This is a genomic window from Mycobacterium sp. MMS18-G62 (assembly GCF_053877835.1).
Window position 1 is genome coordinate 5,555,438 of the sequence record NZ_CM132662.1, and the last position, 57,459, is coordinate 5,612,896.

The window sequence follows — 57,459 nt, forward strand, 5'->3', positions numbered from 1 at the left end:
TCTCGGTCAGGTGCGGCAGGGGGAGGCCAGAAAGTGCCTCACCGGGCATCAGGCCCAGCGGCCGCTGAAGGCGAACCCGCCTTCCGCAGCCCCACTCACACGCAGGTTCGTGGGTTTGAAATTATTTGCTCCGTTTGAAGCTGATGTGGACCGTACAAAGCTCTTCGCGATTAGTCATGTCGGTGAAGTTCGTGTCGCGGACAGATCACGGAATGATCACGAGCGAACCTGAGAAAAGTCTGAGCAGGTCAGCGGGCGGTTTGACGCGAAAAGCTAAAAGCCGTGCTCGGCGTGTCGCGGTGAGCCATATCACCACGATTTTGTGAGCTGTGACACGTGATTTCAGCGTCGAAACGGGTAGTTGGCGATGGATTCGACTGCCGGAGAACTCAAAACGGCTGCAAAGTGGCGGTGTACGTCAGAATCTAGGGCTTGCGTTCGCTGGTCGACGTAATGCTCGGGACGCTAGCGTCGGAAAGTGAAAAAGGTTGGTCCGGAGGGCTTTTCATCCGATATACGGTCACTGGTCAGCTGCCTGTGCGATTCGTGGCCAGCCAGTGGCACATTGACATGTTCTTCCTGAATTCTGCTGGTATCCAACATCTTTCACCGGCAGCTAGTTGCCGAACAACACTCTTCTCAGACGGAGTCGCTTCAACGCGGGCGCTGGCCAGCCATTGGCAGAATTCACCACAAGCCGCTCGGTCGGCGATTGATGGCTTGCGAAAGCTGTCGTCTCGCACCGGAGGTGCTCGAATAGGTGCACACTAACGGTGCAGCCAATTCGAAAACCCGTATCCCAGAGCCAGTTTCAAACGGTCAGGCTCAGCCGTCGGGCGTCAAGGCCGTACGCGCATGATGATGCTTGACCGTCATAATCGGTCTCTATTCGGGAAGCAATTAAGCGTCCAGAATTCCACGCATCCGAATATCAGATAACGAACGAATTACGCAGCAAATTTGCTAAGCAATTTGGGGTGGGCTCGTGGTGGCCAAATCGGCCGCGGTGTTGACGTTCGTCAGGGATCGCTGTGGCGGCATCACGATGCGCTGAGTGTCGACGGTTTCCACTAGAGCGCGCATGCTGCGCTCCCCCGCGGCGATCAGCTCATCGACCCGGTCCGCCAGAGAGGTCCGGTAGATACCGGCCAGATAGTGGTCGCGGCCATCCCACGGCAGCACCACGTCAGCGCCGAGCCGCAAGGCCGGGCCTGCGAGTTCGTCGATCAGCGCGACGTCAAGGAACGGCATGTCGACCGCGCAGACGAACGCGTGCTGCAGGCCGGCATCGGCGGCCGCCCGCAAGCCTCGCCCCGTCGCCAGCAGCGGTCCGACGCCGCGAACCTCGTCGCGCAGCACTTGGGCCTCAACGGTGGGCATCGGTTGTCCCGGCGCCGCGATCACGAAAACGGGCGAACACCGCGGGCTTAAGACGGACACCGTGCGCTCCAGGAGCGTGGTGCCTTCGTAGGAAAGATTGGCCTTGTCGCGGCCCATTCGGCGGGATGCCCCGCCGGCCAGGATGACTGCTGCAAGCGGCACGGGGGGCGTCACGTCAGTGAGGTTAGTCGACGGTCCAGGTGTCCTTGCCGCGGAGCAGCGACTGCAGTGCGGCCGTGTCGTGCGGCTTGGCCTCGGTGGCCGACCGCACCTGTTGGCGCGCAGCGTCGTCGTACGTCGGCTTGCTGACACGTCGGAAGATGCCCATCACCATGTGATCGAGGTTCTGTTCCGACAGCCGGGACAACGCAAACGCGTACGCCGGATCCTGCAGCGTGGCGTCGTGGACGACGATCTCACTGGCCGACACATCGGCGGTCTTGGCGACCTCGAGTCCGTAGCCCGACTTGACCACGCAGTACTCGCCGTCGGCGCCGAATGTGATCGGCTCGCCATGGGTGAGGTTGATCAGCCGTTCCTCGGCGCCCTCCTTGCGCAGCGCGTCGAAGGAGCCGTCGTTGAAGATCGGGCAGTCCTGCATGATCTCCACCAGCGCAGCACCGCGGTGCTCAGCAGCCCCGCGCAGCACCTCGGAGAGCCCCTTACGGTCGGAATCGAGTGCGCGGCCGACGAACGTCGCCTCGGCCCCCAGCGCCAGAGACACCGGATTGAACGGGTAATCCAGCGAGCCCATCGGCGTGGACTTGGTGATCTTGCCGACCTCCGACGTCGGCGAATACTGCCCCTTGGTCAGGCCGTAGATCCGGTTGTTGAACAGCAGGATCGTGAGGTTGATATTGCGGCGCAGCGCGTGGATCAGATGGTTGCCGCCGATCGACAGCGCGTCGCCGTCACCGGTGACAACCCAGACCGACAGGTCCTGACGCGCGAGCGCCAGCCCGGTCGCGATGGTCGGCGCGCGGCCGTGGATCGAGTGGAATCCGTACGTCTCCAGGTAATAAGGGAAGCGGCTCGAGCATCCGATGCCGGACACGAATGCGATGTTTTCGCGGCGCAGCCCGAGTTCAGGCAGGAAGTTGCGGATCGTGTTGAGGATGACGTAGTCACCGCAGCCGGGGCACCACCGGACCTCTTGGTCGCTGGTGAAGTCCTTGGCCTTCTGCGGCTCATCGGTGGTGGGGACCCCGCTCAGCTTCGACAGCGGTGTCAAACCGAGATCCGTACCGATTACGTCTGTCATGCGCTAACTCCCACACCATCTTCTACGGTCGCCGCCGCCAACCGCGCGAACTTGGCCTTGTCAATTTCCTTGTCGCCCAACGTCCCGTCCAGCGCGGCATCGATGATGCCCTCGACCTCTTCGGCCAGGAACGCCATGCCTTCCACCTTGGTCACCGACTGAACGTCGACCAGGAACTTGCCGCGCAGCACCAGCGCGAGCTGGCCGAGGTTCATCTCCGGCAGCACGACCTTGGGGTAGCGACGCAGCACCTCGCCCAGGTTGGCCGGGAACGGGTTGAGGTTGCGCAGTTGCGCATGCGCGACCTTGATGCCCTTGCGCCGCGCGCGCCTGCATGCCTCGCCGATCGGGCCGTAGCTGCTGCCCCAGCCGAGCATCAGCAGTTCCGCGTCGCCGGTCGGGTCGTCGACCGCGAGATCGGGCACCTTGATGCCGTCGATCTTGGCTTGGCGCAGCCGCACCATCAGGTCGTGGTTCTTCGGCTCATAGGAGATGTTGCCCGAGCCGTTGGCTGCCTCGAGACCGCCGATGCGGTGCTCGAGACCCGGCGTGCCCGGAACGGCGAACTGGCGAGCCAGTGTCTCGGGGTCGCGCGCATACGGCTGGAACGGCTCGCCGGACTTCGCGAAGGCGTGATCGATCGGCGCGAAGGTGGTCACGTCCGGAATGCGCCAGGGCTCAGAGCCATTCGCGATCGCGCCGTCGGACAGGATCATCACCGGGGTGTGGTAGGTGACCGCGATGCGGGCGGCCTCGACGGCGACCTCGAAGCAGTCCGACGGCGAACGCGGCGCGATGATCGCGACGGGCGACTCGCCGTTGCGTCCGAACATCGCCTGCAACAGGTCGGCCTGCTCGGTCTTGGTGGGCAAACCGGTTGACGGTCCGCCGCGTTGCACGTCGACGACGATCAGCGGAAGCTCGGTCATCACGGCGAGCCCGATCGCCTCGGATTTCAGCGAGATGCCGGGGCCCGATGTGGTGGTGACGCCCAGCGCACCGCCGTAGGACGCGCCGATCGCTGCGCCGATACCGGCGATCTCATCCTCGGCCTGGAACGTCAGCACGTTGAAGTTCTTGTGCTTGGACAGCTCGTGAAGAATGTCCGAAGCCGGCGTGATCGGATAGCTACCCAGCACCAGCTGGATGTTTGCGAGCTGACCCGCGGTGATGAGGCCGTACGCCAACGCAGTATTGCCCGAAATCTGGCGGTATTCACCGGACTTCAGCTTGGCGGGCGCGACCTCGTAGGTGGTGCCAAACGCTTCTGTGGTCTCGCCGTAATTCCAGCCGGCCTTCAATGCCAGCACGTTGGCCTCGGCGACGTCGGGCTTGCGGGCGAACTTCTCGCGGATGAACGCCTCGCTGTGCTCCAACTCGCGGCCGTACATCCACGACAGCAGCCCAAGCGCGAACATGTTCTTCGCGCGCTGGCCGTCCTTCTTCGATGCGCCGATGGATTCGACGGCGCCCAGCGTCAACGTGGTCATCGGGACGGCCTGCACGACGTAGTCCGAGAGCTCTTCGTTCTCGAGCGGATTTGTCTCGTAGCCGACCTTCGCGAGGTTGCGCTTGGTGAACTCATCGGAGTTGGCGATCACCAGGCCGCCGCGGGGCAGGTCCGCGATGTTGGCCTTGAGCGCCGCCGGGTTCATCGCGACGAGCACGTCGGGTCGGTCGCCCGCGGTCAGGATGTCGTAGTCGGCAATCTGGATCTGGAACGACGAGACGCCGGGCAGTGTGCCCTGTGGCGCACGGATCTCGGCCGGGTAATTCGGCTGAGTGGCAAGGTCATTGCCGAACAGGGCCGCCTCGGACGTGAACCGGTCACCGGTGAGCTGCATGCCGTCGCCGGAGTCGCCCGCAAAGCGGATGACGACTTTTTCCAGCTTCTGCCGAGGGCCTGAAGTGCCGGGACTGATCGCGTTGTCGATGGCCCCCACTGCGCCTGCCTTCCGCCAAGTTTTCGGCGAAGTCCTCCGAGTCGCAGTCAGTGTGACGCGCCGCCGGCGGACGTCCGCCAAAGTTTGATGTCACTGCCAGTACCGATTATTGCACTTCTCTTAGGCAGCGATTTACCCGACGCGCGGGGAACGTGGGGGTGACCTGGGAGCGAACCCACAGCTCACTCGACGTGCCGCTGGGCGGCGTGAGACAAAATTGTGTTTTCCGTCACTTGTACGAGAATGCCATTCTCTAAGAATTGGTTACTGATCGGTAGCCACCTGCTCGCACTAGCTCGGCAGGTTGTACGGCGTGATGACCTGGATCGGCACCGGCCGTACCGGCTCTGCCGGCAACGCCCCGCGCTCCTGCAGGATCAGCCGCATCGCCAGGCGCGCGTCGGCGCGCAGGTCGTTGTGCAGGACGGCTGAGACGCGGCCTTCTCGCAACAGTTGCCGGTTGTCGGCGTCGAGGTCGTGGGCGATAAAGACGCGGCACGGCCGCCCGAGCCGTTCGAAGGCCGCCACGGTGGCGGTGTTACCGCCGCCGACGGAGTAGACCGCTTCTATGCCGGGGTGTTGCTCGAGCGCATCGAGCACCAGCCGCTCATTGGTCGCATCGATGCCGTCGCTGTCGCTGACTTCGACGATCGCCCGCCCCGACCCGCGCAGTGCTGAGCGGAAACCGACCTCCCGCTCACCTTCACCGCGGAACACCGTGCGAGACAGCGTGATGAGGACGTCCGACGGCGCAGGCCCCAGCCACTGATTCATCAGATAGGCCGCCGTCACGCCGGCGCCGTGGTTGTCGATGCCGACGTAGGCGGAGCGCGAGCTCGTGGGCACGTCGGTCGCATAGGTCACGACCGGCACGCCGGAGTCGACGAGCCGGTCGATGGCCTCGGCTACCTCCGGCTCGTCCTGGGCCTTGAGGATCACGCCGTGGCTGCCCCGGATCTTGGCGAGCGCGTCGACCATCTGCGACGCCTGCCCGGTCTCCCACAGGTGAAAACGCGCTCGCAGCATCGCCGGCGCGAACACGGGCAGTTCGGCCTCGACCGCTGCGCGGAACGCGTCGGAAAACCGCTGCGGCGTCTGCATGACGACGTCGATCAGATAGCGCCTGCCGACTAAGCGCAGCTGCGCGCGCTGCTTGTCCAGATCGGCGATCGCCTGCATCACCTCGGCCCTGGTGTTCTCACGCACGCCGGGCCGTTCGTTGAGGACGCGGTCGACGGTGGCCTCGCTCAGGCCGGATTGCTGAGCGATCTCGCGGACCTTGTAGCGGTGCGGCACCAACGGCTCCAGTTCTGTCGGTGAGGGGTTTCTGACGGGTTCTTGATGCTGAGGGCAAGGGTGTCACACACCGGCGGGGCGGTACGACGTGCGCCCAAGAAGCGCCTTGTAGGGGGGCTTCGTTGTCAGGTAAAGACCTTATTTCTAGGTGTGTGTTTGCTGCATACGATCCGGGCTATGGCGCAAAGACGGCCCAGCAAACCGCATTCACAGCGGTGTCCTTGGTAAACGAGCGCCGCGCATCGCTGCAGCAGTTGCGACGGCGAAATTCGAGTAGGCGACTACTCGCGCCAATCCGGCGGCGCACACGAAACCTTTGACATGTCCAGCAAAAGACGGGTAGGCGTGCGGCCTACGCGAGAATCAAGGGGTTACATATGTCCAGTCGAAGCAAACGAGGTCCCAGCGGCCGTCAGGCAAAGGGGCAAGCGTTGGCCGTGGCCATCGGCGGCGCAGGTATTGTCCTGGCTGCCCCTGCGGCGGCGTTGTTGGTCGCTCCCGCCGGCGTAGCGCACGCCGCACCGGCGGCCCCGTCCGCCGAGGTATGCGGCCTCACCAGCCTCTTCGGCTGCAATTCGCCAGGAGGGCCCACTCTTCTCAAAGCGCCCCTCGCGCCCACCCTTTCTGATCCGTTGGCCTTGAATCCCTTCCTCGACCTCGCAGGCCAGATCCCGGGTTTGAATATCTTCATCGGCAACGGCGCCGACGGCACCGCGGCTCATCCCGACGGCTTCAACGGCGGAATCTTCGCGGGTAGCGGTGGTGACGGCTACAGCCCGACCACTGCCGGCGCCAACGGAGGCAAGGGCGGCAACGCGGGATTCTTCTACGGCAACGGCGGCAACGGCGGCAACGGCGCCGACGGCACCGCCCTCGTCGCAGGCGGCAACGGCGGCGGTGGCGGCAACGGCTCGCTGTTCATCGGAAACGGTGGTGCCGGCGGGAATGGCGGCCAAGGTGGAGCCGGCATCGACGGCGTCAACCCGGCGACGTTGAGCACGGCTGCCCCCGGCCTCAACGGCGTCGACGGCGTGTCAGCGGCAACTAGCGGCCACCCCGGCGTCGGCCTGCAGAACGGCGGCACGGGTGGCGTCGGCGGCAACGGACAGAACCTCGGCCTCGGCGGAAACGGCGGCGCCGGCGGCGGTGACGGCGGCAACGGCGGCAAGGGCGGCACCGGCGCTGTAGGCAATGCCGCGCACCTCTCCGGCGGCGGCGGCAACGGCGGCAGTGCTGTTGCCAACGGCGGCAACGGCGGCGACGGCGGCAACGGCGGCAACGATCCGACGGGCGCGCCTGACAGCGTCGGTGCAAAGGGAGGCAACGGCGGCAACGGCGCGGTCGGAGTCAGCGGTACAGGCGGCACTGCCGGCGGCAGCGGCGGCAGCGGCGGCAGCGGCGGCGCCTTCGGTACTGGCGGCAGCGGCGGCTCAGGCGGCACCGGCGGCCAGGGCGGCGACGCTGCGAACGGCGGCAGCGGCGGCGCAGGCGGCACCGGCGGCGCCACCCTGAAGAATCCCGGCGGCACAGGCGGCAACGGCGGCACCGGCGCCGCGGGCGGCACGGGCGGTAGCGGCGGCAACGGTGGCAACGGCGGCGCAGCCGGCACCGGTGGCGCCGGTAGCGGGACGGCAGGCGCGGCCGGCGCCGGCGGCAGCGGCGGCTCGGGTGGAACCGGCGGATCCGGCGGCGCAGCCGGCGCGGGCGGCTTCGGTGAAACCACCGGGGCATCTGGCAGCGTCGGCACCGGTGGCGTCGGAGGCCATGGCGGCGCCGGAGGCAATGGCGGCACCGACGGCAACGGCACGACCGGCGGGGCCGGCGGCAGCGGCAGCGGCGGGACCGGAAACTCGGGCCAGTCCGGTGGTTCCGGCGGTGGCGGCGGCGCCGGAGGCACCGGCGGCGGCGTGTAAACCGCTACGCGGGTTCAACCTCGGGGGCGTCGGTACACACCGGCGCCCCCGAGCGGCTGCCATGGGACTGTCTACGTGACGGTTATTTGATGGCTTTTTGGCGTTGAATGCGGTCGCTGTCACAGCAAGACTAACCGGCATGACCGCGGCCACCCGCAGGGTGTGGATCACCGACGACGACTGCAGGCTCGACGAGTTCGTCGCGCAGATCCTGCGTGACACCGATCCCGCCGACTATCCACTCGCCACCCAGATTCGATGCAACGTGCCGGTTTACGATGCGCGCTCGGCCGGCGATCGGCAGGCACTGCAATCGGAACTGATTCGGGCGCTGGCCGACGGGCCCGGCGTGGTCATGTTCAAGGCGGCCTTCGCCCCCGACGTGATCGACGCGGCCAACGACGGGTTCTTCGCGATCATCGACGCTCAGCACGCCGCGGGCTCAGCCTCCGGCGACCACTTCGGCAAGCCCGGCGCCAATGACCGAATCTGGAATGCCGCGCAGAAGCTGGCGCTATACGCGCCGCGGGTGTTCGCCGAGTACTACGCCAACGACGTCCTTGCCGTCGTGTGCCAGGCCTGGCTGGGTCCGCGCTACCAGGTCACCTCGCAGGTGAACGTCGTCAATCCCGGTGGCGCCCAGCAGGTTCCACACCGCGACTATCACCTCGGTTTTGTGCCGGACGAGCACCTCGCCGCATACCCCGCCCATGTGCATCGCGCCTCGCCGCAGTTGACGCTGCAGGGTGCGGTGGCCCACTGCGACATGCCGGTCGAAAGCGGGCCGACGATGCTGCTGCCTCATTCGCAGCGCTTCGACGCCGGCTACATCGCGTTCAATCGTCCGGAGTTCATCGAGTTCTTCGCCGAGCATCAGGTCCAGCTGCCACTGGCCAAGGGCGACGCGATGTTCTTCAACCCAGCGCTGTATCACGGTGCGGGATCGAATGTTTCGACCGGCATCCGCAGGATCGCGAACCTGCTGCAGGTCTCGTCGCCGTTCGGCCGTGCGATGGAGGCGCTGGACCGCACCGCGATGGTCCGCGCGGTCTATCCGCACCTGCGCGCGATGAAATCGGCGGGCCGGCCGCCGCAGGATCTGCTCAACGTCGTGGTGGCAACCGCCGAGGGCTACGCCTTTCCCACCAACCTCGACAGCGATCAGCCGATCGGCAGCCTGGCTCCGCCAAGCCAGGTCGACACGGTGCTCGCGGCGTTGGCAGATGACATCACGCCAGACGAACTCGACGCCGTGTTGCGCGAGCAGAACGATCGGAGAATCCCATGACCACCCTCGGCGTAATCGGGTTGGGTCGCATCGGCGCGTTCCACGTCGACACGCTGTCGGGGCTCGACGGCGTTGACGGTTTGATCGTCACCGACGAGCACCAGGAGCTTGTTGCGGCGGTGGCGGCCAAACATGGTGCGAAGCTGGCTGATTCGGTGGATGCGCTGCTCGCATCCGGCATCGACGGTGTGGTTGTGTCGGCGGCCACGCCTGCGCACGCCGAGTTGACGCTGGCCGCCGTGGCACGCGGACTGCCCACGTTCTGCGAGAAGCCGATCGCGTCGACCGCCGCCGAAAGTGCCAAGGTGGCCGAGGTGATCGCCCGTTCCGGGGTGCCGGTGCAGGTTGGATATCAGCGTCGGTTCGACGCGGCGTTCGCCGCCGCCAAACGCGCGGTGGACGACGGTTCCCTCGGGCCACTGCACACCGTCCGCAGCACCACCATGGATCCCGCTCCCCCGCCGATGGAGTACATCGCCGGCTCCGGCGGCATCTTCCGCGACTGCGCCGTCCACGATTTCGACGTCATCCGGTGGATCACCGGCCAGCGGGCCGTCGAGGTGTATGCCACCGGAAGTGTGCAGGGCGACCCGCAGTTCGCCGAATTCGGCGACGTCGACACGGCCGCCATCGTGGTCAAGTTCGACCAGGGCACCATAGGGCTGGTGTCCGCGGCCCGATACAACGGCCACGGCTACGACTGCCGCCTGGAGGTACACGGCTTCCACGACACGGTCGTCGCGGGATGGGACCAGGGTGTGCCGGTGCGAAACACAGACCCCCACACCGAGTTTCCCGACGGCCCGGCCCACCACTTCTTCATGGACCGCTTTACCGACGCGTTCCGCGCCGAGCTGGCCGCGTTCATCGACGTCGTCAACGGCGCAGCCGCGCCGGCGGTCACAGTCGACGACGCCGTTGAGGTCGCATGGTTGGCCGAGGCGGCGGCGGAGTCGTTGAAGCGCGGCACCCCGGTACGCATCGAGGATGTGAGGTCATAGTGAAAATCGCAGGTGCACCAATCTCGTGGGGTGTGTGCGAAGTACCCGGCTGGGGATATCAGCTCGAGCCGAGTCAGGTGCTCGCCGAGATGCGAGACGTCGGCCTGTCCGCCACCGAACTTGGGCCCGAGGGCTTTCTGCCGTCCGATCCACACGAACTCACCACGCTGTTGAACTCCTATGGCCTGAGCTGCGTCGGCACGTTCGCCCCTGTCTTGCTGCACGACGCCAACCACGACCCGATATCTGACATCGCCGGCCCGCTGAACGCGCTACAGGCATGCGGGGCAACAGTTCTCGTGCTTGCAGCAGCGACTGGCACCGACGGTTACGACACGCGACCGATACTCGACGACGCGCAATGGGCCACACTGCTGACCAACCTCGACCGGCTTGCCGACGCCGCCGCGGACCGCGGCGTGCTAGCCGTGTTGCACCCACATGTCGGGACCATGGTGGAAACCCGCAGCGACGTGGCGCGGGTGTTGAAAGGCTCGACGATCCAGTTGTGTCTGGACACCGGGCATCTGTTGATCGGCGGGACGGACCCGTTGCAGCTGGCTCGAGGGGTGCCGGCACGCATCGCACACGTCCACCTCAAGGACGTCGATGCCAAGCTGGCGACCCGGGTCCAGTCCGGCGAGTTGACTTACACCGAGGCGGTGCGGCGCGGCATGTACACCCCGCTCGGGGCGGGCGACGTGGACATCGCCGGTATCGTGACCGCGTTGCGCAGCAATGGATTTGACGGATGGTTCGTCATGGAACAAGACACCATCCTTGACGGCCGGCCCGCCGACGAGGGTCCGGTGCGTGACGTCCGGGCGAGTGTGGCTTTCATGACCGACGTCTGCAGCCGCATCCCGGCATGAGCCTGCGGATCGGGGTGCTCGGGGCGTCCCGCATCGCCGAGCTGGCCATCGTCGGCCCCGCTCATGAACTGGGGCACCGGCTGGTGGCCGTGGCCGCGCGGGATCCGGGTCGCGCGGAGGCGTTCGCCGAAAAGCACGGTGTGGAGCGGGTTTTGGCAACGTATCACGATGTCGTCAACGATCCGGACGTCGATGTGGTGTACAACCCGTTGGCGAATGCGCTGCACGCACCGTGGAACCTCGCGGCGATTGCGGCAGGCAAGCCGGTGCTGACCGAGAAGCCGTTCGCCCGCAACCGCGTGGAAGCCCAACAGGTCGCCGAGTCGGCCGACAGAGCCGGGGTTACCGTGATGGAGGGGTTTCACTACCTGTTCCATCCCGTCGCGCGCCGCGCGTTCGAACTGGCGTCCGACGGCACGCTGGGAGACCTTGTCCACGTCGAGGTCCGGATGGCGATGCCGCCGCCGGAATCCGGCGACCCTCGGTGGTCACTGGAACTGGCCGGTGGCGCCTTGATGGATCTGGGCTGCTACGGCCTGCACGTCATGCGGCGCCTCGGCCACCCGTCGATCATCCGCACACACGCCGAGCAGGCCGCCCCGGGGGTGGATGCCTGGTGTGACATCGAACTCGCGTTTCCCGGTGGCGCGACGGGCCTGTGCGCAAACTCCATGGTCGCCGACGACTACTCGTTCACATTCCGGATAGTCGGCACCAAGGGAGACGTATTGGTGCACAACTTCATCAAGCCCCACGACGACGACCGGATCACCATAAACACGGCCGCGGGCACCACCGTTGAGCGGCTAGGCGTCCGGCCGTCTTACACCTATCAGCTCGAGGCGTTCGCCGCGCACGTGCAACACGGCACCCCGCTGCCGCTGGGTACGCGGGACGCCGTCGAGAACATGGCATACGTGGACGCCGCCTACCGCGCGGCGGGTATGACGCCGCGCTAAAACTACTTCTTGGCGGACAGTCCCCCCATCGTGATTTTCACAAGGGTGTCGGCGGCGGCCCCGTCCAGATGTGGATGACCGAGTAGGCGGCGGTACATCAGCGGGCCAATCAGCAGGTCGATGGCGTCGTCGGGATCGATGTCCGCACGGAATTCGCGCGTGGCGACCCCGCGGGCCCATACCCTTTTGATCACGTCGCGGTGCGCGAGCACCAGATGTTTGTGCACTTCTGTACGCACCACCGGATCGAATTGGCCTTCGCCGATCAGTTCGGCGAAAACCCGGCCCTTGGCCCCCGAGTAGAAAGTGGTGAGGCCGTGCAGCGCGGTTCGTAAATCCGTTGTCACCGAATCGGTGTGGGGATCGGGCCGGTCGGCGATCGTCTCCGACAGGAACGCCTCGGCGGCGACCGCATACTTGTTGGGCCACCACTTGTAGATCGTGGCCTTGCTGACGCCGCTGCGGCCGGCGATCTGCTCGGTCGTCATCGCTCGCAGCCCGACCTCGTGCAGCAGTTCGGACGTCGCCCGCAACACCGCGCGGTGCGACTGCTCGCTGCGAGGGCGCCCCCGCTTACCCCCGCCGGCGTCGGGCTCCCCACTGACATCCGCCATCGCACTCCCGCCCCCTCAGCCCGCGCTCGGCGGGCCGACCTCCGGGGAGTTTACGGGACCGTCAATGCCATTTCTGTGTGTGCGCTATGTTGCGCCGCTTTTTCACGCGACGTTGCTGGCACCGGCATGTTCGCGGGCTGGATAACAAAGCGGATCCAGGAAAATCGAGTAGTGCACTACGCGCGTGTCTTGTCTTTCCTGCTGCAAAGATCGCAGTTACAGACAACGACACAGGGGGCAGCGTGATGATTAGGGTGCTGGCCCGGCTCCTGTCATGGGTCGCCGGCAAGGTGGATCAATTCGTCGGCTGGTCGAAGTTGCCGACCGTGCTGGCGGTACCGGTGTTGATCGGACTTCGCGCCCAGCTGCGGGCGAAGAATCTCCACGACACCCGCAACCCCAACTCCCAGGAGTCCGGCGCCGACGACCCCGATGCCGCGAGCCACGTCGGCGCCCGGACGATCACCGGGGCCTACAACAACCTCGACGATCCCCTCGTTGGGGCAGTCGGATGCCGATTCGGCCGCAATGTCCCGCTGACTCACGTGTACCGCGAGGAGCCCGAGCAGTTACTGGACCCCAACCCGCGCCTGATCAGCCGTCGCCTCCTTACCCGCGAAGAGTTCCAGCCCGCCACCACGTTGAATATGCTCGCCGCGGCGTGGATCCAGTTCGAGGTGCACGACTGGTTGAGTCACGGCTCGCTCGACGCTCAGCCGTTCGATATTCCCCTTGAATCCGACGATCCGTGGCCGACGCCGCCGATGACCATCAAGCGGACAGAGCCCGATCCCCAACCGGACGGCTGGGGGCCGACGACATTCGTAACCCGGGACAGCCATTGGTGGGATGGATCGCAGATCTACGGTACAACAAAGGATTTCGCGGAGGCCGTTCGCACGTGGCAATGCGGTCATCTACACATCGACTCACAAGGGCTGGCTCCTTTGGAAAGTGACCAGTTCCTGGATCCGAACGGGCCTGCGGGCAACTTCTGGCTGGGTCTGGCGATCCTGCACTCGCTGTTCATGCGCGAACACAACGCGATATGCGACCACCTCGCGGCGAAATATCCCGAGATGAACGATCAAGAGCTCTACGACAAGGCGCGACTTGTCAACGCGGCATTGATGGCCAAGATTCACACGGTCGACTGGACGCCTGCGATCATCGCGCACCCGACCACAGTCTTCGCCCTGCGCGCCAACTGGTTTGGCGTTCTCGGCGAGAGATTCAGCAAGCGGTTCGGACGGCTCAGCGACAGCGAAATTCTGCACGGCATACCGGGATCACCGACCAACGATCACGGTGTGCCCTATTCACTGACCGAGGAGTTCGTCGCGGTCTACCGGATGCATCCGCTGATGCCCGACGACTACGTCTTCCGCTCCGTGGCCGACGACTCGGAACTTGCGAGCCACGAATTGCCCGATCTGACGGTGAACCACGTCCGTCAGCGGCTCACGGAGCTGTCGATGGCCGACATCTTCTATTCGTTCGGCCGGTCGAATCCCGGTGCCATCACGCTGCACAACTTCCCGCGACACATGCAGGAGTTCCGCAAGTTCGATGACTCCCTCGTCGACCTTGCGGCCATCGACGTCCTTCGGGTCCGCGAGCGCGGAGTCCCGCGGTACAACGAATTCCGGCGAATGTTCCGCCTAAAACCCGCTTCCACGTTCGAAGAGCTCACCGACAACCCCGTGTGGGCGGAAGAACTGCGGCGGATCTACGGCGACGTCGAGCGCGTCGACTTGATGATCGGTATGTACGCAGAGCCCAAGCCGCCGGGATTTGGGTTCAGCGACACCGCTTTTCGTGTCTTCGTGTTGATGGCGTCGCGGCGCCTGGAAAGCGATCGCTTCTTCACCACCGACTTTCGCCCCGAGATCTACACCCAGGCCGGCATGGATTGGGTCAAGAACAACACGATGCGAGACGTGCTCCTGCGCCACTTTCCGTCGCTGGAGCCCGCCCTGCGCGGCGTCAAGAACCCGTTTGCGCCGTGGGTGCCGGTCTGGAACGAAGGGAACTCACGATGACCGACGTAGCGCAATCCCTCGACTCGAGGTTCGTCCCGTATTGGGACAACTTGGAGCAGCCCCGGCCCGACGAAGATCAGCTCGTCAAGCAGATCGCCGACAAGCTCGCAGGCAACAACCGGTGGGCGTTCAAGAAATATCGTCACGGCATCCGCGATGCGCACGCCAAGAGCCACGGCATCCTGCGCGGCGAACTGACCATCTACCCGGACCTGCCGGAGCCGTATCGCCAGGGACTCTTCGCGACACCGGGGCCGTATCCGGTCATCGCCAGGCTATCCAGCACCTCCGGCGCCCTCCGCAGCGACGAGACGCGCGGCATCCGCGGTCTCGGGATCAAAGTGCTTGGGGTGAAGGGCGAACGGTCGCTGGCCGACGACACCGCGACGACACAGGACTTCATCCTCGTCACCCACCGCGAGTTCCCGTTCCCCGACGCACACGCCTACCTCAAGCGCGGCATGCCGTTCGCCGTTCTGCTGGCGCGCCTGCCGGACTCCGTCCTCAAGCTCTTCGGGGAAGTGCTGGGCAAGATCCGGCCGATCCTCGAATTCTTCGGCGGATCCCTGCCGGCGACATTGGACCTGTTCAGCCATCCCAACACCCACATTCTGGGTTTGACGTTCTTCTCGTCGGCGCCGCTGCGGCACGGCAACTACGTCGCCAAACTGCTTCTGGCGCCGTTGTCGGACAACGTCAAGGCATTCGTTGGCCAACCCGTGCCGGCCGACGCAGGACCGGAAGCCTTCCGTGACATGGTGCTCGATTTCTTCACCAAGAACAGCGCCGAGTACGAACTGCGGGTGCAGCTGTGCACCAATCCCGTGACGATGCCCATCGAGGATGCGACCGTGGCGTGGCCCGAGGAGGAATCCCCCCACATCGGCGTCGCCAAGATCACGTTCGGTGAACAGAACCCCTGCACCGATACCCGTCGAGCCTTCGGTGATGACGTGTTGTCGTACAACTCGTGGCGCGGGCTGGCGGCTCACCGCCCCCTCGGATCGATCAATCGGCTAAAAAAGCTGGTCTACGAGGCGTCGAGCGACTTCCGGCACCGCGTGAACAACGTCGCGCGGGTGGAACCCACCGATATCTCGGAGCTACCCGACTAGCAGCAAATTCGCTGGACGCCGTGCGTGCCATTCGCAAAGCACTGTCCGCCCCGGCAACCTAAACTCTGCTCCATGGCGGCGCGCTGGCAATTGCTTGATCGCCCGGCGGAGTTCGACGCGATTCGGTCCACAGTGACCGGCACTGGAGGCGGCGTCGTTTTGGTCGGGGCCGCCGGCGTCGGCAAAACCACCCTTGCTCGCGCGGTTACCGCGTCACTGGGTTCGGACGTGCAGTGGGTCGGCTGCACCGAGTCATCGCGCAGCATCCCGCTCGGCGTGTTCGCTCACCGGATACCGCCGTCCGGATCGCGTGACCCGGTCGCCCTTCTGGCCGCCGCGCGCGCGTCGATCCTCGAACGCCCCGGGACCGTGATCGGGGTCGATGATGCGCATCTTCTCGACCAGCTCTCGTCGACGCTGATACATCAGATAGCGATCGAGCGAGCGGGCCACATCGTGGCGACCGTGCGCAGTGGAGAACCGGTACCCGACGCCGTCACCGCATTGTGGAAAGACAACCACCTCCGGCGTTTTGAGCTGATGCCGTTCTCCAAAGAGCAGAGCATCTCGCTGGTCGAGGCCGTTCTCGGCGGGACGCTGGAAGGCCTTTCGGCCGACGTCATGTGGGACGCGTCCGGCGGTAATCCGCTGTTCCTGCGCCATATGGTCGAGGGCGCAGTCGATGCCGGCTCCCTCACCGAGGTCGACGGAGTCTGGCAACTGCGCGGACGAGCGGTCGTCCCGTCCGGTCTCGCTGCGCTGCTTGAGGATCGCCTCGATCACGCCGGCGACGACGTGGTGAACGCACTGAAGTTCCTCGCGCTGTGCGAGCCGCTCGACATCGACGCGCTGTCCGAACTGGCAGGCGAAGATGCCGTCGATGCCGCCGAAGTCGGCGGGCTGATCCGCATTGCGCAGGACGGCCCGTCACTCAATGCCCGGTTCAGTCACCCGCTGTACGGCGACGTCGTGCGGCGTCGTGTGGGGACCGCGTCCGCGCGCCGACTCCGCGGACACATCGTCAAAGTGCTGCGCCACCAAGAACTGGACACCGCCGCCAACCGTCTTCGACTGGCTCAGCTGTCCATCGACAGCGATCAACCGGTAGACACAGACCTTCTGATCGCGGCGACCAAGGATGCGATCTTCCTGTCCAACGTTCCGCTAGGCGAACATCTCGCCAGGGCCGCGTTTGAGCGCGATGGCGGACTGCAAGCCGCCGAACTGTTGTCGCGCGCACTGCTGTGGCAGGGCCATCCGGTGGAAGCCGAAAAAGTCCTCGCGCAGTTTTCGCCCGACGACCTTGACGAGCTGCAGGTCGTGTTGTGGGGCATTCCGCGCCTGTCCATCCTGTTCTGGTCCATGGGCGAAGTCGAACGGGCCCACCAAGTGCTGGACCTGCTACGCGAACGCGTCCAACACCCCAGCCTCAAGCTCGTCGTCGAGGCAACCGGATCCGCAATGGCGGTGCACGAGAACAAGATCGACGAAGGCATTGCGGCGGCCCAAGCTGTGCTGTCCGACCCGCATGCTCCGAAACAGGCGGTTGACTTTGCGGCATTCGCCGCGGGACTGGCGATGCCGGTCGCCGGCCGTGGAGGTGACTTCGAACCGATCTCGGCACGGTGCCGCTCTGAGCAGAAGGCGACCGACGGCATGATCCGCGTCATGGTTCGCTACTGCGACGTTCTCGCGCTGACCTACGCCGGCGAACTGGATGTCGCCGACCAGCGCGCCGCCGATTACGAGCAGTTCTCGTCGGAAGGCCAATTCCTGGGATGGGCGATCGCCAAGATCACGTCCGGCCTGGTCGCCACGCATCGCGGCCGCTTTCTCGAGGCCATCTCCGCCATCGAGCAGGCCCTCGCCGCGTTGGCGGCCGAAGCGTCGCTGCCGTGGCGGCTGCCGGCACGGCTGTTGCTGGCCCGCGCGTACGCGGCGATGGGCAACATCGAGCAGGCCGAGCGTGTGCTGGCCGATGCCAAAGAACACAGCGGACCGTTCGTCGCGCTTCACGAACCTCACCGGCTGATCGCCAAGGCATGCCTGGCCGCGGCCAAGACTGGCGAGCGTTCGGGAATCGAATTAGCCCGTGAGGCAGCAGATTTGGCGCACCGATCGGGTCAGTACGCGGTAGAGGCAGAGGCGTTGCACCACGCCGCCAGATTCGGTGACCGCACCGTTGCGGGTCGCTTGGCGGCGCTCGGCGACCGCGTGAGCGGCCCCGTTATCGCGCTGCAAGCCCGTCACGCTGCGGCCGTCGCGGACCGTGACGCCCAGGCTCTTGACGTGATCAGCGCCGAGTTCGAAGCCGCCGGATTGATGTTGTCGGCGGCGGATTCGGCGGCGCAGGCCGTCCCGCTACACGACCGCGCCGGTGAACGATCCAAGAGTTCGGCGTCTTCAGCGCGCGCACTGCGGCTAGCGGCCCAATGCGGTGGCGCGGCCACGCCCGCCATCCGGTCGGCGGCCCGACCCCTGCCGGTGTCCTCGCGGGAGCGCGAGGTCGCTGGGCTGGTCGCGGCGGGACTGTCTAACCGCGAGATTGCCGACCAGCTGACCGTGTCCGTTCGCACGGTTGAGGGCCACATCTACCGCGCCTGCATCAAGCTCGACGCCGCGGATCGCGACGAACTCGCGAGGATCGTGCGCCCGGACACCGGCACGGCGTAGGCCCGGTCGATTACTCCGCTGCGGCGGTGCCGACGCCGGGGACGCGCCGACGCGGGGGATGCGCCTTGCTCAGCGGGCGTCTCCGATTGCTCGCGGGCGCGGCACGCCGTTCGTGCCACCGAAGCCGCAGCATCAACAGATTGCGATGTGCCCGCCACCCCACCGACAGCGGGTCACGCCACAGGTGCGTGCGAGCTTTCGATTCAGGTTCTATGTGCACGATTCCCATTGTGCCGTCTCGGCGCGACGCGGGCTGCGATGGCACGCTGCCAACCGATGTCGCTACGGTGAATTGACGCCGAACTGTGACCTGGTGTTATGTGCCTTTACCGCGCAATTCGTGAGACAGCGCCTCGAGCTCGTCGCCACCCGCCATCTCCTGCGTGAGGTGCTCAAGCGTGATGTCGTCGTACGTGCAATCGAGCTTCTGACGACCGCGGTTGAGCAGGACGAAGTGGTCGCCCACCATGTGCGCATGGTGCGGGTTGTGCGTGATGAACACCACACCGAAACCGGCTTCCTTGGCCGCGGTGATGTACTTCAGCACCACGCCCGACTGCTTGACGCCGAGGGCGGCCGTCGGCTCGTCGAGAATCAGCACCCGCGCACCGAAGAACACCGCCCGAGCGATCGCTACGCACTGCCGCTGGCCGCCCGACAACGAGCCGATCGGCACGTCGACGTCGGGCAGGTCGATTCCCATCTTCGACAGCTCGGTCAGTGTGGTGGCGCGCATCGCGTTGGAGTCCAGCGACCACGGGAAACCCTTCTTCCGGATTTCCTGCCCCAGGAAGAAGTTGCGCCACACCGGCATTAGCGGCACCACTGCGAGGTTCTGATAGACCGTCGCGATGCCCTTACCGAGCGAATCTTTTGGAGAGCCGAACCTGGTCGACTCGCCGTCGACGAGCAACTCACCGTCAGTCTGTGGGTGGTAGCCGGCGATGATCTTGATCAGCGTCGACTTGCCTGCACCGTTGTCGCCCAGGATCCCTGTGACCTGACCGGCATGCACGCGTAGCGAGATGTCTTTGAGCGCAGTGATATTGCCGTATGTCTTGGAGACATTCTTCAATTCGACCAACGGCACCTTGCCACCGGACGGGGCTTCATCCACAGGACGATCGACTGTTGCAGTCATCGGTCACCTCTTCGCGGCGTAGTTGCGGAATGCGTTGTTGGCGATCACCGCGAACAGCAGCATCACGCCCATGAAGAACTTGAACCAGTCGGGATTCCAGCCTGCGTACACGATGCCCTGTTGCACCATGCCGAAGATGAACGCACCGATTGCCGCGCCGATCGCCGTGCCATAACCACCGGTCAACAGGCAGCCGCCGATCACTGCGGCGATGATGTAGATGAATTCGTTGCCGACGCCCTGACCGGACTGCACGGTATTGAACGAGAACAGCAGATGCATCCCGGCGAACCAGGCGCAGAAGCCGACGAACATGAACAGGCCGATCTTCACCATCGTCACCGGAACGCCAACGGCCCGTGCGCTTTCCTGGTCTCCGCCGACGGCGAATATCCAGTTGCCGATGCGAGTCTTGAACAAGACATAGGTGGCGACGGCAGTGAACAGCAGCCACCAGAACACGGTGATGCGCACGTCGACGCCGAAGATCGACCACGTCGACGAGAACACCTTCTGCGCGGAATCCCAGCCCTGCATGTCGTTCACGCTCGGCGTCGCGACCTGACCCGAAATGAGTTTGGTCACTGCGAGATTGATGCCCGTGAGCATCAGCAGCGTGCCCAACGTGATCAAAAAGCTTGGGATCTTGGTCTTCATCACCAAGTACCCGTTGAAGAATCCGATGGCCAAGGCGACTATCAGTGCCAGCGCCGCTCCTGCCCACAGGTTCAAATGCAGGTTGTAGGCCAGCATCGAGGCCGCAAGCGAACTCGTGGTCACGGCAACGCCCGACGACAGGTCGAACTCGCCACCGATCATCAGCAGCGCGACCGCGCACGCCATGATCCCGATCGTCGAGCTGGCGTACAGCACGGTCGCCAGCGCCTCCGGCGCGCGGAACGGTGGGGCGACGATGAGGAAGAAGACGAATATCGCGACCGCACCGATCGCCGCGCCCATCTCGGGGCGAATGAGCAAGCGTTGCGCACGGTTTCGTTCCTTGATTCGTTCGTCGCGAACGATCTTGTGACTGGCGACGTCGACGTCGGGTGTGGTTGTCATGCTTCGCTCTTTCCTGCGCGGCGGCTCATCGGGTCCCGGACTTGGCCAACTCGGAAACGGCATCGATGTTCGTCTGATCGATGAACGACGGGCCGGTCAGGGTGGCTTGTCCGCCACCGACCAGGTTCTTGTTGTTCAGATACAGCCACAGTGAGTCGATGGCCAGATACCCCTGCAGGAAGGGCTGCTGGTCGACCGCCCACTGCACCTTGCCGCCCTTGATCGCGTCGACGAGCGCGGCATTGGTGTCGAACGTGACGACCTTCGCCGAACTACCGGCATTGCCGACGGACTGCACTGCGGCCAACGCGATCGGCGCGCCCAGCGCGACAACGTGGTCGACGGACGGATCCTGCTGAAGCTTGGCGGTGATGGTCGATTCCACCGATGGCATGTCCTTGCTGTTGACGTTCAGGATCTCGGACTGCCCTTTGAAGCCCTGCTTCACACCGGCGCAGCGTGATTCGAGCGCCACCTGGCCCTGCTCCTGGATGACGCAGATGACCTTCTTGGCGCCGTCCGCGTTGAGACGTTCGCCCGCGGAGATCCCGGCGAGCTTCTCGTCTTGCCCGAAGTACTCCTGCACGCCCATCGCCTTCCAGTTGTCGAAGCCCGAGTTGAACGCGACGACGGGAATGCCCGCGTTCAGCGCGGCCTTGACGGCGGGTGCCATCGCGTCCGGTTTGGCCAGCGTCAGGGCGATGCCGTTGACCTTGCTGTCGATGGCGCTTTGCACCAGGTTCGCCTGGTTCGGCGCCTCAGGATCGTTGGAGTAACGCAGCTCGATGTTGTCCTTGTCGGCCGCAGCCTGGGCACCCTTGCGGATCAGATCCCAGAATGAGTCGCCGGGCACCTCGTGGGTGATCATCGCGACCGTCGCGCGCGGCGTGTTCGCGGTGCCGGCCCCCATGCCGTTGCCCGTCTCGCGGGGCTTGCCCCCGGTGCTTGAACAGGACGCGATCCCAACCACGAGCACGCTCGCCCCGGCGATTGCCGCGAGCCGGCTGAACCTCATTGTTTCTCCTCGCTCTAGAGTGCGGCGCGACACGCCCCTCAAAAGTCGATGTAATACGGCTCACACCCGAAAGTCAATACTTTGTTCGGACATTAGGACTGCATATCAAATGTTAGGGTGCCGTCCATGCTGGTCAGGGCGAGAGAGGTGACAAAGCCATGAGCGAGCTGGAGCTAGCGGTCTGCTCAGAGATGGTCTTCACCGACCTGCCGATCGTCGACCGGATCAGGCGCATCGACGACATGGGCTTCGCGGTCGAGATCTGGAGCTGGCACGACAAGGACCTGCAGGCGCTGGCAGGCACGGGCGCGCGGTTCTCGTCGATGACCGGATACCTGCACGGTGACCTGATCGATCCGCAGACCGCCGACGAGGTAGTGCGCACTGCCGAGCTGTCGATCAAAGCGGCTGAAACACTTGGCATCCCGCGGCTCAATCTGCACACCGCCGAGCTGGTGGACGGGAAGGCGGCCCGCCCGCGGTACCGGGCGACCGGCGAGATGTGGGCGACGGCGATCCGCACGCTGGAGCGCATCGGCGAGCTCGGCGCGGCGGCCGCTGTGACGTTCTGCGTGGAGAACCTCAACACAATCGTCGACCATCCCGGCGTTCCGCTGGCTCGCGCGAAGGACACGCTTGCTTTGGTCGAGGCCGTCGACCATCCGAATGTGAAGATGATGCTCGACCTGTACCACGCGCAGATCGGCGAAGGGAATCTCATCGAGTTGGTGCGCCGCTGCGGCGCGGCGATCGGCGAAATTCAGGTCGCCGACGTGCCAGGCCGCTGCGAACCGGGCACCGGCGAAATCAACTATCCGGCGATCGCGAAGGCGTTGCGGGACATGGGCTTTGCGGGCACCGTGGGGATGGAGGCCTGGGCGTCGGACGACAGTGTCGCCGCACTGGAAGCGTTCCGAAGCGCGTTCGGCTAGTTGTGCGAGCAGACGCAAAAGGCGCCATTTTCCGGCGTGTCGGGGGAGCTTTCCGTCTGTTCGCGGAAGATGGTTAGCGATCAACCAGCGTGGTGTCGAAGTAGTAGCGCGACGCGCGGTAGCAGTGCATGCCGAATTCCACCGCGCTGCCCGAGTCGTCGAACGCGGTGCGCGACATGGTCAGCAGTGGCGCGTTGGGTTTCTCGTCCAGAAGTTTCGCCTCGGATCGGGTGGCGCCCCGCGCGCCAATCCGCTGGCGCGCCAGCCGAATGTGCACACCACGCGCACGCAGCGCCTGGTACAGCCCGTTGCTCTCGAGCTCGTCGGCATCCGGCGCGATCTCGACCGGCAGGTGATTGGTCATCACGGCCAGCGGCTCGCCGTTGGCGCACCGAAGCCGGTGAATGGACACGACGTCACGGTCGCTGGACAGACTGAGCTCGCGGGCGACCTCTTCGTCGGGAGGGCCGACGCGGTAGTCGAGAAGTTTCGTGGTCGGCTCCTGGCCGGCGCGGGCCAGGTCGTCGAAAAGGCTCGTCAGCTCGACGCGGCGGTGCACGGGATTCTGCACCACCTGCGTGCCCACTCCGCGCTTGCGCACGAGCAGGCCCTTGTCGACGAGTTCCTGGATGGCGCGGCGAGTGGTCGGCCGCGACAAGGTCAGCCGCTTTGCCAGGGCCAACTCGTTTTCGAAACGGTCACCGGGCGCCAGCTCGCCGTCGCGGATCGCCGCCTCAATCGCTTGCGCGAGCTGATAGTAGAGAGGCACAGGGCTGGACCTGTCGAGCTCCACCGTCAGGGGCACGTCGTCTCCGATCTCGGGTTGGACCAGATAACAGTAGCTGCATCCTAACATCGCATGATCGAAAGATAGAATGTCAGGACAAACTATTGACAGGGCCGAGTGACGCGGGGCACAGTCGATATCGAGCAATCACCTACCTTCGGAAGGCCGACTTTGAGTAGCACGCAGGCTTTTGACGTCCTCGCCATCGGGCGCTGCGGCGTCGACATCTATCCCCTGCAAATCGGCGTGGGCCTGGAGGACGTCCAAACCTTCGGCAAGTTCCTGGGTGGCAGCGCCGCCAACGTCACGGTGGCCGCCGCCCGCCTTGGCAACCGCGCCGCGCTGATCTCCGGCGTCGGCGACGACCCGTTCGGCAGGTTCGTGCGCGGCGAGCTCGCGAGGCTGGGTGTCGACAACCGCTACGTGGCGACCCACGACGCATATCCGACGCCGGTCACGTTCTGCGAGATCTTCCCTCCGGACAACTTCCCGCTCTACTTCTACCGCCGCCCCAGCGCCCCCGATCTGCAAGTGCGTCCCGACGAGATCGATGCCGACGCGGTGCGCTCGGCGCGACTGTACTGGTCGACTGTGACAGGCTTGTCCGAAGAGCCAAGCCGCAGCGCACATTTCGCCGCATGGGAGGCACGCCAGCGCAAACCGTTCACCGTGCTCGACCTGGACTACCGGCCGATGTTCTGGGAGTCGCCCGCCGCGGCCACCGAACAAGTACAGAAAGCGCTGCCCCACGTGACGGTCGCCGTCGGCAACCGCGAAGAGTGCGAGATCGCCGTCGGTGAATCCAACCCGCGCAAGGCGGCCGAAGCACTGTTGGATTTCGGCGTCGAACTGGCCATCGTCAAGCAGGGCCCCCGCGGTGTGCTTGGCAAGTCCCGGCAGTCGTCGGTCATGGTGGCGCCCAACGAGGTCGACGTGGTCAACGGCCTCGGTGCCGGAGATGCGTTCGGCGGCAGCCTATGTCACGGCCTACTGCACGGCTGGCCGCTGGAGAAGACACTGCGGTATGCGAATGCGGCGGGTGCCATCGTCGCGTCGCGGCTGGAATGCTCGACAGCCATGCCCACCGCGGCCGAGGTGAGCGAGCTGGCCGAGCAGACCGCCGTGGAGGCCGTCAATGTCTGAAGCCCTATGTAAGGACTACGCCGCGATCACCGAGCTGCGGGCCACCGACCCCGGCGCCATCGCGCGCGCCTGGCAGGATCGCACCACCCGACCGACGGTGCGCGGCAACGGCAGGCTGATGATCGTCGCAGCCGATCACCCCGCCCGCGGCGCCCTCGCCGTTGGCTCTCGGCCTACCGCGATGAACAGCCGCACCGACCTGCTCGACCGACTGTGCGCGGCGCTGGCCGATCCCGGTGTGGACGGCGTTCTGGCGACCGCCGACATCCTCGATGACCTGCTGCTGCTCGGAGCGCTGGACGACAAGGTGGTGTTCTCGTCCATGAACCGCGGCGGCCTGGCCGGCGCACGGTTCGAGCTCGACGACCGGATGACGGCGGCGACCGCGGAGGCCACCGCCGCCGCCAAGATGAATGGCGGAAAGATGTTGTGCCGCATCGATCTTGACGATCCTGGCAGCGTCGCCACGCTCGAAGTCTGTGCACGCGCGATCGACGAACTCGCCTCGTATGGGCTGATCGCCATGGTCGAGCCCTTCATGTCGACCCGCGTCGACGGCAAGGTGCGCAACGACCTGTCCCCCGACGCGGTGATCAAGTCCATCCACATCGGTCAGGGGCTGGGTTCGACGTCTGCCTACACCTGGATGAAGCTGCCGGTGGTCGACGAGATGGACAGGGTCATGGAGTCCACGACGCTGCCGACCCTGCTGCTCGGCGGCGATCCCGCCGATCCCGACGAGGCGTTCGCCAGCTGGGAGAAAGCACTCGGCCTACCGTCGGTGCGGGGCCTCATCGTCGGCCGCACGTTGCTGTACCCCGCCGACGACGACGTCAGCTCCGCGGTTGCGACCGCCGTCTCGATGGTGAGGTGAGAGCATGCACAGCAAGTACTACATCCCGGCGCGCAGCGCCACTCCCCCGTACACCGTCGACGTCACTCCAGAATCGGCCGGCTGGACCGAGGCCGGCCTCAAGGTGGTGGAGCTGGTGTCGATGCAGGAACTCACCCTCGACAGCGCTGACACCGAGGTGATGATCCTGCCGCTGGCCGGTCAGGGAACAGTCGAGGCCGACAACGAGGCGTTCGAACTCTCGCCGCGCGCATCGGTTTTCGACGGCCCAGCCGACATGGTCTACGTCGGCACCGGCCAGACCTACACGCTGTGCGGTGAGGGACGCTTCGCGATCTGCGGGGCCAGGGCCAAGCGTCAGCTGCCGAACCGTCGAGTGGCCGCGGCCGACGTACCGGTCGAACTGCGCGGCACCGGTAACTGCAGTCGCCAGGTGCACAACTTCGGCACCGCGGGCGTCTTCGAGGCCGACTCGCTGATCGCCTGCGAGGTCATCACACCTGGCGGCAACTGGTCGAGCTATCCCGCACACAAGCACGACGAGAACACTTCGGTCGAGTCGGCGCTGGAGGAGATCTACTACTTCGAAATCGACTCGGGCCCAGGCGATTCCCGCGGGTTTGGTTATCACCGCGTCTACGGCACACCCGACCGCCCGATCGAGGTTCTCGAAGAGGTCCGCAGCGGCGACGTCGTCCTCGTTCCGCACGGCTACCACGGCCCGTCCGTCGCGGCGCCCGGCTACCACATGTACTACCTGAACGTGATGGCCGGCCCTGGCGAGGAGCGGGCCTGGAAGATCGTCGACGATCCCGAACATGCCTGGCTTCGCGGCACTTGGGAACACCAGGATGTCGATCCCCGGCTGCCCCTGCGTTCACGAGGAGTGTGACGTGGTCTCCAAAGCATCTGCATTCAAGACTCCCGACCGGGAGCCGACCGTGCGACTTACGGTCGGCCAGGCCACGATTCGCTTCCTGGCCAACCAGTACGTCGAACGCGACGGTGAACGGAGCAAGTTCTTCGCCGGCTGCTTCGGCATCTTCGGCCACGGCAACGTGGCCGGCATCGGCCAGGCATTGCTGCAAGCAGAGGTCGACGAGAACGAGCCCAACCTGCGATATGTGTTGGGCCGCAACGAACAAGCCATGGTGCACACCGCCGCGGCGTATGCGCGGCAGAAGGACCGGCTGCAGGCATGGGCCGTGACGGCCAGCATCGGCCCGGGTTCGACGAACATGCTCACCGGCGCCGCATTGGCCACCATCAACCGGTTGCCCGTCCTGTTGTTGGCGTCGGACACCTTCGCCACCCGCGCAAGCGCACCGGTCTTGCAGCAGCTCGAACTGCCGCACGACGGCGAGGTCACCGTCAACGACGCGTTCAAGCCGCTGTCGCGGTTCTTCGACCGGGTGTGGCGGCCCGAGCAGTTGCCCGCTGCGTTGCTGGGCGCGATGCGCGTGCTGACCGACCCGGTGGAGACGGGTGCCGCCACGATCTCGTTGCCCCAGGATGTTCAGGCCGAGGCCTACGACTGGCCGGAATCGCTGTTCGCCGAACGCACGTGGCATATCGCCCGTCCGCTTCCCGAGCGGTCGGTGATCGCGCGCGCCGCCGAGGTGATCCGCTCCGCACGCAAGCCGCTGATCGTTGCCGGCGGCGGCGTCATCTACTCGGGCGCGACCGACACATTGGCAGCGTTCGCCGAACGCACGGGCATTCCGGTCGGAGAGAGCCAGGCCGGTAAGGGCTCCTTGCCGTACGACCATCCGCAGTCGGTCGGCGCGATCGGCTCGACCGGCACCACCGCCGCCAACGCGCTGGCAGCCGACGCCGACGTCGTCATCGGAATCGGCACCCGCTACGGCGATTTCACGACCGCGTCACGCACCGCGTTCAACAATCCCGACGTCAAGTTCGTCAACATCAACGTCGCGTCGTTCGACTCCGTCAAGCAGGGCGCGCTGTCCGTCGTCGCCGACGCTCGAGAAGCCATCGAGGCGCTCGGCGCGGCGTTGGGCGACTACCGCGTCGACGACGAATATCGCTCACGCACAGCAGAACTCGCACGGGAGTGGGACGACACCGTGAGTGCCGCGTACCGCGTCGACGACGACGGCAGCGCGCTGAACCAGAGCCAGGTGATCGGCTTGGCCAACACGCTGTCGGATCCCCGCGACGTCGTCGTATGCGCCGCCGGGTCCATGCCGGGTGACCTGCACAAGCTGTGGCGTACCCGCGACCGCAAGGGCTACCACGTCGAATACGGCTACTCGTGTATGGGATATGAGGTCGCCGGCGGCATCGGCGTTCGGATGGCCGCGCCGGACCGCGACGTGTTCGTGATGGTCGGCGACGGCTCCTATCTGATGATGGCCACCGAACTCGTCACCGCAGTCCAGGAAGGCGTGAAAGTGATCGTGGTTCTCGTGCAGAACCACGGCTTCGCATCGATCGGCTCGCTATCGGAATCGTTGGGCTCACAGCGGTTTGGCACGAGCTACCGCTACCGCGACGAGTCCGGCCGGCTGGCCGGCCCCAAGCTGCCCGTCGACCTCGCCGCCAATGCCGCAAGCCTCGGCGCTGAGGTGATCAAGGTGACCACCGCCGCCGAGTTCACCGACGCGGTCAAGGTGGCCAAGGCCAACGAGCACACCACGGTCATCCACGTCGAGACCGACCCGTTGATCTACGCGCCGGACAGCCAATCGTGGTGGGACGTGCCGGTCAGCGAGACCTCGACGCTCGAGTCGACGCGTGCGGCGTACGAGACATACGCCGAGTGGAAGAAGATCCAGCGCCCGCTCGTGCGCCCTACCGACAGCTAGAAAGGACTATTCATCGATGAGCACCATCCTGGTTGGGTCTGCTCCTGATTCCTGGGGCGTGTGGTTCCCCGACGACCCGAACCAGACTCCCTACAGCCGGTTTCTGGACGAGGTCGCCGAGTCTGGATATCAGTGGATCGAGCTCGGCCCGTACGGCTACCTGCCCACCGACCCGCAGAAGCTGTCCGACGAGCTGGCCGCACGCAACCTCAAGCTGTCGGCGGGCACGGTGTTCGAACATCTGCACCAAGACAATTCGTGGGATGCAGTCTGGAAGCAGATCGAAGACGTCGCCAAGCTCACCGCCGCGGTCGGCGGCAAGCACGTCGTCGTGATCCCGGAGATGTGGCGCGACCCTGCCACCGGCGAGGTGCTCGAAGATCGCAACCTGACTGCCGAGCAGTGGAAGAAGAAGACCCACGGCATGAACGAACTCGGCAAGGCGATGTTCGAAGGCTACGGCGTGCGGGCGCAATACCATCCGCATGCCGACAGCCACGTCGACACCGAGGACAACGTCTACCGCTTCCTCGACGGCACGGATTCAGAATTCGTCAATCTGTGCCTGGACACCGGCCACATCTCCTACTGCGGCGGCGACAACCTCGCGATCATCAACCGTGCCCCGGAGCGCATCGGGTATCTGCATCTCAAGCAGGTCGACCCCGAGGTACGGGCCAAGGTCGAGGCCGAAGACCTCCCATTCGGCGAGGCCGTCAAGCTGGGCGCGATGACCGAACCGCCACGCGGAATCCCGGAGATGCCACCGCTGCTGGCGGCCGTCGAGAAGCTCGGCATCGACGTGTTCGCGATCGTTGAGCAGGACATGTACCCGTGTGACCCCGACCAGCCATTGCCGATCGCCCAACGCACGCGGCGGTATCTCGGGTCGTGCGGTGTTCCGGCCGTGAAGTTCTAGGAGTCGAAAAGCTATGTCAGATTTGCGTATTGCCGTGCTCGGCGTCGGCACGATGGGCGCCGACCACGTCGCACGCATCGCCTCGCGCATCTCGGGGGCCCGTGTCGCCGTCGTGAACGACTACGTGACCGAGAAGGCTCAGGAGGTTGCCGCCTCCGTGCCGGGTGCACGGGTGGCGGCCGATCCGATCGATGCGATTACCGACGACGACGTCGATGCGGTGCTGCTCGCCACTCCGGGCCCGACGCATGAGAAGCAGCTGTTGGCCTGTTTGGAACAGGGCAGGCCTGTGCTGTGCGAGAAGCCGTTGACCACCGATTCGGCGTCCTCCCTTGAGGTGGTGCGGCGCGAGGCGGCGCTTGGCACGCCGCTGATCCAGGTCGGCTTCATGCGCCGTTTCGATCCTGAGTATCAGCAGCTGAAGTTGCTGATCGACGGCGGCGAACTCGGCCAGCCGCTGATGATGCACTGCGCACACCGCAATCCTTCGGTGCCACCGAGTTTCGACTCCGCGATGGTCGTCAGGGATTCGCTGGTGCACGAGGTCGACGTGACACGCTTCCTGCTGGGTGAGGAGATCGCCTCGGTACAGATCATCAAGCCGATGGTCAATCGGCGTGCACCGCGAGGGCTGCAGGATCCGCAGATCGCCATCTTCCAGACGGTCAGCGGCCGGCACGTCGACGTCGAGGTGTTCGTCACCACGGGCGTCGCCTATGAGGTGCGCACCGAGGTCGTCGGTGAACTGGGAAGCGCCACAATCGGTCTCGATGTCGGCCTGGTCCGCAAGTCGGCTCCCGGAAGTTGGGGCGGCCGGATCGCGCCGGGGTTCCGGGAACGATTCGGCACCGCGTACGACATCGAGGTGCAGCGGTGGGTCGACGCCGTGAGATCCGGCGTCAATGTCGACGGACCGACAGCATGGGACGGCTACGCCGCCGCGGCCGTGTGTGAAGCGGGTGTTCGGTCGCTGGAGACCGGCGAGCGCGTCGATGTCGAACTGGCGGAAAGGGTGGGCGCCTGATGAAAATCGCGTTGGATCCCACGCCGTTTCACCACGACTACGAGCTGCTCGACTTTCCGCGCGTCGTCGCGGATTTGGGCTTCGAGTATCTGCAGCTGACCCCGCACCGCGACTTCATTCCGTTCTTCAACCATCCGCGCGCCGACGACGAGCTGGTGGCCAAGTTCCGCAAGGCGTGTGCCGACGTGGGCGTCGGGATCGCGTCGGTGCTGCCGGTGCTGCGCTGGTCGGGGCCCGACGAGGATGCGCGAGAAGCGGCGGTGCGCAACTGGAAACGCGTCGTCCAGATCACCGTCGACCTCGGCGTCAACGTCATCAACACCGAATTCTCCGGGCGCCCCGAGCGCGCAGAGGAATCCGAGCGGGCGTTCTTCCGCTCCATGGAGGAACTGGTGCCGATCTTCGAACGCGAAGGCATCGACGTCCGCATCGACCCACACCCCGACGATTTCGTCGAGGATGGGCTGGAGGCGTTGCGCATCATTCGCGGTGTCAACTCCCCCAACATCGGGATGGTCTACGTTGCCTGCCACAGCTATCACATGGGTGGCAACATGACCGAAATCATGCGCGCCGCATGCGAAAAGCTGCGGCTCGTCCACGTCGCGGACACGATGGATCACCGCCGCAGCCACGGTCTGCGCTACATCACCAATCCGCCGGGCAGCCCGGCGCGGGTGCATCAGCACCTCAAGATCGGTGACGGGGACCTGAACTGGGACGAGTTCTTCGGCGGCCTTGCCGAGATCGGCTTCTACGACCGCCCCGACACCGTGATGGTGTCGTCGGTGTTCGCCGAGGACGAGAACGCCCACGACGTGTCGCGCTACCAACTGAAAACCATGATCGAATACGTGTCGAAGTACAGAAAGTGATTATGAGCAAGACCATTCCGCATTGGACCAACAACAAGCCCTACCAGGGCACCGGCAGCCGCACACAGCCGGTGACGAATCCGGCCACCGGTCAGATCACCGGCGAGGTGGCGCTGAGTAGCGAACAAGACGCCCGCGCAATCATCGATGCCGCCGCGGCGGCGTTCCCGGCATGGCGAGACACCTCGCTGACCAAGCGCACCGCGATCCTGTTCAACTTCCGCGAGCTGTTGAATGCGCGCAAGGGTGAACTGGCGAAGATCATCACCAGCGAGCACGGCAAGGTCGTCTCTGATGCGCTGGGCGAGGTGAGCCGCGGCCAGGAGGTCGTCGAATTCGCCTGCGGTATACCGCATCTACTCAAGGGCGGCTTCACCGAGAACGCCTCGACAAAGGTCGACGTGTACTCCATCCGCCAGCCGCTCGGGCCCGTCGGCATCATCAGCCCGTTCAACTTCCCGGCCATGGTGCCGATGTGGTTCTTCCCCATCGCGATCGCGACGGGCAACACCGTCGTGCTCAAACCGTCGGAAAAGGATCCATCGGCGTCGCTGTGGATGGCCGAGCTGTGGGCCGAAGCCGGTCTGCCCCCAGGCGTGTTCAACGTGCTGCAGGGCGACAAGACCGCGGTCGACGAGCTGCTCACTAACCCCAAGATCAAATCGGTGTCGTTCGTGGGGTCCACGCCGATCGCCCAGTACGTCTACCAGACCGGCACGTCGCACAGTAAGCGTGTGCAGGCCCTCGGCGGCGCGAAGAACCACGCGGTGATACTGCCCGACGCCGATCTAGATCTGGCCGCCGACGCGATGGTCAACGCCGGCTTCGGCTCGGCCGGTGAACGCTGCATGGCAATTTCCGCCTGCGTGGCCGTCGGCCCGATCGCCGACGATCTGGTGGCCAAGATCGCCGAGCGCGCCCGCGGCATCAAGACCGGCGACGGCACCGGTGACGCCGACATGGGCCCACTGGTCACCAAGGCCCACCGCGACAAGGTCGCGTCCTACATCGACGCCGGCGAGACGGACGGCGCCAAGATCGTCGTCGACGGGCGGGGCGTTAAAGCCGACGGTGGGCAGGACGGCTTCTGGCTTGGGCCGACGCTGATCGACCACGTCACGCCGGAGATGAGCGTCTACACCGACGAGATTTTCGGGCCCGTGCTGTCGGTGGTGCGCGTCGAGTCCTACGACGAGGCGCTCGACCTGATCAATTCGAACCCGTACGGCAACGGCACGGCGATCTTCACCAACGACGGCGGCGCCGCCCGGCGTTTCCAGAACGAGGTCGAGGTCGGCATGGTCGGCATCAACGTGCCGATCCCTGTGCCGATGGCCTACTACAGCTTCGGCGGCTGGAAGAACTCGCTGTTCGGCGATGCCCACGCACACGGCACCGAAGGCGTGCAGTTCTACACCCGCGGCAAGGCCATCACGAGCCGCTGGCTCGACCCCAGCCACGGCGGCATCGAACTGGGCTTCCCCCAAAACAAGTAAGCACCACCTCCGCGATAGAAACAGAGCATGAGCATTTCGCGGCTGGAAGCGGGCATGGTCGGTGGCGGCCCCGGTGCGATGATCGGCGCCGCCCACCGCCACGCGATGTGGCTGGACAACCAATACGTGCTCGCCGCAGGCGTTTTCGCGCGTGACCGTCGAGCGTCGGCCGAGTTCGCGGCAAGCCTCGGCGTCGAGCGCGTCTACGACGACTATCGGCAGATGGCCCAGCAGGAAGCCGGACGCCTCGACGTCGTCGCGGTGGTCACGCCGAACGACACCCACTTCGAGATCGCGAAAGCCTTCCTCGAAAACGGCATCGCGGTGGTGTGCGAGAAGCCGCTGACGAACGACTCGCAGACCGCGGCCGAACTCGTTGCAGTCGCCGAGAAGTCAGGCGCCATACTCGCTGTGCCCCATATCTATTCGGCCTACGCGATGGTCCGCCACGCCGCACGCATGGTCCGCAACGGCGACCTGGGCCGGATCCGGTTCGTCGCGGTCGAATTTCCCTCCGGTTGGGCGTCGGCCCCGCTCGAACAATGGCGCATGGACCCGAATATCGGCGGCGCCGCAAGCGCGGTCGGCGACGTCGGCATTCACGCGTTTCACCTGTTGCGCTACATCACGGGTTTGGAGGCCACCCGCATCTCGGCGGAACTGAGCACGCTGGTGCCGGGACGACGCGTGTTCGACAACGCGACCATCCGCCTCACGCTGTCCAACGGCGCCCCGGCGACCCTGTGGGCGACCATGGCGGCCACCGGCCACGAGCACGGTCTGACGATCCGGGTGTTCGGCGACGACGCCAGCCTGCACTGGCGCCAGGAGGATCCCCACCACCTGACGGTGCGTGATCCCGACGGTGGCGCGACGATTCTCGCCCAGGGCATGACAAGTCTGTCCGACGACGCCAAGCGGCTCACCCGGGTCGGGCTCGGCCATCCCGAGGGATTCATCGAGGCGTTCGCGAACTTCTACCTCGACCTCGCCGAGATCCTGCGCGGCCAAAAGGCGCGCGATCTGTCCATCCCCACCGGCGTCGACGGCCTCATCGGTGTGCGGTTCGTCGAGGCCGCCATCGCCTCGAATGCCGACGACGCGGCCTGGGTCGCGCTCCCGTAGTCACGGCCGCCGAGTGCGGGGGTTGCGGTTTACCAGTGCAGGCAATGTTGCCGGCACGCCCCCCACACTCGGCGACCCGCCAGAGAAGCTCGTCAGAGGATGTAGAGCATCTCCTGGTACGTGGGTAGAGGCCAGAGGTCGTCGGCGACAAGGCTTTCCAGCGTGTCCGCGGCCGCTCGCACCGCTGCCATGGCCGGAAGTAACTCATCACGGGCGTGTTCGGCCTCGGCGTGGGCGCTCGACGCCGAATGGTCTTCGAGCGCCTTCTTCAGATCCGCCAGCGCACTGGTCAACTCCGCGATCGGGGCCGACACCTCCTCGAGCAGCGCGGTGCTCGGCTCCACACCCGCCGCTTTGAGCGTGGCGATGTTGGCGGCCACTTCGGTCTGGTAGCGCATCGCCGCGGGCAGGATCACCGTCGAACCCAGCTCCACGGTCAGCTTCGCCTCGACGTTGATCGTGAGGGCATACTGCTCGAGGCCGACTTCGTAGCGGCTGTGCATCTCCTTGTCGTTGAAGACCTTGTATTTCTCGAAGAGCGCCAACGACTCCGGCTTGATCAGCTCGGGCAGCGCGTCCAGCGTCGTCTTCAGGTTCGGCAGCCCGCGTGCGGCCGCCTCGACCTGCCACTCCTCCGAGTATCCGTCGCCGTTGAACACCACCGCACCGTGCTCGGTGATGATGTCGGTGAGCAGCTGTTGCACCGCCTCGTCGAAGTCCTCCCCGTCGGCGACGGCCTTCTCGAGGATGGTGGCGATGTAGTCGAACGACTCCGCCATGATCGTGTTGAGCATGACCATCGGGACCGCCACCGTCTGCCCCGAACCCGGCGCGCGGAACTCGAACCGGTTGCCGGTGAAGGCGAACGGACTGGTGCGGTTGCGGTCGCCCGGATCGGTCGGCAGGTGGGGCAGCGTATCGACACCAATGATCATGGTGCCCTTGCCCTTCGACGACGTCGCGGCGCCCTTGGCGATCTGTTCGAACACGTCGGCCAGCTGGTCGCCGAGGAATATCGAGATGATCGCCGGCGGAGCCTCGTTGGCGCCGAGCCGGTGGTCGTTGGTCGCCGACGCCACCGAAACGCGAAGAAGCCCGCCGTATTTGTGCACGGCGCGGATCACCGCGGCGCAGAACACCAGGAATTGCGCGTTCTCGTGCGGGGTGTCGCCGGGGACCAGCAGGCTGCCCAGTTCGGCGTTGCCCATCGAGAAGTTCACGTGCTTGCCCGACCCGTTGACACCGGCGAATGGCTTCTCGTGGAACAGGCACTCCATGCCGTGCTTCTTGGCCAGCGTCTTGAACGTCGTCATCAGAAGCTGCTGATGGTCCGAGGCGATGTTGGCCCGCTCGAACATCGGCGCCACCTCGAACTGTGCGGGCGCGACCTCGTTGTGCCTTGTCTTGGCCGGAATGCCGAGCTTGAACAGCTCGCGCTCGGTGTCCATCATGAAACCCAGCACCCGTTCGGGCACCGCGCCGAAGTAATGGTCGTCGAATTCCTGGCCCTTCGGCGGCTTGGCGCCGAACAGCGTGCGCCCGGCGTTCAGCAGATCGGGCCGCGCCAAGAAGAAGTGCCGGTCGACCAGGAAGTACTCCTGCTCGGGTCCGCAGAACGACACCACCTTCTCGTGGTTGGTGTGGCCGAACAGCTTCAGAATGCGTTCGGCGTGTTCACCCATGGCCTGCTGGCTGCGCAGCAGCGGGGTCTTGTGGTCCAGCGCTTCACCCGTCATCGACACGAAAACCGTTGGGATGCACAGGGTATTGCCGTTCGGATTCTCCAGGATGTACGCGGGGCTCGTGACGTCCCAGCCGGTGTAGCCACGGGCTTCGAACGTGTTGCGCAGGCCGCCGCTGGGGAAGCTGGATGCGTCGGGCTCACCCTGGATCAGTGTCTTTCCAGCGAATTCGGCCAGGGTGGCGCCGTCGGAAACGGGCTCGAGGAAGCTGTCGTGCTTCTCGGCAGTCAGGCCGGTCAGCGGGTAGAAGACGTGGGCGTAGTGCGTCGCCCCCTTCTCGAGCGCCCAGTCCTTCATCGCCGCGGCGACTGAGTCGGCGATCGACGGGTCGAGTTTGGCGCCCTTGTCGATGGTCGCCACGACGGACTTGTACACCGATTTCGGCAGCCGCCCCCGCATCTCGGCCTTGGTGAAGACGTTCGAACCGAAGATTTCACCGGGTTCCTCTCCGGCTACGAAGCTGATCGCCGGTGGCACATAGCCCTCGACATTGTTGATCGCCTGCAGCCGGACCGCATTTCCGCTCAATTGAGTTCCTATCAGTGCGCGCGCCCGCAACCTTTGCGGACCTTGACCGGCCAACCGTAGGGACACTCGATGGCAAACTTGTTACGCGGTCGTCAACGCCAGAATGCGTTTGCTGTGGGGATAGGTCGTGCAGATCATCGGACCGCCGACCTAGGCTGAATACATGCGGCTCGGTACCAGGCGCGACGTCACCCGCGACATCGACGTCGCCTATGACGAACATCCAATAGTTGCCACCGGCCCCGAACATGAAGCGGCCGGCATGAAAGCCGTGATGGTGTCGCTGCAGCGGGCGTTGCAGTCCATGGGGGCCGTACGCACCGCGGCCGCCCTGGCCCGGCTCAACCAGCGCAAAGGCTTCGACTGCCCGGGTTGCGCGTGGCCGGAGGAACCCGGCGGCCGCAAGTTCGCGGAGTTCTGCGAGAACGGCGCCAAGGCCGTCGCCGAGGAGGCCACCAAGCGCGTCGTCACCGGTGAGTTCTTCGCGCGCCACTCGATCGCCGACCTCGAGGGCCGGCCGGAGTATTGGCTGTCCCAGCAGGGCCGGCTCACCGAACCGGTGGTGCTACGCCCGGGCGACGACCACTACCGGCCGATCAGTTGGGACGACGCGTACCGGTTGATCGCCGACCACCTCCGTGCACTGGATAGTCCCAACGAGGCGGTGTTCTACACGTCGGGCCGCACCAGCAACGAAGCGGCGTTTCTGTACCAGTTGTTGGTGCGCAGCTTCGGCACCAACAACCTGCCGGACTGTTCCAACATGTGCCACGAGTCCTCGGGCACCGCGCTGATCGAGGCGATCGGCATCGGCAAGGGCTCGGTGACCGTCGAGGACGTCACCAAGGCCGACCTGATCGTGATCGCCGGCCAGAACCCCGGCACCAACCATCCGCGGATGCTGTCGGTGCTGGAGAAGGCGAAGGCCAACGGCGCCAAGGTCATCGCGGTCAACCCGCTGCCCGAAGCAGGGCTGATCCGCTTCAAGGACCCGCAGAAGGTGCACGGCGTCATCGGCGACGGCATCCCGATCGCCGACGAGTTCGTGCAGATTCGGCTCGGCGGTGACATGGCGTTGTTCGCCGGGCTGGGCCGGCTGCTACTGGAGGCCGATGATGCGGCTCCGGGCACGGTGGTCGATCGCGACTTCATCGCCGACCATTGCGCGAACTTCGCCGAATACGAAGCCCGCACCCGCGCCGTCGACATCGACACCGTGCTGGAGGCCACCGGCATCGATCGGGCGCAGCTCGAGCTCGTGGCGAAGATGATGGCCGCCTCCGAGCGCACGGTCGTGTGCTGGGCGATGGGGCTGACGCAACATCGTCATGCGGTGCCGATGATTTCCGAGATCGCCAACGTGCTGCTGATGCGCGGCATGATCGGCAAGCCCGGCGCGGGACTGTGTCCGGTACGCGGTCACTCCAACGTGCAAGGCGACCGCACGATGGGCATCTGGGAGAAGATGCCCGAAAAGTTCTTGGCCGCATTGGATTCCCGGTTCGGCATCGTCAGCCCGCGCGACCACGGCGTCGACACCGTCGACGCGATCAGAGCGATGCGTGACGGGCGGGCGAAGGTGTTCATGGGCATGGGCGGCAACTTCGCGATGGCCACACCGGACACCGCCGTCACCGAGGCTGCGCTGCGCAGTTGCGCGCTCACGGTTCAGGTGTCCACCAAGCTCAACCGCAGCCATGTGGTGCACGGCGCGACGGCGCTGATCCTGCCGTCGCTGGGTCGTACCGACCGCGACGTTCAGAGCGGTGTGAAACAGCAGGTGTCGGTTGAGGATTCGATGTCGATGGTGCACCTGTCCAGGGGCAGCCTGCGGCCGCCGAGCGACCAGGTGCGCAGCGAGGTCGCGATCGTCTGCCAGCTGGCGCGTACCCTGCTCGGGCCGGATCACCCGGTGCCGTGGGAACAGTTCAACAACGACTACGACACCATCCGCGACGCGATCGCGGCAGTGGTGCCGGGTTGCGAGGACTACAACCGCAAGGTGCGCGCACCCGACGGTTTCCAGCTGCCCCACGGCCCACGCGATTCCCGTGAATTCCCCACCAGCACAGGCAAAGCCAATTTCTCGGTCAACGAGCTGGAGTGGGTGCCGGTGCCGCAGGGGCGGCTGGTGCTGCAGACGCTGCGCAGCCACGATCAGTACAACACCACGATCTACGGGCTCGACGACCGCTACCGGGGTGTCAAGGGTGGCCGCAGGGTGGTGTTCGTCAACCCGGCGGACATCGAGCGGTTCGGGCTGAAGGACGGCGACCGCGTCGACCTGGTTTCGGAGTTCACCGGCGCCGACGGCAATGTCCAGGAGCGCCACGCCAAGGACTTCATGGTGGTCGCGTACTCGACTCCGGTCGGCAATGCGGCAGCCTACTATCCGGAGACCAATTCCCTTGTGCCGCTGGACCACACTGCGGCGAGATCCAACACACCGGTGTCGAAGGCGATCGTCGTCAGGCTGGAGCCGACGTGGGGCGGGTAACAGCACGCCGCCGGGTGCAGCATGTGACCGCCGACGACGCGGTCGCACGGCCGGAGACGCTCGTCGTCGAGGAGCCGTTGGAAATCCGGGTCAATGGCAGCCCCATAACCGTCACCATGCGTACCCCTGGGTCGGATATCGAACTGGCGCAAGGCTTTTTGCTGACCGAAGGAGTGATCAGCCGCCGCGACGACGTGCTTACTGTGCGCTATTGCAAGGGCACAGGCCCTGACAACGTCAACACCTACAACGTGCTCGACGTGACACTGGCGCCCGACGTCCAGCTGCCCGACGTGGATGTCACCCGCAACTTCTACACCACCTCGTCATGCGGGGTCTGCGGCAAGGCGTCACTGGAGGCGGTGCGGCTGATCAGCCGCCACTGCCCCGGCGACGACCCGTCGACGGTGGCCGCAGAGACCCTGTCGGCGATGCCGGGGAAGCTGCGTGACGCGCAGAAGGTGTTCGCCAGCACCGGCGGCTTGCACGGCGCAGCGCTGTTCGGCGTCGACGGCGACACGCTGGCCGTCCGCGAAGACATCGGCCGTCACAACGCCGTCGACAAGGTCATCGGCTGGGCTTTGGAAGCCGGCCGCATCCCGCTCGCCTCGACCGTGCTGCTTGTCAGCGGGCGCGCGTCGTTCGAACTCACGCAGAAGGCAGTAATGGCGGGCATCCCGGTGCTGGCCGCCGTATCGGCGCCGTCGTCCCTTGCCGTCGATCTGGCCAGCCAGTCCGGCCTCACACTGGTGGCGTTTCTGCGGGGCGAGTCGATGAACGTCTACACCCGCCCTGACCGCATCAAGCGGTCGTAGTGAGGCGCCCCGGACGTACACCGCCGTTTCGCACGGACACCGGCGCCATCCTGCCTGGGAGCATCGCCGAGATCGGCTATCGCCGGCTCGGTGGCGTCGACCAGTGGGTCATGGTGCGGGGCAAGAACATTGACAACCCCGTGCTCATCCATCTCCACGGCGGTCCAGGCTTTTCCGAGACAGGTCTGCTACGCCATTTCAACGCCGATCTCGAGGAGAGTTTCACGGTCGTCTACTGGGACCAGCGGGGGGCGGGCAAGTCATTCTCACGCGACATTCCGAAGAACTCGATGACGGTCGAGCAGTTCCTTGCCGATCTGGACGAACTCGTCGACGCAGTATGCGAACGCACCGGAAAACAGAAGGTCACGATCTTCGGGCATTCGTGGGGGTCCGTACTCGGCGTGCTCTACGCCACCCGGTTTCCCGGCATGGTGGCCGCGTACGTCGGCAACGGCCAGATCGGCAACTGGGCCGAGGCGGAATCGGCGTCATACGCGTTTGCGCTCGCCGAGGCGTCGCGTCGGGACAACCAAAAGGCCTTGAAGGAACTCCGAGCGATCGGGCCGCCCCCGTACCCCGCGTCCGCCGTGTTCAAGGAACGCACGTGGCTGCAACGATTCGAAGGCCAACTGAAGCCTCGAGCCTTGTGGAGGTTCGGCAGGATCGCGCTCGGTGGGACAGAATCATCGGTCTTCGATCTGCCGAATCAGCTACGCGGCTTCCGGTTTTCGATGGATGCGATGTGGCCCGAGGTCTCTGCGCTCGACCTGTCGACGGCTGCACCGGTGTTGCAGATGCCCGTCTTCTTCTTCATCGGGCGCCGAGATCACTGGGTGCCGCCCGAGACCACCGTTGCTTACTTCGATGCCCTGACGGCGCCGTCGAAACGGCTCGTCTGGTTCGAGGAGTCCGGGCATGAAGCCTTCATGGACGAACCGGCGAAGTTCAACCGGACGATGCTCGATATGGTCCGCCCGGCCGTCATTTGAGCGCGCAGGCTCTCTGCCTGCAATCTCCATCCAATCTCCACACAACCTCCAAGCTCGCGCCGTGGCGGTGGCTGAGCATCGACGTCATGCCAGAAATTCTGATTGCGTCGCTGTCGCCGGTCGGCCACATCGGACCACTGCTCAACGTCGCGCAAGGCTTGGTGAGCCGCGGGGACCGCGTCACCGTGCTGAGTTCGGCCGAGCACGCCGCGAGGATCCGTGCCGTCGGGGCGACCCCCCACGCGATACCCGCCGAGGCCGACTTCGACCTCACCCGCCTCGACATCGACCTGCCCGGCCGCGCCGACACGTCGGGCATCAAGCGGGTGAACTTCGACATCGTGAGGCTGTTCGTGCAGCCGATGCCGCATCAGGCTCGGGTGCTGTCGGAATTGATGGCGCAAACCAAGTTCGACGCGATCATCGTGGACGCGGGCTTCTTCGGGATCTTGCCGTTCCTGCTCGGCGATCCGACCGCTCGCCCGCCGGTGCTGGCCTACACCACCACGCCGCTGATGATCAGCAGCCGCGACACCGCCCCGAGCGGCATGGGCCTGCCGCCGTCGTCGACTCCGCTCGGGCGGCTGCGCAACCGCACACTGAACCTGTTGTCGCAGAAGGTGTTGCTGCGGCAATCACAGAACGCGGCCAACTATCTTCTTGACCGGATGAACAGCCGCCCGCTGCCGATGTTCATCCTGGACTCCGGCCTGCTAGCCGACCGCTACATCGCACCGACCGTGCCCGAGTTCGACTATCCACGCAGCGATCTGCCAGCCCATGTGCGTTATGTCGGCGCGGTGCACCCGGCACCGTCGCGAGGTTTCCGCCCGCCGCAGTGGTGGCCGGAGCTCGACGGTGGTCGGCCGGTCGTGCACGTCACCCAGGGCACGATCGACAACGCCGATCTGGGCAGGCTGCTCGAGCCGACCATCGAGGCGCTCGGCGGCGAGGACGTCGTTGTGGTCGCCACGACGGGCGGCCGCGACGTGTCGCATCTGCGGATGCCGCTGCCGATGAATACCTATGTCGCCGAGTACATCCCGCATGAGGTGCTGCTGCCGAAGGTCGACGTCATGGTTACCAACGGCGGCTACGGGGCGGTGCAGCGGGCGCTGTCGACCGGCGTTCCGCTAGTGGTGGCGGGTAACACCGAAGACAAACCGGAGGTGGCCGCGCGGGTCGCCTGGACCGGCGCAGGCGTCAACCTGAGGACGGCCACACCGACGCCGGGGGCCGTGCGCGCGGCGGTGCGCGAGGTGCTGAGTAATGGCGCCTATCTGCGCCGCGCCCGCGAACTCGAGGCGGCCTTCGCCCGTCGAGACGGCGTCGCCGAGATCGCGGCGTTGGTCGATGAAGTGGTCAGCGAACGCCGCGGCGTTGTGCGGCGATGACCAAACCAAACACCGCACTGATTCGTTTACCCAGTAGGAGGTGGACAACGTGGCCGAGAAAAATGAGACGTGCGGCGTCTACACGCTGTCGTGGCGGTCTCGTGGCGAATCCCGACTGGCGTGTCACTGGACCTACTGCCTGTCATCGGATGAGATGCGGGCTGCCATGACCCGGACCGATGACGAGGGCGCACCGATCGTCATCAGGTCGATGGGTTGGCTGTCGGTTGACGACATGCTCATCGCCAGCTGATGTCGCACACGTATGGATGACCCGACAAAGTCGCGTAGTCGGCTACTCGTGTGTGCGGGCGGCCTTCGGAGAACGCTTGAGCCATGATCACCGAGCTGCAGTTCGTCGCGATAACGGCCTTTTTGATCTGGGGCCTGGTCAGCTCGGTGTGCGGGCTGTTCCAGCAGCCACAGGAGCCACAGCAGCACCGGCAGGACAGTCACGATGCGGAAGCGGAAGTCGATACCGCAGGTGATATCACCGCCCAGAGGCGGCTGGAGGCGAGCTGAGAACTAAGCGCTCTTGTCGCGGCGCTCGCTGCGCTGCGGCTTGCGAGGCACGATCGTCGGAAGCACGTTGTCCTCGACGGTCTCCTTGGTGACGACGACCTTGGCGACGTCGTCGCGGCTGGGGATGTCGTACATCACCGGCAGCAGCACTTCCTCCATGATGGCGCGCAGCCCGCGGGCGCCGGTGCCACGGTGGATGGCCTGATCGGCGATGGACTCCAGCGCGTCGGTGGTGAATTCCAGTTCGACGCCGTCCATCTCGAACAGCCGTGTGTACTGCTTGACCAAAGCGTTCTTCGGCTTGGACAGGATCTGCACCAGCGAGTCCTTGTCCAGGTTCGTCACCGACGCCACGACTGGCAGCCGGCCGATGAACTCGGGGATCAGCCCGAACTTGATCAGGTCTTCTGGCATGACCTCGGCGAAGTGGTCCTGGGTGTCGATCTCGGCCTTGGAGTGCACCTCGGCGCCGAAGCCCAGCCCGCGCTTGCCGACTCGGTCCGAAACGATCTTCTCCAGACCGGCGAACGCACCCGCGACGATGAACAGCACGTTGGTGGTGTCGATCTGGATGAATTCCTGATGCGGATGCTTGCGGCCGCCCTGCGGAGGCACCGACGCCTGCGTCCCCTCGAGGATCTTCAACAAAGCTTGCTGGACGCCCTCACCGGAGACGTCGCGAGTGATCGACGGGTTCTCGCTCTTGCGGGCGATCTTGTCGACCTCGTCGATGTAGATGATGCCGGTCTCGGCGCGCTTCACGTCGTAGTCGGCGGCTTGGATCAGCTTGAGCAGAATGTTCTCGACGTCCTCGCCGACGTAGCCGGCCTCCGTCAGCGCCGTTGCGTCGGCGATCGCGAATGGGACGTTGAGCATCTTGGCCAACGTCTGCGCGAGATAGGTCTTGCCGCAGCCGGTGGGACCCAGCATCAAGATGTTCGACTTCGACAGCTCGACCGGCTCGGCGCGCGAATCGCGCATCTTCTCGCCGGCTTGGATGCGCTTGTAGTGGTTGTAGACGGCCACGGCCAAAGTCCGCTTGGCGGTGTCCTGACCGATGACGTAGCCCTCGAGGAATTCGCGAATTTCGGCGGGCTTGGGCAGCTCGTCGAGTTTGACGTCGTCGGCGTCGGCCAGTTCTTCTTCGATGATCTCGTTGCACAGATCTATGCACTCATCGCAGATATAAACGCCGGGCCCGGCAATGAGCTTTTTCACCTGCTTTTGACTCTTGCCGCAGAACGAGCACTTCAGCAGGTCACCGCCGTCTCCAATGCGCGCCATTGTGGTGGAGTCCTACTTCCTGTTCGCAGTCGGTGTGAAACGTGTCGTGCGGGTCGCTCGGGCCCTCTTTGGGTCGTTGGTCCCGACGCTACCCGTATGTTCCGGCGCGGTGCGACCGATAAAGGCGAATCGCGTCGGTGGTATTTATATGTGTTCGCAGAACATATCGCCTGACTCGCCCTGTGACCCCCCGGAACCCGCCACTGTGTCCCTGGCGTGTCGCCGCCGTTATCGGACCGAGAGGCCGCCCCCGTTTGTGGCCGTAGAGTTTGCGACGTGGTGTTCGCTGCGCCCCACGATACCGTGCTGATCTCCGACGGCGGGCTGGCGACCGAATTAGAGGCCCGTGGTCACGACCTGTCCGACCATCTGTGGTCGGCCCGGCTGCTGGTGGATGCGCCGCAGGAGATTGTGGCCGTACACAGCGCGTTCTTCCGGGCAGGCGCATCCTTCGCCACGACCGCGAGCTATCAGGCCTCGTTCGACGGTTTCGCTTCACGCGGAATCGACCGCCCGCGGGCCGCGCGTCTTCTGCGCCGCAGCGTCGAGCTGGCGCAGCTCGCCCGCGACGAGGTCGGCGGTCGACGGTGGGTGGCGGCGTCGGTCGGGCCGTACGGCGCGGCGCTGGCTGACGGGTCGGAGTACCGCGGTCGTTACGGCCTATCGGTTGCACAGCTCGCCGAGTGGCATCGACCGCGGCTGGAGATCCTGGCCGACGCGGGAGCCGATGTGCTGGCTCTGGAAACGGTTCCCGATGTCGACGAGGCGGAGGCGCTCGTCGGCTTGGTGCACGAGCTTGGGGTTTCGGCGTGGCTGTCCTACACGATTGCCGGGACGACGACGCGGGCCGGCCAGCCGTTGAGCGACGCGTTCGCCGTCGCGGCCGGGGTGCCGGAAATCGTTGCGGTGGGCGTGAATTGCTGCGCTCCGGACGATGTGCTGGCGGCGATACGCATCGCACGTGATGTCACGGACAAGCCGGTGATCGTCTATCCCAACAGCGGCGAGGGATGGGACGCACAGCGCCGCCAGTGGGTGGGGGCGTCACACTTCTCGGCCCTGCTCGCGCCTCAGTGGGTCGCCGAGGGTGCACGCATCGTCGGTGGATGCTGCCGCGTGCGGCCGAGCGACATCGCCGATATCGCACGCGCAGTCGGGTGACACCCTTTCCGCGGCCGTCACCATATGTTGACGACCGCCGGGCGACTATGCCGTCTGGGCAGACAGCTTGCGATACTCCAGCACCGTGTCGATGATCCCGTAGTCCTTGGCCTCTGCGGCCGTCAGGATCTTGTCGCGGTCAGTGTCCTTGCGGATCACCGCGGCGTCCTTGCCGGTGTGGTGGGCCAGCGTCGTCTCCATCAGGGTCCGCATCCGCTCGACCTCTTTGGCCTGGATCTCGAGGTCGGAGAACTGGCCCTGGATCACACCGGACAGCGCAGGCTGATGGATCAGCACGCGCGCGTTGGGCAGCGCGAGGCGCTTACCCGGGGAGCCCGCAGCGAGCAGCACCGCGGCGGCCGACGCGGCCTGGCCGAGGCACACCGTCTGGATGTCGGCGCGCACGTACTGCATGGTGTCGTAGATCGCCATCAACGAGGTGAACGAGCCACCCGGTGAATTGATGTACATGGTGATGTCGCGGTCGGGATCCAGCGACTCCAGCACCAGCAGCTGGGCCATGATGTCGTTGGCCGACGCGTCGTCGACCTGCACGCCGAGGAAGATGATGCGTTCCTCGAACAGCTTGTTGTACGGGTTGGATTCCTTGACGCCGAAGCTCGAGTGCTCGATGAACGACGGCAGGATGTAACGCGCCTGCGGCTGCAGCCGGGGATCGGTGTAATCGGTCATGATGGCGAAACTCCGTTGATGTGGGCGCTGGTGATGATGTGGTCGACGAACCCGTAGTCCAGAGCCTCCGGCGCGGTGAACCACCGGTCGCGGTCGGAGTCGGTCTCGATGCGTTCCAGCGTCTGGCCGGTGAACTCGGCGTTGAGCCGGAACATTTCCTTCTTGATGACCGTGAATTGCTCGGCCTGAATCGCGATGTCCGCCGCCGAGCCGGTCACGCCGCCGAGCGGCTGGTGCATCAGGATCCGGGCGTGCGGCAGGGCGTAGCGCTTGCCCTTGGTTCCGGCGGCCAACAGGAACTGCCCCATCGACGCGGCCATGCCCATCGCATAGGTGGCGATATCGCATGGCGCGAGAACCATCGTGTCGTAGATGGCCATGCCCGCGCTGATCGATCCGCCAGGCGAGTTGATGTAGAGGTTGATGTCCTTGGTGGGATCCTCGGCGGCCAGCAGCAGAATCTGCGCGCACAGCCGGTTGGCGATGTCGTCGTCCACCTGAGACCCGAGGAAGATGATGCGCTCGGACAGCAACCGCTCATAAACCGAGTCGACAAGGTTGAGGCCCTGCGAGGCGCCACGCATGTCAGTCACGACTGGATACCTGCTTTCTTCGTAAGTCTCGGGACGCAGTGTCCGTCTTCAAATGACACTAACCAACCCGCGGCGGCGCACACTCCCTAGACGGCGCCCGTTCGCTCTCAGCGTCACTCGGTGTCGTCGGACGCCTCGTCAGGAGCATCGGCGCCCTGGTTGTCCGAGGGGCCGAAGAACTCCGTGGTGTCGATCACGTTGCCGTCGGTATCGGTGACGGTGGCGCCGTGCACCACGGCCGCGACCGTGAGGCCACGCCGCACGTCGGCGAACATCGCTGGCAGCTGGTTGTTCTGCTGCAGGAACTGCAGCAGCTGCTGCGGTTCCATTCCGTACTGCCGCGCCATCAACACCAGCCGCTCGGTGAGGTCGGTCTGCCCCACCTGGATGTCGAGTTTGTCGGCGATCGCGTCCATCAGCAGCTGCGTCTTGACGGCCTTCTCCGCGTTGGAGCGGTTGTCGGCGTCGAATTCCTCGCGGCTGCTGCCTTGCTCCTTGAGCGCCTCTTCGAACCGCTTTTCGTCGTGTTCGAGGCTGTGGATCGCGTTGTGCAGGGTGTCGTCGACCTGGGCCTGCACGATCTTCTCCGGCATCGGCACGTCGACCTGCTCGAGCAGCACTTCCAGTGCCTTGTCACGGATCTGCTCGGCCTGCTGGATGCGCTTGACACGCTTCACCTGCTCGGTGAGGTTGGCCTTGAGCTCGTCGATGGTGTCGAATTCGCTTGCCAATTGGGCAAACTCGTCGTCGGGCTCGGGCAGCTCGCGTTCTTTCACCGACTTGACGGTGACGGTCACCTGCGCCTCCTTGCCGGCGTGGTCACCGGCGGCCAGCGTGGTGGTGAAGACGCGGCTCTCCCCCTCTTTGAGGCCAACGATCGCGTCGTCGAGACCCTCGATCAGCTGACCGGAGCCGACCTCATGCGAAAGCCCTTCGGTCTTGGCCTCGGGCACGTCCTCGCCGTCGACGGTGGCCGACAGGTCGATCGACACGAAGTCACCGGTCTGCGCCGCACGGTCGACGCCGGTGAGCGTGCCGAAGCGGGCGCGGAGGTTTTGAAGCTCGGTGTCGACCTCGTCGTCGCTGACCTCGATCGGGTCGACGGTGATCTTCAAGCCCTCCAGATCGGGAAGCTCAATCTCGGGCCGGACGTCGACCTCCGCGGTGAACGTCAGATCCTGGCCGTACTCCTTGTTGGTGATCTCGATCTCGGGCTGTCCGAGCGGCTTGACGTCCGACGTCGTCACCGCCTCGCTGTAGCGGCCGGGCACCGCGTCGCCGATCACCTGATCGAACATCGCCTGCTTGTCGACGCGGGCTTCGAGAAGCTTCACGGGCACCTTGCCGGGCCGAAAGCCTGGCATGCGGATCTGCTTGGCCATCTGCTTGAAGGCCGTGTCGATGTCGGGTTGCAGCTCGGTGAAGGGCACCTCCACGTTGATGCGAACCCGGGTCGGGCTCAACTGCTCGACGGTGCTCTTCACGCTCGTGCTCCTTAGTGTCTGTCGTAGGGATGCGTTCTGAGTCGGGGTGACAGGATTTGAACCTGCGGCCTTCCGCTCCCAAAGCGGATGCGCTACCAAGCTGCGCTACACCCCGGTCTGCCGCTCTTCGCGCACGCGCTCATCGCCGCATTGACCACCGGCGATACTACGGCCTGATCACACAATGCTTTAAATTGGATTTGCTTCAGGGGGCGCCGGTACAGTCTCCTGTGCTCCACATGCGGGCGTAGCTCAATGGTAGAGCCCTAGTCTTCCAAACTAGCTACGCGGGTTCGATTCCCGTCGCCCGCTCTGAACAGGCGCTTCTGCGCGCATCAATTCTTGTCGAACCGCGGTGCGACCCAGGACACGAGGCCCAAGATCGCAAGGACGCCCAACAGGACCCAGAAGTTGACCGGTGCTCCCAGCGCGACAGTGCCCAACAGGCCCATCACCACGACGCCCATCCCGAGCTCGATCTTCAGCCACCGGGATTCGCGTCGCCGCAGAAGCGGTGCCCAGAGATTGCGCGGCATACTGCGGGCCAACCACACGAACATGGCGAGCAAGACGATGCAACCGATACCGGCGACGACGCGCGTCCCCGAAGTCGTTGTCGCACCGTGATTTTTCTCCTCGATCCTCAATGAAATCCAGAGTGCGAGCCAGGCCGCGATAGTCGACAAGCCCAGCCACATACGCACCGTGGCGGTGATGTTCTTGCGGGCCTCATCGCCAAGGTGGGGATCCATCTGTGCGGCTCGCCGAAACCCGGCGATCGCGCCGGCCAGGTTCCTGCTGTTCGCCCGGTTCACCGCGATGTTGGCCAGCGCCTGGGCATGTCCGGGTTCCAGCCGCAGCGCCTCCTCGTGTTCGGCCGTCGACTCCGCCCGTCGGCCCAGCATGCCGAGGATCGCGCCCCTCAGGTCGTGGGCATTGGCATTGGCCGGCGCCAGGCGCACAGCCTCGGTGGCCACTGGAAGTGCCTCCGCGGCAAGGCCCGCATTCGCTAGGAGCCGGGCGTACTCGGAGTGCATCGTGTGATCGAGCGGGGCAATCTCGACTGCCCGTCGCGCCCATGACAACGCCTCCCGCCGGCGCCCCAGCGCATCGAGGACCGACGCGAAGACCCGCATCGGATACGCCGCTTCGGGTGTCAGGGCAAGCGCGTCTCGGGCGCTGCGCTCTGCGGCGTCATTGTCGCCGGCCAGGTGCTGGGCACGAGCCAACTCAGTCAACAGCCCCGCATTGTGCGGGTCAGTTGTCAGCGCCGAGCGCAGTACTTCCTCAGCGCGACGGTAGTTCCGAGTGTGCATATAGCTGCGGGCCACTTCGACCGCGCGTGCGCTGTCCATCCCCGGGTCTGAGGTCATCGAAACTCCCCCTCGCCGGGTGTCTTACCAGACGCGCACCCAATCGATCAGCATGTCCGCGGGATAGGTCCCTCCGCGCGGATCGCCGCCGCCGGAACCCGCGACGGCCAGATCCAAGACCGGGGACAGCTGATAGCCCGGGTCGTTGAACTGCCAACTCGGCAGTGAGTGCGCGGGAACGCTGAAGTACGGCTGCGCGCCGTCGGTGTAGTCCTTCCAGAAGCGCATACCGGCGTCGTCCCATTGGACCCGCCAGGTATGCCATCCGCTGTCCACCGAGATCGTCTGGCTCGAGTGCTCTCCGCCGTTCAGCTTCGCGTGGACGGCGGTTCCCGGAGCCCAGTTGCCGTTGCCGTACCACTCCATGATGTCGACTTCGCCGCCGTTGACCGGGTTGTCGTTGGACAGGTACCAGGCGGGCCAACAGCCGGGAGTCAGACAGTTCAGCTTGATCCGGGCTTCCCACGTGTGGCCGATGCCGCCCCACCACTTGCTGAAGATCTTGCCGCTGTAATAGGTGTCGCCGTCTTTCGCGGCGTGGAAGACGAGGTTCGAGTTGCCGTCGAGGTACACGTTTCGCCGGTCGTCGCGGTACTGCCCGACGTTTTCGGGTAGCTCCCAGAACGTCGGGTCCTGCATCGGCTCGCGAGCCTTCGCCACCAACCACTTCGACGCATCGGGGGCCGAGCCGGCCGGGCCGTTGAAGTCGTCCTGGAAGACGTAGTTCACAGACGAACCACCGGGCGGCGGTGCAGATGGCGCCGACCCCCGACCGTCAAGCACGTCCGCTTGGGCTCCGGGGGCACGGACCGCCGCTGCCAGCAGACCCATCCCCGTCATCAACATCACATTGCGCCGATTCACGTCAGCCATACCTCGGATGTAACCATGCGGCCGGCGGTGCCGTCACCGCGACCGAACCGCAGCCAGACTGAGTCCGTCCTGCAGTCGTGCACCAGCGCAAGCAAACGTACGGTTAGCCGACAGGCCGTACCAGGGATAGTCCGGTATAAAGCTTCCAGCTAGCTAACGCGGCTTCCGTCGACAGGAGTATCGGTTGAGGCACCACCCGGGCGTCACGATCCATGGATTGTGCGCCGACGGGTTCGACAGGGTGCGCGACGCGTTCCTGTCCAACTTCACCGACCGCGACGAGATCGGGGCCGCGGTCGCGGTGTGGGTCGAAGGCGATCTCGTCGTCAACATGTGGGGCGGCACAGCCGACGCCGCCAAGCGCCGACCCTGGCGTGAAGACACGCTGGCCAGCATCTTCTCCGGCACGAAAGGTCTGACGAGCACCTGCGTGCATCTGCTCGCCGACCGTGGAGAGCTCGACCTGCAGGCACCGGTTGCCCGCTACTGGCCGGAGTTCGGGCAGGCAGGCAAGCAAGACATCACGGTCGCGATGGTGATGGCGCATCGCTCCGGTGTGATCGGGCCCCGCACCCGCCTGCACTGGGCCGACGCCTCCGACTGGGACGGGGTGTGCCGGCACATCGCGGCCGCCGAGCCGTGGTGGGCCCCCGGCACCGCGCAGGGCTATCACATGGTGACGTTCGGTTTCATCCTCGGCGAGGTGGTCCGCCGCGTCACCGGCCGCACCCTCGGGCAGTATCTGCGGACCGAGATCGCTGAGCCGCTCGGTATCGACGTCCACATCGGCTTGCCGCGCTCAGAGCACCGTCGGTGCGCCGAGATGGTGAACAAACCCCACATCCGCGACGTGCTAGCCGCGGGCGAGGCTCCCGGTTACCCAGATTCGCTCGACGAACATCCGATGGCCGGTTTGTCGGTGGCGATGGGCTTCGTGCCCGACGACGAGCTCGGGTCCAACGCGCTCGAGGTGTGGCGTGAGAGCGAATTCCCTTCCACCAACGCGCATGTGACCGCGCTCGGTATGGCGACGTTCTACAACGCACTCGCACAGGAGAAGCTGCTGTCGCGCGATCACATGGAACTGGTGCGCGTCTCGCAAGGAGGTTTCGACACCGACGTCGTGCTCGGTCCGCGGGTCGCCGATCACGGCTGGGGCCTGGGCTACATGCTGAACCAGCGTGGGGTCGCCGGGCCGAACCCACGCACGTTCGGTCACGGCGGCTCGGGTGGATCGTTCGCGTTCGTCGACCTCGAGCACCGCATCGGCTACGCGTACGTGATGAATTATTTCGACGCGACCAAGTGCAATGCCGACCCGCGCAGTGTCGTGCTGTCCGACGAGGTCTACTCCGCTCTCGGCGTAACTCCGCGCTGACTTCTTGACGTTTTCCTGTCGGTAGGCTGGACGCCATGAACGGCGCCTTGCTCGTCCTAATCATCCTGGTCATCGCCGCTATCGGGTTGGCCGTCTACAGCTCATCGCGAGTCTCGGGCAAGCGCAACGCCGCCTCGTTGGCCGACGCCAAGGCCGACGCACGCCGCATCATCGAGCGGCTCGGCGGGCAGGTGCTGAATCTGAACGGCACCGACGACGCTTCCAAACAGGCGCTGGCCGACGCGTCCGAGCGGTACAACGCCGCTTCGTCACAGATCGAGCAGGCCACCACGGCGCGCCAGGCCGCGCTGGCCAAGGAAAGCGCCGTGGAAGGGCTGTACTACGTGCGGGCTGCGCGCCTCGCGATGGGCATGGATCCGGGACCTGAACTCGAGACGCTCGCCGGGCAGCGCACCGCGGGCACCGTGACCGAGGACCGGCGCATCAACTTCGAGGGCCGCGAAATCGAGGCGTCGCCGGCACCTTCGCCGCGCACACCGAACTACTACCCCGGTGGGCAGGTCGCGGGTCGGCCTGTCCCGGCCGGCTGGTACTCCGAGCCGTGGTGGAAAACCGCCCTGGTGGCCGGCGCGTGGGGCGTGGGTTCGGTGCTGCTATTCGATGCACTGTTCAGTGGTATGCACGGAGTTGATTACGGCGCACAGGGTTTCGAGAGCGGATACGGCGACGGATACTCGGACGGCTTCAATGCCGGGCAGGACTCTGGCGGCTGGGGTGACAGCGGCGGAGCCGACGCGAGCGGCTTCGACGGTTACAGCGGCGACGGCGGCGGCTGGGATGGCGGCGGCTGGGGCGGCGGAGACTTCGGGGGCGGAGACTTCGGCGGCGGCGACTTCTAGCGTCGATGGCCGCATACGTCATCTCCGAAGTCGAGGTGCTCGACGAGGCGAGCTTCGAGCAATACCGCAGTCGCGCAGCGGCTTCCATCGAACAGCATGGCGGGCGCTACCTCGTTCGGGCCGCGCTTCCCGAAGCGGCAGAAGGAGATTGGCCGCATCAGCGCCGGCTTGTGATCGTTGAATTCCCCGACAGAGACACGCTGCAGCGGTGGTACTCCTCCGACGAATACGGCGAAGCACTCGCCTTCCGCGACCGGGCATTGAGCCGGCGCCTGCTGTTCGTCGACGGGATATGAAGACTCAGCTCTGGCAGGTCGGGCACCAGAACACGTTGCGGCCCTCCAGCTCCGCCGTGCGGATCGTGGTGCCGCAGACCCGGCACGGCTCGCCGGCGCGGCGGTAGACATAGGTGCGCGGCCGTCCTGGGGCGTACGACGGCAGACCGTGGTCGTGCTCCGGCCGAACGACGACGATCTTGCCGCGGCGGAAGCCGATCTTCATCAGCTCGACGAGATCGGTCCACATCGCGTCGAATTCGGACTCGTCGATGTGAGTGCCGGGCCGGTAGGGGTCGATGCGGTGGCGGTACAGCAGCTCGTTGCGATACACGTTGCCGACGCCCGCGATCACCGTCTGATCCATCAGCAGCGCCCCAATAGGCCTGCGGGACTTGTGAATTCGCGCCCACGCCAAGGTGCCGTCGGCGTCGCGGCGCAACGGGTCAGGACCGAGCTTGGCCACCACGTCGGCGATCTCGGGCTCCTCGATCACCTCGCACACCGTCGGGCCGCGCAGGTCGGTGCCGAATTCAGTCCCGATCATCCGCATCCGCACCTGACCGACGGGCAGCGGCATCGGGATCGGCACTTCGGTGAAGGTGCCGTAGAGGCCAAGGTGGATGTGCACCACCCGGCCGCCTTCGTAGTGGTGAAACAGGTGCTTGCCCCACGCGCTGGCCTTTTTCAACACCCGGCCGTTGACGGCCGCGGCGCCCTCGACGAACCTGCCCTGCGGACTGGAAACCATCACAGGGGAACGGCCGAACCGGCGCTGATGCAGCCGGGCCAGCCGGTGCAGCGTATGGCCTTCGGGCATTCCTACGCAGGAGCGCCGGGCACCGGCGGCGCGACGTGGGTCTTCTCGTACTCGGCGAGTATGTCGATACGGCGTTGGTGCCGTTCGGCTTTCGACCACTGGGCGCTGAGGAACGCGTCAATGATCTCCAGTGCTTGCTCGACGGTGTGCATGCGGCCGCCGATGCCAATCAGCTGCGCGTTGTTGTGCTCGCGGGCGAGCTTGGCGGTCTCGACACTCCACGCCAGCGCACAGCGGGCGCCTGGCACCTTGTTCGCCGCGATCTGCTCACCGTTGCCGGAGCCCCCGAGCACGATGCCGAGGCTGTCCGGATCGGCCACGGTCTTCTCGGCCGCGGCGATACAGAACGCGGGGTAGTCGTCGTCGGCGTCGTAGGTGTAGGCGCCACAGTCGATGGGCTCGTGCCCCGTGTTGCGAAGATGTTCGATGATGACCTGCTTGAGTTCGAAGCCCGCGTGGTCAGAGCCCAGATAGACGCGCATGGCGGTCATTGTGGCAGACGCAGCTAGCCGATCGTGATGGCGTCGAGCCGCTCCTTGATGAACGCCGACGACGTCACCGGCTCGAGCCCGGACACCCGCCCCGCCGGCGGCGCCAATGGCTCGACGACGGCGTCGTGGTTGGCCTCGAAGAAATAGATCAGCGAGACAAGGTCCTCTTCGGGGGCGTGCGGCTGCGGCGGCAACACGCGGTGCCGGCCCGACGGCCAGCGCCGCCCGCTCCAGTACTCCAACAGGTCACCGATGTTGATCGTCAGCGCATCCGGATCGTACGGCGCATCGGTCCAGCCGTCGTCGTCCGAATACACCTGCAGTCCGCCGGCGCCGGGTTCGCGGTCGAGGATCGTCACCGTGCCGAAGTCGGTGTGCGGGCCGATGCGGAACTGGCCGGGCTCGGGTTCCCCGACGACGCTCACGGGCGGGTAGTGGTTGATGTTCATCGTCCACGTCGGCCGGCTCGCCAGGGACGCCCACGGATTGCCGGGCAAGCCCAGCGCATACGCGAACAACGCCAGCAGGTCGTCGGCCAACTTCCTCATGGCGGCCGTGTACTCGTAGACCAGCCGCTCCAAAGACGGCACTTCGGCCGGCCACACGTTGGGCGCGAACCAGATCCGGTCCACGTCCGGGTCGCCCGTCGCTGTTTCGGCGCCCAGGCTGAAGCTCTCCTTCAGATCCGGCGGGGTTTCCGTCCCTTCGGCGTAGGCATTGGCCTCAACGCCTGGCGCAAGCCAGCCATGGCCGGCCACCGGGACCGAGTATCGCTGCTTGACATCGGCGGGCAGGCTGAAGAACTGCCGCGCTGCGGCCCGCACGTCGCGGGCCAGTGCCGGATCGACGCCGTGCCCGGTGACCAGGATGAAGCCCGCGCGCTGTAGGCCCTGGTCGACGGCTGCGGCCACGGCGTCCGCTTGCGCACCGCCCTCATGCCAGTGCGAGATGTCAACGGTGGCAATCACTTAACCAACTCTCCCATTGCTCTTCGCACAAGTGCTCATCGCCCGATGTCTTCGTTCCACAAGTCTGGGTTCGCGGCGATGAACTCGGCCATCATTGTGACGCATCGCTCGTCGTCCAGAAGCGTGATCAACACGCCGTGTTCGGCGAGCCATTCATGCCCGCCGATAAACGTTCGGCTCTCCCCGATCACGACGGCCCCGATGTTGAACTGGCGCACCAGCCCGCTGCAATACCAGCACGGCGACAGCGTGGTCACCATCACCGTCTTCCGGTAATCGCGTTGGCGTCCTGCCGCGCGGAACGCGTCGGTCTCGGCGTGCACGGACGGGTCGTCGTCCTGGACTCGTCGGTTGTGGCCACTGCCAAGCAGCACGCCGTCGGACGAGAACAGCGCCGCGCCGATCGGAATTCCGCCTTCTGCCAAGCCTTTTCGGGCCTCCTGGTAGGCGACCTCGAGCATCGCGGCGGCGTCCATCGGTTAGACCGCAGCCCGTTCGGCGGCGATCTTCGACCGGCACAGCACCAGATACGCGGCCCCGGACAACAGGAATCCGACGAAGAACGTGATGTCGCCGAGCTGTGGATACGCCTTGGCCACCCACCCGACGTACTTCTCCTGGTTCGAGAACAGCGCCACCGACACCACCAGCCCGATGACAAACGACAGCACGCCGTTCCAGTTCGAGTAGGAGCGGTCGTAGAGGAAGCCGGCAACGGTTTGGCCGCGACGCAGGTACTGGTCGGCGAACATCACGCCGAGCCAGGGCCCGATCCAGTACGCGATGATCAGCAAGAACGCCTCGTAGCTTTGCGCGGCGTCGGGCAGGGCCCACCATGCGACGAGGAACCCCGCGATTCCGAAGAACACGGTTGCCAGCGCGCGGGCGATGTGGTGAGGCAGCTTGATGCCGAGTGTCACGAAAGCCATTGCGCCGGAATACACATTGAGGGAGTTGGCCGCGATGGCGCCGATCGCGATGGCCAACAGCGTCGCCTTGGCCAGCGGAGAGGCGAGCTGACTGGTGAACGCCTGGGTCGGGTTGCCCAGCGCATCACCGCCGATGGTGACCGATGCCGCGCCGACGACCTCGAGGAACACGCACGACAGGAACAGCCCGGCGGCGGCGAAGAAGCCGGTGCGGGCGGCTGACACTGTGGCAGGCAGGTAGCGGGCGTAGTCCGCGGCGTACGGCGTCCAGCCGGCGGCATACCCGAATGCGGTTCCGACGGTGAGCAGGAACCCGCCCATGCCACCGACGCCGCCTTCCACTGCGCCCGCGCCGACGTGCGCCTTCGAAAGGATCACGATCGACGCGATCGCGAAGATCACCGCAAGCACCGGGAACGTCCAGCGCTCGAATGCCTGCACCAGGTTGTGACCGAAGAATGCCAGGGCGGTTTGCAGCAGCACGATGATGACCAGACCAAGCAGCGGGCCGATGCCGAACAACGTGGCCAGTGCGTAGGCCCCGCTGACACTGTTAGTGGCGAACCAGCCGACGCCCGCGGTCACCGCCATCAACACGGCGGGCACCGCATTTCCCTTGAAGCCGAACGGCAGTCGGCCCATCACCATCTGCGGTACACCGTGCAGCGGACCGCGCGCCGACAGGAAGTAATGCGGGATGGCGCCGAGGGCGGTGCCGATCACGATGCCGATCACCGCCTGCCAGAAGCTCATGCCGAACACGGCGACGGCCAGCACGCCGACGAAGACCGTCGCAAACTCCAGATTGGGTGAGGTCCACGTCCAGAACAGCTGGCTGGGCTTGCCGTGGCGGTCGGCTTCGGCGATGTACTCGTTGCCGCCCGGTTCCACAGCGACGATGTGGTCGCGGTAGGTGCCGTCGGTCTGCACGGAAGGTTCGGCGACTGTCATGGTCATACCGTCGTATCCACAGCCGTCGCACGCAACCGGAGTGAACGTCGCGGAAACAATCCGAGCACCGGCCCAGTTGGACACGGCGTGAAGATACTGGTGCTGAGCTCGAGCCCACGCGAAGACGGCAACTCGCACGTCCTTGCCCGGTCGGCCATCGACGGGGCCCGCTCGGCCGGTCACGACGTCGAGCACGCCTTCCTGGACGAGTACGTCGAACGCATGCTCGGCAACTGCCGCCGGTGCCGTCGGGCCGACGATGCCAGCTGTTCACTCGATGACCGCTACGAAGAACTGCTGATCGACCACATGCTGCCCGCGGACGGCATCATCTTCGCGATGCCGCTGTACTTCTACGGCATGCCCGCCCGGCTCAAGACCGTGTTCGACCGGTTGTTCTGCTACACGGCCAACAGCTCGCCGCTGCGGGACCAGGTGGTCAGCGAGATCATGGACAAGCGAGTCGGCGTGCTCATCTCCTGTGAGGAGAGCTACGTCGGCGCGACACAAGGGGTCATCGCGCAGTTCCAAGAGCTCACCCGCTACCTGCGTCAGGACCTCGTCGGCGTCGTCGTCGGTAACGCCAACAGCCGAGGCGAAATCACTCGCGATCCAAGCGACCCGCTGTCCTGCGCGCGCGATCTCGGCGCTCGGCTATTCGACATCCGGGTCACCGACTACCGGCTGGACACCGTGCGGTCGAACCGGGTGTGGGCCTGACTCAGTCGAACTGCGGCGGCTCGGTGCGGCTGCGCTTGAGCTCCCAGAAGTGCGGGTAGGAAGCGAACGTCACAGAGGCATCCCACAGCTTGCCGGCTTCCTCGCCGCGGGGGATCTTCGAGAGCACCGGGCCGAAGAATGCGACGCCGTTGACGTGGATCGTCGGCGTGCCGACGTCGTCACCGACCGCGTCCATGCCCTCGTGGTGGCTCTTGCGCAGCGCCTCGTCGTACTTGTCCGTGTCGGCCGCCTCGGCCAGCTCGGCGGGCAGCCCGACCTCGTCGAGCGACTCGCGGATGACGACGTCGAAGTCCTTGTTCTCCTGGTTGTGGATTCGGGTGCCCATCGCGGTGTACAGCGGAGCCAGGATCTCCGAGCCCTTGGCCCGCTCGGCGGCGATCGCCACCCGCACCGGCTTCCACGCCTGCTTGAGGCCTTCGCGGTACTCCTCGGGTATGTCCTTGTTCTCGTTGAGCACCGCGAGGCTCATGACGTGGAAGTTCACCTCGATATCGCGGACCTTCTCGACCTCCAGGATCCAGCGCGACGTGATCCAGCA

51 protein-coding genes, 2 tRNA genes and 2 pseudogenes (1 of these 55 running past the window's edge) are annotated in these 57,459 nt (G+C 65.5%); 31 read left to right on the forward strand and 24 right to left on the reverse strand.

Going from position 1 to position 57,459, the window contains the following annotated elements; translation table 11 throughout:
• Positions 1-963: 963 nt before the first annotated feature.
• From mobA to ACWW36_RS27750, 4 genes are all read right to left on the reverse strand, one after another.
• A complete protein-coding gene (gene mobA / locus ACWW36_RS27735; RefSeq protein WP_456139125.1) occupies positions 964-1,554 on the reverse strand; it encodes a molybdenum cofactor guanylyltransferase in 591 nt (196 codons plus the stop codon).
• A 10-nt stretch (positions 1,555-1,564) separates the two neighbouring features.
• Positions 1,565-2,641, reverse strand: a complete 1,077-nt coding sequence (locus ACWW36_RS27740; RefSeq protein WP_456139126.1) for a 2-oxoacid:ferredoxin oxidoreductase subunit beta — start codon at positions 2,639-2,641, stop codon at positions 1,565-1,567.
• The gene (locus ACWW36_RS27745) at positions 2,638-4,584 is read right to left on the reverse strand and encodes a 2-oxoacid:acceptor oxidoreductase subunit alpha (protein WP_456139127.1); all 1,947 of its coding nucleotides are present in this window, start codon (positions 4,582-4,584) and stop codon (positions 2,638-2,640) included. The genes ACWW36_RS27740 and ACWW36_RS27745 overlap by 4 nt, the downstream gene beginning before the upstream one ends.
• Before the next feature lie 291 nt (positions 4,585-4,875).
• Positions 4,876-5,880: a LacI family DNA-binding transcriptional regulator gene (locus ACWW36_RS27750; RefSeq protein ID WP_456139128.1), complete on the reverse strand. Its 1,005-nt coding sequence runs from the start codon at positions 5,878-5,880 to the stop codon at positions 4,876-4,878.
• A 377-nt stretch (positions 5,881-6,257) separates the two neighbouring features.
• Here ACWW36_RS27750 and ACWW36_RS27755 point away from each other — a divergent pair.
• The 6 genes and pseudogenes from ACWW36_RS27755 to ACWW36_RS27780 all read left to right on the forward strand — a co-directional run.
• Positions 6,258-6,764, forward strand: a pseudogene (locus ACWW36_RS27755) (PGRS repeat-containing protein); the annotation flags it as partial.
• A 369-nt stretch (positions 6,765-7,133) separates the two neighbouring features.
• A pseudogene (locus ACWW36_RS27760) lies at positions 7,134-7,781 on the forward strand (PGRS repeat-containing protein); the annotation flags it as partial.
• Positions 7,782-7,932: 151 nt separating this feature from the next.
• Positions 7,933-9,081, forward strand: a complete 1,149-nt coding sequence (locus ACWW36_RS27765) for a phytanoyl-CoA dioxygenase family protein (protein WP_456139129.1) — start codon at positions 7,933-7,935, stop codon at positions 9,079-9,081.
• A complete protein-coding gene (locus ACWW36_RS27770) occupies positions 9,078-10,082 on the forward strand; it encodes a Gfo/Idh/MocA family protein (protein ID WP_456139130.1) in 1,005 nt (334 codons plus the stop codon). The genes ACWW36_RS27765 and ACWW36_RS27770 overlap by 4 nt, the downstream gene beginning before the upstream one ends.
• Complete coding sequence (locus ACWW36_RS27775; protein ID WP_456139131.1) at positions 10,082-10,954, forward strand: TIM barrel protein; 873 nt, start codon at positions 10,082-10,084, stop codon at positions 10,952-10,954. Before ACWW36_RS27770 ends, ACWW36_RS27775 begins: the two co-directional genes overlap by 1 nt.
• Positions 10,951-11,913 (forward strand): Gfo/Idh/MocA family protein, encoded by a 963-nt coding sequence (locus tag ACWW36_RS27780; RefSeq protein ID WP_456139132.1) that lies wholly within the window; start codon positions 10,951-10,953, stop codon positions 11,911-11,913. The genes ACWW36_RS27775 and ACWW36_RS27780 overlap by 4 nt, the downstream gene beginning before the upstream one ends.
• A 2-nt stretch (positions 11,914-11,915) precedes the next feature.
• Here the strand turns inward: ACWW36_RS27780 and ACWW36_RS27785 are convergent, their stop codons facing one another.
• Positions 11,916-12,527: a TetR/AcrR family transcriptional regulator gene (locus tag ACWW36_RS27785; RefSeq protein ID WP_456139133.1), complete on the reverse strand. Its 612-nt coding sequence runs from the start codon at positions 12,525-12,527 to the stop codon at positions 11,916-11,918.
• Between the two features lie 245 nt (positions 12,528-12,772).
• Here ACWW36_RS27785 and ACWW36_RS27790 point away from each other — a divergent pair, with 245 nt between their 5' ends.
• The 3 genes from ACWW36_RS27790 to ACWW36_RS27800 all read left to right on the forward strand — a co-directional run bounded on the left by ACWW36_RS27790 (position 12,773) and on the right by ACWW36_RS27800 (position 18,357).
• Positions 12,773-14,569, forward strand: a complete 1,797-nt coding sequence (locus ACWW36_RS27790; RefSeq protein ID WP_456139134.1) for a peroxidase family protein — start codon at positions 12,773-12,775, stop codon at positions 14,567-14,569.
• Positions 14,566-15,684 carry a catalase family protein gene (locus tag ACWW36_RS27795; protein WP_456139135.1) on the forward strand — a complete coding sequence of 373 codons (1,119 nt, stop codon included), beginning with the start codon at positions 14,566-14,568 and terminating at the stop codon, positions 15,682-15,684. Before ACWW36_RS27790 ends, ACWW36_RS27795 begins: the two co-directional genes overlap by 4 nt.
• Before the next feature lie 72 nt (positions 15,685-15,756).
• Positions 15,757-18,357 (forward strand): LuxR C-terminal-related transcriptional regulator, encoded by a 2,601-nt coding sequence (locus tag ACWW36_RS27800; RefSeq protein ID WP_456139136.1) that lies wholly within the window; start codon positions 15,757-15,759, stop codon positions 18,355-18,357.
• A 10-nt stretch (positions 18,358-18,367) separates the two neighbouring features.
• Here the strand turns inward: ACWW36_RS27800 and ACWW36_RS27805 are convergent, their stop codons facing one another.
• From ACWW36_RS27805 to ACWW36_RS27820, 4 genes are all read right to left on the reverse strand, one after another.
• Entirely contained in the window at positions 18,368-18,577 is a 210-nt protein-coding gene (locus ACWW36_RS27805; protein ID WP_456139137.1) for a hypothetical protein, read from the reverse strand.
• 96 nt (positions 18,578-18,673) lie between these two features.
• Positions 18,674-19,498, reverse strand: a complete 825-nt coding sequence (locus tag ACWW36_RS27810; RefSeq protein WP_456139138.1) for an ATP-binding cassette domain-containing protein — start codon at positions 19,496-19,498, stop codon at positions 18,674-18,676.
• A gap of 3 nt (positions 19,499-19,501) precedes the next feature.
• A complete protein-coding gene (locus ACWW36_RS27815; protein WP_456139139.1) occupies positions 19,502-20,560 on the reverse strand; it encodes an ABC transporter permease in 1,059 nt (352 codons plus the stop codon).
• Positions 20,561-20,585: 25 nt separating this feature from the next.
• Positions 20,586-21,575: a substrate-binding domain-containing protein gene (locus ACWW36_RS27820; protein WP_456139140.1), complete on the reverse strand. Its 990-nt coding sequence runs from the start codon at positions 21,573-21,575 to the stop codon at positions 20,586-20,588.
• Between the two features lie 158 nt (positions 21,576-21,733).
• Here ACWW36_RS27820 and ACWW36_RS27825 point away from each other — a divergent pair, with 158 nt between their 5' ends.
• Complete coding sequence (locus ACWW36_RS27825; RefSeq protein WP_456139141.1) at positions 21,734-22,507, forward strand: TIM barrel protein; 774 nt, start codon at positions 21,734-21,736, stop codon at positions 22,505-22,507.
• Positions 22,508-22,580: 73 nt separating this feature from the next.
• Here the strand turns inward: ACWW36_RS27825 and ACWW36_RS27830 are convergent, their stop codons facing one another.
• Positions 22,581-23,363: a GntR family transcriptional regulator gene (locus tag ACWW36_RS27830; protein ID WP_456139142.1), complete on the reverse strand. Its 783-nt coding sequence runs from the start codon at positions 23,361-23,363 to the stop codon at positions 22,581-22,583.
• A 102-nt stretch (positions 23,364-23,465) separates the two neighbouring features.
• Between ACWW36_RS27830 and iolC the strand changes: the two genes are divergently transcribed.
• The 9 genes from iolC to ACWW36_RS27875 are packed head-to-tail and all read left to right on the forward strand — an operon-like array spanning position 23,466 to position 33,557.
• Entirely contained in the window at positions 23,466-24,437 is a 972-nt protein-coding gene (iolC, locus tag ACWW36_RS27835; protein ID WP_456139143.1) for a 5-dehydro-2-deoxygluconokinase, read from the forward strand.
• Positions 24,430-25,311 carry a Cgl0159 family (beta/alpha)8-fold protein gene (locus ACWW36_RS27840; protein WP_456139144.1) on the forward strand — a complete coding sequence of 294 codons (882 nt, stop codon included), beginning with the start codon at positions 24,430-24,432 and terminating at the stop codon, positions 25,309-25,311. Before iolC ends, ACWW36_RS27840 begins: the two co-directional genes overlap by 8 nt.
• Before the next feature lie 4 nt (positions 25,312-25,315).
• A complete protein-coding gene (gene iolB, locus ACWW36_RS27845) occupies positions 25,316-26,182 on the forward strand; it encodes a 5-deoxy-glucuronate isomerase (RefSeq protein ID WP_456139145.1) in 867 nt (288 codons plus the stop codon).
• Between the two features lies 1 nt (position 26,183).
• On the forward strand, positions 26,184-28,118 hold the full coding sequence (iolD, locus tag ACWW36_RS27850) for a 3D-(3,5/4)-trihydroxycyclohexane-1,2-dione acylhydrolase (decyclizing) (RefSeq protein WP_456139146.1): 1,935 nt from the start codon (positions 26,184-26,186) through the stop codon (positions 28,116-28,118).
• A gap of 16 nt (positions 28,119-28,134) precedes the next feature.
• Entirely contained in the window at positions 28,135-29,037 is a 903-nt protein-coding gene (locus ACWW36_RS27855; RefSeq protein WP_456139147.1) for a sugar phosphate isomerase/epimerase family protein, read from the forward strand.
• Between the two features lie 13 nt (positions 29,038-29,050).
• The gene (locus tag ACWW36_RS27860; protein ID WP_456139148.1) at positions 29,051-30,061 is read left to right on the forward strand and encodes a Gfo/Idh/MocA family protein; all 1,011 of its coding nucleotides are present in this window, start codon (positions 29,051-29,053) and stop codon (positions 30,059-30,061) included.
• On the forward strand, positions 30,061-30,936 hold the full coding sequence (locus tag ACWW36_RS27865; protein ID WP_456139149.1) for a sugar phosphate isomerase/epimerase family protein: 876 nt from the start codon (positions 30,061-30,063) through the stop codon (positions 30,934-30,936). The genes ACWW36_RS27860 and ACWW36_RS27865 overlap by 1 nt, the downstream gene beginning before the upstream one ends.
• A gap of 2 nt (positions 30,937-30,938) precedes the next feature.
• Entirely contained in the window at positions 30,939-32,432 is a 1,494-nt protein-coding gene (locus ACWW36_RS27870) for a CoA-acylating methylmalonate-semialdehyde dehydrogenase (RefSeq protein ID WP_456139150.1), read from the forward strand.
• A 27-nt stretch (positions 32,433-32,459) separates the two neighbouring features.
• The gene (locus ACWW36_RS27875) at positions 32,460-33,557 is read left to right on the forward strand and encodes a Gfo/Idh/MocA family protein (RefSeq protein ID WP_456139151.1); all 1,098 of its coding nucleotides are present in this window, start codon (positions 32,460-32,462) and stop codon (positions 33,555-33,557) included.
• Between the two features lie 92 nt (positions 33,558-33,649).
• On the opposite strand, the gene ACWW36_RS27880 is transcribed toward ACWW36_RS27875, so the two are convergent.
• Positions 33,650-35,827: a glutamine synthetase III family protein gene (locus ACWW36_RS27880; protein ID WP_456139152.1), complete on the reverse strand. Its 2,178-nt coding sequence runs from the start codon at positions 35,825-35,827 to the stop codon at positions 33,650-33,652.
• 163 nt (positions 35,828-35,990) lie between these two features.
• Between ACWW36_RS27880 and ACWW36_RS27885 the strand changes: the two genes are divergently transcribed.
• From ACWW36_RS27885 to ACWW36_RS27910, 6 genes are all read left to right on the forward strand, one after another.
• Positions 35,991-38,324, forward strand: coding sequence for an FdhF/YdeP family oxidoreductase (locus tag ACWW36_RS27885; RefSeq protein ID WP_456139153.1), 2,334 nt, complete (start codon positions 35,991-35,993; stop codon positions 38,322-38,324).
• Entirely contained in the window at positions 38,312-39,139 is an 828-nt protein-coding gene (fdhD, locus tag ACWW36_RS27890; RefSeq protein ID WP_456139154.1) for a formate dehydrogenase accessory sulfurtransferase FdhD, read from the forward strand. Before ACWW36_RS27885 ends, fdhD begins: the two co-directional genes overlap by 13 nt.
• Positions 39,139-40,131, forward strand: coding sequence for an alpha/beta fold hydrolase (locus tag ACWW36_RS27895; protein ID WP_456139155.1), 993 nt, complete (start codon positions 39,139-39,141; stop codon positions 40,129-40,131). The genes fdhD and ACWW36_RS27895 overlap by 1 nt, the downstream gene beginning before the upstream one ends.
• Positions 40,132-40,217: 86 nt before the next feature.
• Complete coding sequence (locus tag ACWW36_RS27900) at positions 40,218-41,525, forward strand: nucleotide disphospho-sugar-binding domain-containing protein (RefSeq protein WP_456139156.1); 1,308 nt, start codon at positions 40,218-40,220, stop codon at positions 41,523-41,525.
• 49 nt (positions 41,526-41,574) lie between these two features.
• Complete coding sequence (locus ACWW36_RS27905) at positions 41,575-41,778, forward strand: hypothetical protein (RefSeq protein WP_456139157.1); 204 nt, start codon at positions 41,575-41,577, stop codon at positions 41,776-41,778.
• An 83-nt stretch (positions 41,779-41,861) separates the two neighbouring features.
• A complete protein-coding gene (locus ACWW36_RS27910; RefSeq protein WP_456139158.1) occupies positions 41,862-42,047 on the forward strand; it encodes a hypothetical protein in 186 nt (61 codons plus the stop codon).
• A 3-nt stretch (positions 42,048-42,050) separates the two neighbouring features.
• Here the strand turns inward: ACWW36_RS27910 and clpX are convergent, their stop codons facing one another.
• Positions 42,051-43,331, reverse strand: a complete 1,281-nt coding sequence (gene clpX / locus ACWW36_RS27915; protein ID WP_456139159.1) for an ATP-dependent Clp protease ATP-binding subunit ClpX — start codon at positions 43,329-43,331, stop codon at positions 42,051-42,053.
• Positions 43,332-43,610: 279 nt separating this feature from the next.
• Between clpX and mmuM the strand changes: the two genes are divergently transcribed.
• Positions 43,611-44,492 carry a homocysteine S-methyltransferase gene (gene mmuM, locus ACWW36_RS27920; protein ID WP_456142650.1) on the forward strand — a complete coding sequence of 294 codons (882 nt, stop codon included), beginning with the start codon at positions 43,611-43,613 and terminating at the stop codon, positions 44,490-44,492.
• 45 nt (positions 44,493-44,537) lie between these two features.
• On the opposite strand, the gene clpP2 is transcribed toward mmuM, so the two are convergent.
• From clpP2 to ACWW36_RS27940, 4 genes are all read right to left on the reverse strand, one after another.
• Positions 44,538-45,185, reverse strand: a complete 648-nt coding sequence (gene clpP2 / locus ACWW36_RS27925; protein ID WP_456139160.1) for an ATP-dependent CLP protease proteolytic subunit ClpP2 — start codon at positions 45,183-45,185, stop codon at positions 44,538-44,540.
• On the reverse strand, positions 45,182-45,817 hold the full coding sequence (locus ACWW36_RS27930) for an ATP-dependent Clp protease proteolytic subunit (RefSeq protein ID WP_456142651.1): 636 nt from the start codon (positions 45,815-45,817) through the stop codon (positions 45,182-45,184). Before ACWW36_RS27930 ends, clpP2 begins: the two co-directional genes overlap by 4 nt.
• Before the next feature lie 74 nt (positions 45,818-45,891).
• Positions 45,892-47,262, reverse strand: a complete 1,371-nt coding sequence (tig, locus tag ACWW36_RS27935; protein WP_456139161.1) for a trigger factor — start codon at positions 47,260-47,262, stop codon at positions 45,892-45,894.
• A gap of 41 nt (positions 47,263-47,303) precedes the next feature.
• Positions 47,304-47,377, reverse strand: a tRNA-Pro gene (locus ACWW36_RS27940).
• A gap of 126 nt (positions 47,378-47,503) precedes the next feature.
• On the opposite strand from ACWW36_RS27940, the gene ACWW36_RS27945 reads away from it, so the two are divergent.
• Positions 47,504-47,574, forward strand: a tRNA-Gly gene (locus ACWW36_RS27945).
• A gap of 23 nt (positions 47,575-47,597) precedes the next feature.
• Here ACWW36_RS27945 and ACWW36_RS27950 read toward each other — a convergent pair.
• Entirely contained in the window at positions 47,598-48,635 is a 1,038-nt protein-coding gene (locus ACWW36_RS27950) for a tetratricopeptide repeat protein (RefSeq protein WP_456139162.1), read from the reverse strand.
• A 24-nt stretch (positions 48,636-48,659) separates the two neighbouring features.
• Positions 48,660-49,508, reverse strand: a complete 849-nt coding sequence (locus ACWW36_RS27955; RefSeq protein ID WP_456139163.1) for a glycoside hydrolase family 16 protein — start codon at positions 49,506-49,508, stop codon at positions 48,660-48,662.
• Between the two features lie 208 nt (positions 49,509-49,716).
• On the opposite strand from ACWW36_RS27955, the gene ACWW36_RS27960 reads away from it, so the two are divergent.
• Genes ACWW36_RS27960 through ACWW36_RS27970 form a run of 3 tightly spaced genes read left to right on the forward strand, consistent with a single transcriptional unit; the run spans position 49,717 to position 52,042 of the window.
• Complete coding sequence (locus ACWW36_RS27960; RefSeq protein ID WP_456142652.1) at positions 49,717-50,886, forward strand: serine hydrolase domain-containing protein; 1,170 nt, start codon at positions 49,717-49,719, stop codon at positions 50,884-50,886.
• A 35-nt stretch (positions 50,887-50,921) separates the two neighbouring features.
• The gene (locus ACWW36_RS27965) at positions 50,922-51,746 is read left to right on the forward strand and encodes a DUF1542 domain-containing protein (protein ID WP_456139164.1); all 825 of its coding nucleotides are present in this window, start codon (positions 50,922-50,924) and stop codon (positions 51,744-51,746) included.
• A 5-nt stretch (positions 51,747-51,751) separates the two neighbouring features.
• Positions 51,752-52,042 (forward strand): DUF1330 domain-containing protein, encoded by a 291-nt coding sequence (locus tag ACWW36_RS27970; protein ID WP_456139165.1) that lies wholly within the window; start codon positions 51,752-51,754, stop codon positions 52,040-52,042.
• Between the two features lie 4 nt (positions 52,043-52,046).
• Here the strand turns inward: ACWW36_RS27970 and ACWW36_RS27975 are convergent, their stop codons facing one another.
• From ACWW36_RS27975 to ACWW36_RS27995, 5 genes are read right to left on the reverse strand one after another with little or no spacing between them, the layout of a single operon-like run.
• A complete protein-coding gene (locus ACWW36_RS27975; protein WP_456139166.1) occupies positions 52,047-52,841 on the reverse strand; it encodes an Fpg/Nei family DNA glycosylase in 795 nt (264 codons plus the stop codon).
• A gap of 2 nt (positions 52,842-52,843) precedes the next feature.
• On the reverse strand, positions 52,844-53,323 hold the full coding sequence (locus tag ACWW36_RS27980; RefSeq protein WP_456139167.1) for a ribose-5-phosphate isomerase: 480 nt from the start codon (positions 53,321-53,323) through the stop codon (positions 52,844-52,846).
• A gap of 23 nt (positions 53,324-53,346) precedes the next feature.
• Positions 53,347-54,300, reverse strand: a complete 954-nt coding sequence (locus ACWW36_RS27985) for an isopenicillin N synthase family dioxygenase (protein ID WP_456139168.1) — start codon at positions 54,298-54,300, stop codon at positions 53,347-53,349.
• Positions 54,301-54,335: 35 nt separating this feature from the next.
• Positions 54,336-54,776 carry a nucleoside deaminase gene (locus ACWW36_RS27990; protein WP_456139169.1) on the reverse strand — a complete coding sequence of 147 codons (441 nt, stop codon included), beginning with the start codon at positions 54,774-54,776 and terminating at the stop codon, positions 54,336-54,338.
• Positions 54,777-54,779: 3 nt separating this feature from the next.
• Positions 54,780-56,180: a purine-cytosine permease family protein gene (locus ACWW36_RS27995; RefSeq protein ID WP_456139170.1), complete on the reverse strand. Its 1,401-nt coding sequence runs from the start codon at positions 56,178-56,180 to the stop codon at positions 54,780-54,782.
• Positions 56,181-56,267: 87 nt separating this feature from the next.
• Between ACWW36_RS27995 and ACWW36_RS28000 the strand changes: the two genes are divergently transcribed.
• Positions 56,268-56,900 (forward strand): flavodoxin family protein, encoded by a 633-nt coding sequence (locus tag ACWW36_RS28000; RefSeq protein ID WP_456139171.1) that lies wholly within the window; start codon positions 56,268-56,270, stop codon positions 56,898-56,900.
• A gap of 1 nt (position 56,901) precedes the next feature.
• Here ACWW36_RS28000 and ACWW36_RS28005 read toward each other — a convergent pair whose 3' ends face one another.
• Positions 56,902-57,459, reverse strand: partial view of a mycothiol-dependent nitroreductase Rv2466c family protein gene (locus ACWW36_RS28005; RefSeq protein WP_456139172.1) — the 3' portion only. The gene runs 51 nt beyond the window's last position; 558 of the gene's 609 nt are visible here — the last part of the coding sequence; its start codon lies off the right edge, out of view; it ends in the stop codon at positions 56,902-56,904.

Excerpts from the sequence above, each read along its gene's own strand:
- ACWW36_RS27740 (WP_456139126.1), bottom strand. The coding sequence starts at position 2,641 with ATGACAGACGTAATCGGTACGGATCTCGGTTTGACACCGCTGTCGAAG.
- ACWW36_RS27765 (WP_456139129.1), top strand. The coding sequence starts at position 7,933 with ATGACCGCGGCCACCCGCAGGGTGTGGATCACCGACGACGACTGCAGG.
- ACWW36_RS27770 (WP_456139130.1), top strand. The coding sequence starts at position 9,078 with ATGACCACCCTCGGCGTAATCGGGTTGGGTCGCATCGGCGCGTTCCAC.
- ACWW36_RS27780 (WP_456139132.1), top strand. The coding sequence starts at position 10,951 with ATGAGCCTGCGGATCGGGGTGCTCGGGGCGTCCCGCATCGCCGAGCTG.
- ACWW36_RS27785 (WP_456139133.1), bottom strand. The coding sequence starts at position 12,527 with ATGGCGGATGTCAGTGGGGAGCCCGACGCCGGCGGGGGTAAGCGGGGG.
- ACWW36_RS27790 (WP_456139134.1), top strand. The coding sequence starts at position 12,773 with ATGATTAGGGTGCTGGCCCGGCTCCTGTCATGGGTCGCCGGCAAGGTG.
- ACWW36_RS27795 (WP_456139135.1), top strand. The coding sequence starts at position 14,566 with ATGACCGACGTAGCGCAATCCCTCGACTCGAGGTTCGTCCCGTATTGG.
- ACWW36_RS27800 (WP_456139136.1), top strand. The coding sequence starts at position 15,757 with ATGGCGGCGCGCTGGCAATTGCTTGATCGCCCGGCGGAGTTCGACGCG.
- ACWW36_RS27810 (WP_456139138.1), bottom strand. The coding sequence starts at position 19,498 with ATGACTGCAACAGTCGATCGTCCTGTGGATGAAGCCCCGTCCGGTGGC.
- ACWW36_RS27815 (WP_456139139.1), bottom strand. The coding sequence starts at position 20,560 with ATGACAACCACACCCGACGTCGACGTCGCCAGTCACAAGATCGTTCGC.
- ACWW36_RS27820 (WP_456139140.1), bottom strand. The coding sequence starts at position 21,575 with ATGAGGTTCAGCCGGCTCGCGGCAATCGCCGGGGCGAGCGTGCTCGTG.
- ACWW36_RS27825 (WP_456139141.1), top strand. The coding sequence starts at position 21,734 with ATGAGCGAGCTGGAGCTAGCGGTCTGCTCAGAGATGGTCTTCACCGAC.
- ACWW36_RS27830 (WP_456139142.1), bottom strand. The coding sequence starts at position 23,363 with ATGTTAGGATGCAGCTACTGTTATCTGGTCCAACCCGAGATCGGAGAC.
- ACWW36_RS27840 (WP_456139144.1), top strand. The coding sequence starts at position 24,430 with ATGTCTGAAGCCCTATGTAAGGACTACGCCGCGATCACCGAGCTGCGG.
- iolB (WP_456139145.1), top strand. The coding sequence starts at position 25,316 with ATGCACAGCAAGTACTACATCCCGGCGCGCAGCGCCACTCCCCCGTAC.
- ACWW36_RS27855 (WP_456139147.1), top strand. The coding sequence starts at position 28,135 with ATGAGCACCATCCTGGTTGGGTCTGCTCCTGATTCCTGGGGCGTGTGG.
- ACWW36_RS27860 (WP_456139148.1), top strand. The coding sequence starts at position 29,051 with ATGTCAGATTTGCGTATTGCCGTGCTCGGCGTCGGCACGATGGGCGCC.
- ACWW36_RS27865 (WP_456139149.1), top strand. The coding sequence starts at position 30,061 with ATGAAAATCGCGTTGGATCCCACGCCGTTTCACCACGACTACGAGCTG.
- ACWW36_RS27870 (WP_456139150.1), top strand. The coding sequence starts at position 30,939 with ATGAGCAAGACCATTCCGCATTGGACCAACAACAAGCCCTACCAGGGC.
- ACWW36_RS27875 (WP_456139151.1), top strand. The coding sequence starts at position 32,460 with ATGAGCATTTCGCGGCTGGAAGCGGGCATGGTCGGTGGCGGCCCCGGT.
- ACWW36_RS27885 (WP_456139153.1), top strand. The coding sequence starts at position 35,991 with ATGCGGCTCGGTACCAGGCGCGACGTCACCCGCGACATCGACGTCGCC.
- ACWW36_RS27900 (WP_456139156.1), top strand. The coding sequence starts at position 40,218 with ATGCCAGAAATTCTGATTGCGTCGCTGTCGCCGGTCGGCCACATCGGA.
- ACWW36_RS27910 (WP_456139158.1), top strand. The coding sequence starts at position 41,862 with ATGATCACCGAGCTGCAGTTCGTCGCGATAACGGCCTTTTTGATCTGG.
- clpX (WP_456139159.1), bottom strand. The coding sequence starts at position 43,331 with ATGGCGCGCATTGGAGACGGCGGTGACCTGCTGAAGTGCTCGTTCTGC.
- clpP2 (WP_456139160.1), bottom strand. The coding sequence starts at position 45,185 with ATGACCGATTACACCGATCCCCGGCTGCAGCCGCAGGCGCGTTACATC.
- ACWW36_RS27950 (WP_456139162.1), bottom strand. The coding sequence starts at position 48,635 with ATGACCTCAGACCCGGGGATGGACAGCGCACGCGCGGTCGAAGTGGCC.
- ACWW36_RS27955 (WP_456139163.1), bottom strand. The coding sequence starts at position 49,508 with ATGGCTGACGTGAATCGGCGCAATGTGATGTTGATGACGGGGATGGGT.
- ACWW36_RS27965 (WP_456139164.1), top strand. The coding sequence starts at position 50,922 with ATGAACGGCGCCTTGCTCGTCCTAATCATCCTGGTCATCGCCGCTATC.
- ACWW36_RS27970 (WP_456139165.1), top strand. The coding sequence starts at position 51,752 with ATGGCCGCATACGTCATCTCCGAAGTCGAGGTGCTCGACGAGGCGAGC.
- ACWW36_RS27975 (WP_456139166.1), bottom strand. The coding sequence starts at position 52,841 with ATGCCCGAAGGCCATACGCTGCACCGGCTGGCCCGGCTGCATCAGCGC.
- ACWW36_RS27980 (WP_456139167.1), bottom strand. The coding sequence starts at position 53,323 with ATGCGCGTCTATCTGGGCTCTGACCACGCGGGCTTCGAACTCAAGCAG.
- ACWW36_RS27990 (WP_456139169.1), bottom strand. The coding sequence starts at position 54,776 with ATGGACGCCGCCGCGATGCTCGAGGTCGCCTACCAGGAGGCCCGAAAA.
- ACWW36_RS27995 (WP_456139170.1), bottom strand. The coding sequence starts at position 56,180 with ATGACAGTCGCCGAACCTTCCGTGCAGACCGACGGCACCTACCGCGAC.